The organism is Alteromonas sp. W12, from assembly GCF_001924945.1.
Classification (GTDB): domain Bacteria; phylum Pseudomonadota; class Gammaproteobacteria; order Enterobacterales; family Alteromonadaceae; genus Alteromonas; species Alteromonas macleodii.
The window spans coordinates 115,344-173,014 of sequence record NZ_LQXH01000009.1 but is presented as its reverse complement, the minus strand read 5'-3'; the positions used below and the strand labels follow the sequence as shown (position 1 = coordinate 173,014).

General features: G+C 44.3%; 51 protein-coding genes (2 of these 51 cut by a window edge). 21 read left to right on the top strand and 30 right to left on the bottom strand.

What is annotated here, in order from left to right:
• The 10 genes from AWH61_RS14355 to AWH61_RS14305 all read right to left on the bottom strand — a co-directional run.
• Positions 1–569, bottom strand: partial view of a metal-independent carbonic anhydrase family protein gene (locus AWH61_RS14355; protein WP_014949830.1) — the 5' portion only. It extends 76 nt beyond the left edge of the window; only the first 569 of its 645 coding nucleotides appear in the window; the start codon lies at positions 567–569; the stop codon falls past the left edge of the window.
• 516 nt (positions 570–1,085) lie between these two features.
• Positions 1,086–1,664, bottom strand: a complete 579-nt coding sequence (locus AWH61_RS14345) for a CC0125/CC1285 family lipoprotein (RefSeq protein ID WP_075177433.1) — start codon at positions 1,662–1,664, stop codon at positions 1,086–1,088.
• Between the two features lie 24 nt (positions 1,665–1,688).
• On the bottom strand, positions 1,689–1,946 hold the full coding sequence (locus tag AWH61_RS14340) for a hypothetical protein (RefSeq protein ID WP_014949827.1): 258 nt from the start codon (positions 1,944–1,946) through the stop codon (positions 1,689–1,691).
• A 52-nt stretch (positions 1,947–1,998) separates the two neighbouring features.
• Positions 1,999–2,538 carry a hypothetical protein gene (locus tag AWH61_RS14335; protein ID WP_075177432.1) on the bottom strand — a complete coding sequence of 180 codons (540 nt, stop codon included), beginning with the start codon at positions 2,536–2,538 and terminating at the stop codon, positions 1,999–2,001.
• A gap of 4 nt (positions 2,539–2,542) precedes the next feature.
• Positions 2,543–2,872 carry a hypothetical protein gene (locus AWH61_RS14330; protein WP_014949825.1) on the bottom strand — a complete coding sequence of 110 codons (330 nt, stop codon included), beginning with the start codon at positions 2,870–2,872 and terminating at the stop codon, positions 2,543–2,545.
• Between the two features lie 230 nt (positions 2,873–3,102).
• Entirely contained in the window at positions 3,103–5,187 is a 2,085-nt protein-coding gene (locus AWH61_RS14325) for a response regulator (protein ID WP_075177431.1), read from the bottom strand.
• 12 nt (positions 5,188–5,199) lie between these two features.
• A complete protein-coding gene (locus AWH61_RS14320; protein WP_014949823.1) occupies positions 5,200–5,652 on the bottom strand; it encodes a response regulator in 453 nt (150 codons plus the stop codon).
• Positions 5,642–7,156, bottom strand: a complete 1,515-nt coding sequence (locus AWH61_RS14315; protein WP_039225365.1) for a sensor histidine kinase — start codon at positions 7,154–7,156, stop codon at positions 5,642–5,644. The genes AWH61_RS14320 and AWH61_RS14315 overlap by 11 nt, the downstream gene beginning before the upstream one ends.
• Before the next feature lie 4 nt (positions 7,157–7,160).
• Entirely contained in the window at positions 7,161–7,385 is a 225-nt protein-coding gene (locus tag AWH61_RS14310) for a hypothetical protein (RefSeq protein WP_014949821.1), read from the bottom strand.
• Positions 7,386–7,401: 16 nt separating this feature from the next.
• Positions 7,402–8,733, bottom strand: a complete 1,332-nt coding sequence (locus AWH61_RS14305) for a sigma-54-dependent transcriptional regulator (protein WP_075177430.1) — start codon at positions 8,731–8,733, stop codon at positions 7,402–7,404.
• A gap of 546 nt (positions 8,734–9,279) precedes the next feature.
• Here AWH61_RS14305 and AWH61_RS14300 point away from each other — a divergent pair.
• Positions 9,280–9,885: an exopolysaccharide biosynthesis protein gene (locus tag AWH61_RS14300; protein ID WP_014976802.1), complete on the top strand. Its 606-nt coding sequence runs from the start codon at positions 9,280–9,282 to the stop codon at positions 9,883–9,885.
• Between the two features lie 8 nt (positions 9,886–9,893).
• Here the strand turns inward: AWH61_RS14300 and AWH61_RS14295 are convergent, their stop codons facing one another.
• Complete coding sequence (locus AWH61_RS14295; RefSeq protein ID WP_014976801.1) at positions 9,894–10,817, bottom strand: LysR family transcriptional regulator; 924 nt, start codon at positions 10,815–10,817, stop codon at positions 9,894–9,896.
• Positions 10,818–10,873: 56 nt separating this feature from the next.
• Positions 10,874–11,224 carry a rhodanese-like domain-containing protein gene (locus tag AWH61_RS14290; RefSeq protein ID WP_014949817.1) on the bottom strand — a complete coding sequence of 117 codons (351 nt, stop codon included), beginning with the start codon at positions 11,222–11,224 and terminating at the stop codon, positions 10,874–10,876.
• A 184-nt stretch (positions 11,225–11,408) separates the two neighbouring features.
• On the opposite strand from AWH61_RS14290, the gene AWH61_RS14285 reads away from it, so the two are divergent.
• Positions 11,409–11,720, top strand: coding sequence for an ArsR/SmtB family transcription factor (locus tag AWH61_RS14285; protein ID WP_014949816.1), 312 nt, complete (start codon positions 11,409–11,411; stop codon positions 11,718–11,720).
• A 96-nt stretch (positions 11,721–11,816) separates the two neighbouring features.
• On the opposite strand, the gene AWH61_RS14280 is transcribed toward AWH61_RS14285, so the two are convergent.
• On the bottom strand, positions 11,817–12,566 hold the full coding sequence (locus AWH61_RS14280) for a PRC-barrel domain-containing protein (protein WP_014949815.1): 750 nt from the start codon (positions 12,564–12,566) through the stop codon (positions 11,817–11,819).
• Between the two features lie 192 nt (positions 12,567–12,758).
• Entirely contained in the window at positions 12,759–13,115 is a 357-nt protein-coding gene (locus AWH61_RS14275; protein ID WP_075177429.1) for a MaoP family protein, read from the bottom strand.
• A gap of 399 nt (positions 13,116–13,514) precedes the next feature.
• Here AWH61_RS14275 and AWH61_RS20160 point away from each other — a divergent pair, with 399 nt between their 5' ends.
• The 8 genes from AWH61_RS20160 to AWH61_RS14240 all read left to right on the top strand — a co-directional run bounded on the left by AWH61_RS20160 (position 13,515) and on the right by AWH61_RS14240 (position 22,520).
• A complete protein-coding gene (locus AWH61_RS20160; protein WP_170870514.1) occupies positions 13,515–13,682 on the top strand; it encodes a hypothetical protein in 168 nt (55 codons plus the stop codon).
• A gap of 126 nt (positions 13,683–13,808) precedes the next feature.
• Positions 13,809–14,639: a LysR family transcriptional regulator gene (locus tag AWH61_RS14270; RefSeq protein WP_014979575.1), complete on the top strand. Its 831-nt coding sequence runs from the start codon at positions 13,809–13,811 to the stop codon at positions 14,637–14,639.
• 72 nt (positions 14,640–14,711) lie between these two features.
• Entirely contained in the window at positions 14,712–15,062 is a 351-nt protein-coding gene (locus AWH61_RS14265; RefSeq protein WP_014949811.1) for a DUF2750 domain-containing protein, read from the top strand.
• 124 nt (positions 15,063–15,186) lie between these two features.
• Positions 15,187–15,420: a DUF2789 domain-containing protein gene (locus tag AWH61_RS14260; protein ID WP_014949810.1), complete on the top strand. Its 234-nt coding sequence runs from the start codon at positions 15,187–15,189 to the stop codon at positions 15,418–15,420.
• Between the two features lie 68 nt (positions 15,421–15,488).
• Positions 15,489–16,877, top strand: a complete 1,389-nt coding sequence (locus tag AWH61_RS14255) for a ribonuclease J (protein WP_075177428.1) — start codon at positions 15,489–15,491, stop codon at positions 16,875–16,877.
• 213 nt (positions 16,878–17,090) lie between these two features.
• Positions 17,091–19,430 (top strand): ligand-binding sensor domain-containing protein, encoded by a 2,340-nt coding sequence (locus tag AWH61_RS14250; RefSeq protein WP_249922655.1) that lies wholly within the window; start codon positions 17,091–17,093, stop codon positions 19,428–19,430.
• Positions 19,336–20,619: a putative bifunctional diguanylate cyclase/phosphodiesterase gene (locus AWH61_RS20240; RefSeq protein ID WP_249922654.1), complete on the top strand. Its 1,284-nt coding sequence runs from the start codon at positions 19,336–19,338 to the stop codon at positions 20,617–20,619. Before AWH61_RS14250 ends, AWH61_RS20240 begins: the two co-directional genes overlap by 95 nt.
• 221 nt (positions 20,620–20,840) lie before the next feature.
• Positions 20,841–22,520 carry an AMP-binding protein gene (locus AWH61_RS14240; protein ID WP_075177427.1) on the top strand — a complete coding sequence of 560 codons (1,680 nt, stop codon included), beginning with the start codon at positions 20,841–20,843 and terminating at the stop codon, positions 22,518–22,520.
• A gap of 159 nt (positions 22,521–22,679) precedes the next feature.
• On the opposite strand, the gene AWH61_RS14235 is transcribed toward AWH61_RS14240, so the two are convergent.
• The gene (locus tag AWH61_RS14235; RefSeq protein ID WP_039225377.1) at positions 22,680–23,333 is read right to left on the bottom strand and encodes a dUTP diphosphatase; all 654 of its coding nucleotides are present in this window, start codon (positions 23,331–23,333) and stop codon (positions 22,680–22,682) included.
• A gap of 635 nt (positions 23,334–23,968) precedes the next feature.
• Here AWH61_RS14235 and recC point away from each other — a divergent pair.
• From recC to recD, 3 genes are read left to right on the top strand one after another with little or no spacing between them, the layout of a single operon-like run.
• A complete protein-coding gene (gene recC / locus AWH61_RS14230; RefSeq protein ID WP_075177426.1) occupies positions 23,969–27,592 on the top strand; it encodes an exodeoxyribonuclease V subunit gamma in 3,624 nt (1,207 codons plus the stop codon).
• Positions 27,589–31,554 (top strand): exodeoxyribonuclease V subunit beta, encoded by a 3,966-nt coding sequence (gene recB / locus AWH61_RS14225; protein ID WP_075177425.1) that lies wholly within the window; start codon positions 27,589–27,591, stop codon positions 31,552–31,554. The genes recC and recB overlap by 4 nt, the downstream gene beginning before the upstream one ends.
• A 33-nt stretch (positions 31,555–31,587) precedes the next feature.
• Positions 31,588–33,789 (top strand): exodeoxyribonuclease V subunit alpha, encoded by a 2,202-nt coding sequence (gene recD, locus AWH61_RS14220; RefSeq protein WP_075177424.1) that lies wholly within the window; start codon positions 31,588–31,590, stop codon positions 33,787–33,789.
• A 55-nt stretch (positions 33,790–33,844) separates the two neighbouring features.
• On the opposite strand, the gene AWH61_RS14215 is transcribed toward recD, so the two are convergent.
• Complete coding sequence (locus AWH61_RS14215) at positions 33,845–34,252, bottom strand: hypothetical protein (RefSeq protein ID WP_075177423.1); 408 nt, start codon at positions 34,250–34,252, stop codon at positions 33,845–33,847.
• Positions 34,253–34,359: 107 nt separating this feature from the next.
• On the bottom strand, positions 34,360–35,787 hold the full coding sequence (locus AWH61_RS14210; RefSeq protein ID WP_075177422.1) for an aminotransferase-like domain-containing protein: 1,428 nt from the start codon (positions 35,785–35,787) through the stop codon (positions 34,360–34,362).
• 259 nt (positions 35,788–36,046) lie between these two features.
• On the opposite strand from AWH61_RS14210, the gene AWH61_RS14205 reads away from it, so the two are divergent.
• From AWH61_RS14205 to AWH61_RS14190, 4 genes are all read left to right on the top strand, one after another.
• Positions 36,047–36,667: a LysE family translocator gene (locus AWH61_RS14205; protein ID WP_039225391.1), complete on the top strand. Its 621-nt coding sequence runs from the start codon at positions 36,047–36,049 to the stop codon at positions 36,665–36,667.
• 85 nt (positions 36,668–36,752) lie between these two features.
• The gene (locus AWH61_RS14200; protein ID WP_039225393.1) at positions 36,753–37,091 is read left to right on the top strand and encodes a nuclear transport factor 2 family protein; all 339 of its coding nucleotides are present in this window, start codon (positions 36,753–36,755) and stop codon (positions 37,089–37,091) included.
• 39 nt (positions 37,092–37,130) lie between these two features.
• Positions 37,131–37,511, top strand: a complete 381-nt coding sequence (locus AWH61_RS14195) for a VOC family protein (RefSeq protein WP_014976792.1) — start codon at positions 37,131–37,133, stop codon at positions 37,509–37,511.
• 37 nt (positions 37,512–37,548) lie between these two features.
• On the top strand, positions 37,549–37,884 hold the full coding sequence (locus AWH61_RS14190) for a hypothetical protein (RefSeq protein WP_014979563.1): 336 nt from the start codon (positions 37,549–37,551) through the stop codon (positions 37,882–37,884).
• 16 nt (positions 37,885–37,900) lie between these two features.
• On the opposite strand, the gene AWH61_RS14185 is transcribed toward AWH61_RS14190, so the two are convergent.
• From AWH61_RS14185 to AWH61_RS14165, 5 genes are all read right to left on the bottom strand, one after another.
• Positions 37,901–38,527, bottom strand: a complete 627-nt coding sequence (locus AWH61_RS14185; protein WP_249922653.1) for a DNA-3-methyladenine glycosylase — start codon at positions 38,525–38,527, stop codon at positions 37,901–37,903.
• Position 38,528: 1 nt separating this feature from the next.
• Positions 38,529–38,747 (bottom strand): hypervirulence associated TUDOR domain-containing protein, encoded by a 219-nt coding sequence (locus tag AWH61_RS14180; RefSeq protein ID WP_014949794.1) that lies wholly within the window; start codon positions 38,745–38,747, stop codon positions 38,529–38,531.
• 384 nt (positions 38,748–39,131) lie between these two features.
• Positions 39,132–40,016 (bottom strand): EamA family transporter, encoded by an 885-nt coding sequence (locus tag AWH61_RS14175; protein WP_014949793.1) that lies wholly within the window; start codon positions 40,014–40,016, stop codon positions 39,132–39,134.
• A 196-nt stretch (positions 40,017–40,212) separates the two neighbouring features.
• Positions 40,213–41,562, bottom strand: coding sequence for an MBL fold metallo-hydrolase (locus AWH61_RS14170; RefSeq protein ID WP_075177421.1), 1,350 nt, complete (start codon positions 41,560–41,562; stop codon positions 40,213–40,215).
• An 8-nt stretch (positions 41,563–41,570) separates the two neighbouring features.
• Positions 41,571–42,467, bottom strand: a complete 897-nt coding sequence (locus tag AWH61_RS14165) for a class I SAM-dependent methyltransferase (protein WP_075177420.1) — start codon at positions 42,465–42,467, stop codon at positions 41,571–41,573.
• A gap of 185 nt (positions 42,468–42,652) precedes the next feature.
• Here AWH61_RS14165 and AWH61_RS14160 point away from each other — a divergent pair, with 185 nt between their 5' ends.
• Positions 42,653–43,102, top strand: a complete 450-nt coding sequence (locus AWH61_RS14160; RefSeq protein WP_075177419.1) for a GyrI-like domain-containing protein — start codon at positions 42,653–42,655, stop codon at positions 43,100–43,102.
• 73 nt (positions 43,103–43,175) lie between these two features.
• Here the strand turns inward: AWH61_RS14160 and AWH61_RS14155 are convergent, their stop codons facing one another.
• From AWH61_RS14155 to AWH61_RS14145, 3 genes are all read right to left on the bottom strand, one after another.
• A complete protein-coding gene (locus tag AWH61_RS14155) occupies positions 43,176–46,016 on the bottom strand; it encodes a TonB-dependent receptor domain-containing protein (protein ID WP_075177418.1) in 2,841 nt (946 codons plus the stop codon).
• Between the two features lie 701 nt (positions 46,017–46,717).
• Positions 46,718–47,758: a methionine synthase gene (locus AWH61_RS14150; RefSeq protein WP_075177417.1), complete on the bottom strand. Its 1,041-nt coding sequence runs from the start codon at positions 47,756–47,758 to the stop codon at positions 46,718–46,720.
• 124 nt (positions 47,759–47,882) lie between these two features.
• Positions 47,883–48,857 carry a DUF1852 domain-containing protein gene (locus AWH61_RS14145; RefSeq protein WP_075177555.1) on the bottom strand — a complete coding sequence of 325 codons (975 nt, stop codon included), beginning with the start codon at positions 48,855–48,857 and terminating at the stop codon, positions 47,883–47,885.
• A gap of 411 nt (positions 48,858–49,268) precedes the next feature.
• On the opposite strand from AWH61_RS14145, the gene AWH61_RS14140 reads away from it, so the two are divergent.
• A complete protein-coding gene (locus AWH61_RS14140) occupies positions 49,269–49,811 on the top strand; it encodes a hypothetical protein (RefSeq protein ID WP_075177416.1) in 543 nt (180 codons plus the stop codon).
• Positions 49,812–49,902: 91 nt separating this feature from the next.
• On the opposite strand, the gene AWH61_RS14135 is transcribed toward AWH61_RS14140, so the two are convergent.
• Positions 49,903–50,166, bottom strand: a complete 264-nt coding sequence (locus tag AWH61_RS14135; RefSeq protein ID WP_075177415.1) for a DUF7218 family protein — start codon at positions 50,164–50,166, stop codon at positions 49,903–49,905.
• A gap of 370 nt (positions 50,167–50,536) precedes the next feature.
• Here AWH61_RS14135 and AWH61_RS14130 point away from each other — a divergent pair, with 370 nt between their 5' ends.
• Positions 50,537–51,718: a pyridoxal phosphate-dependent aminotransferase gene (locus AWH61_RS14130; RefSeq protein WP_075177414.1), complete on the top strand. Its 1,182-nt coding sequence runs from the start codon at positions 50,537–50,539 to the stop codon at positions 51,716–51,718.
• A gap of 74 nt (positions 51,719–51,792) precedes the next feature.
• Here the strand turns inward: AWH61_RS14130 and AWH61_RS14125 are convergent, their stop codons facing one another.
• The 4 genes from AWH61_RS14125 to trhP form a co-directional block, all read right to left on the bottom strand.
• Entirely contained in the window at positions 51,793–52,968 is a 1,176-nt protein-coding gene (locus tag AWH61_RS14125) for a saccharopine dehydrogenase family protein (protein WP_075177413.1), read from the bottom strand.
• 138 nt (positions 52,969–53,106) lie between these two features.
• Positions 53,107–54,336, bottom strand: coding sequence for an aminotransferase class I/II-fold pyridoxal phosphate-dependent enzyme (locus AWH61_RS14120; RefSeq protein WP_075177554.1), 1,230 nt, complete (start codon positions 54,334–54,336; stop codon positions 53,107–53,109).
• Between the two features lie 118 nt (positions 54,337–54,454).
• Positions 54,455–54,700 (bottom strand): YfhL family 4Fe-4S dicluster ferredoxin, encoded by a 246-nt coding sequence (locus AWH61_RS14115; RefSeq protein WP_014949784.1) that lies wholly within the window; start codon positions 54,698–54,700, stop codon positions 54,455–54,457.
• A gap of 3 nt (positions 54,701–54,703) precedes the next feature.
• A complete protein-coding gene (gene trhP / locus AWH61_RS14110; RefSeq protein ID WP_075177412.1) occupies positions 54,704–56,200 on the bottom strand; it encodes a prephenate-dependent tRNA uridine(34) hydroxylase TrhP in 1,497 nt (498 codons plus the stop codon).
• A 333-nt stretch (positions 56,201–56,533) separates the two neighbouring features.
• Between trhP and AWH61_RS14105 the strand changes: the two genes are divergently transcribed.
• Positions 56,534–57,671: the beginning of a zinc-dependent metalloprotease gene (locus AWH61_RS14105; RefSeq protein ID WP_075177411.1), read on the top strand. 1,310 nt of this gene lie beyond the right edge of the window; the window shows 1,138 of its 2,448 coding nt (coding positions 1–1,138); the start codon lies at positions 56,534–56,536; the stop codon falls past the right edge of the window.

The following is a 57,671-nucleotide window of genomic DNA, read 5'->3' as shown; positions in this document are numbered from 1 at the left end:
TAGGCAAACGTGTATTCCACCTTCGTTTCGCCACCTTTTGTATCGGTAAAGAAGTAGTTGCCCATCGCCACGGCCATGCGACAGCTGTTGTTGATAATACCCACATTATCGAATTTCACATTTGTGTATGGCTTTATAGCAAAGCCTTTGTCCTCTTCGTAAGCGTCATTACCGCCAACAAAGTATGAAAGCGCAGCATCGAAGCTTGAACGGAACTGGTCGTTAGCTGCAAGCGTTGGTTTAAACAGTACGCTGCTTAAATCGTAACCATACATAGCTTGGATGAAATCTGCGGCTTCGCCAGAGTAATCACCATCATTGCTAAATACTGCACCAATTCGCACTATGCCGTCGCCCCACATCTTTTGTGCCGTTACCACTTCTCGCTCAGTAATACATTCGTCGGAATAAAGTAATGCGTTGTCGAGTGCTTTAGCTTTTAACGCCGGAACATTCGAACTAGCTGAATGCTCCATCTGCGGTTTTGCCACTGCACTGCAACCAGTCACCAACATTACTGTAGCTGCTACAAGAGTAGTTTTTGTCATTAACGTGCTTAGCTTTCTCATCGCCTGACTCCTTAGTCATTTGCAAAATAAATATGTGCTATTACCTGATTCAATTGCTTAGAGCAGTACCGCTACAACGTTGTTGCTAGAGGTTTATAAATCTGCTCTACAGTTCATGGGTTTAATGATAGCTAGCTATGATGACGGAGACTTTTGTACAACATTAATAGAAGATTAACGGGCCATTAAAAATCCAGGAAGCACTTCAGGAGAATGGATAACAGCTATAAATTAGAGAAAAGGGCTGTGATAGCAGCAGTGTCATCGACTTTTTCAAGAAGAAACGAATATGACACTGGTCAAGTTTGTAGAAAAGTGAAGAATGCAGTTAGCCAGTGGTCTGTTAGCCACAACAGAAAAGTAATAAAGACTAGTGCACAGGTTGTTGGCTTTAAAACACATTACGGTTTTGCTTATGTGTTTGAGCGATGCTTTTCAGTAACTGCAACTAGGGCCTGAAAAGCATTTCTATTAAAACTGATGTTTCAGAGCATTAGTGAGCGGCAAAACGCTCAGCTAGTTGCCATTTTTTGGCTCCAGAGGCTCTGATAGTACCTCTAAGACAGTAAAAGCATTTTTACCTAGACGCGTTTTATCATTCGCCATCATTACATCAATAGTAAAGTAGATGTCGTTAATTTGAGTTTTCACAATGTCGCTTGAGCTTGGGACGGCCATAGGCTGTGCCACTTCATCGCAGCCTGACATAGTGCACTGCCTGTCTGTTTGAAATGCCACGGGCTCTTCCTTGTTCGCCATAACTTCTCGCGCAACAACTGGCTTTTTATCCACGTTGGTTTTAACAATAGCTAAATAGGTAAAGCCTTGCTTTTGAGCAATTTCCGCTGCTCTGTAAAGGGCATATTGCTGTACTTTATCAGCAGGAGTTTTGTCTGTTGCCTTAAAAAGAACCTTGTATTCGTTCTCAGAAATTTTTTCGCTCGAATAGCCATAGGCAGCTTTGGAACTCGCTGACTTATAAGGGGTAGGGGCTGCTACAGGGGTCGATGAACAACCTACTATTGCAAGGCTAAACGCCACACCAACACAGGCAAGCGTCAAACGACTTTTCTTCATATTTTTTTTGTTGTTCATCTCACATATTCCTTAATACTGTGATCATTGAAATAACGACAATAGCGCAGTTCTACTTATTGCCATTAGGGCTTGATTGCGTTTTGCTTTGGGTTTTGCATCTACCGCACCCTTGTATGCGCCAAGGGTTGCGATGCCAAGCAACGTTTCAGGCTTTCCCATCATCAGTTTACATTGCCTCTTTGCTTGTGTAAGTGCAACATCTGCATGATGTTTTTGCGAAAAATAAGCATGCTCTTTCTGTGCTATATCTTTCATATTCGATTTTAAAAAAATGTTCATCGCTTTTCCTCACTATTGGCGGTGGCTTTTTACGCAATGGTAAGCATTTTCACTATCCGAAAACCCGTCGCCACGTTTGTATGAGTCTGCTAAAGCTCAGGTAATTGAATGCATTTTGTGCAAGCTTAAATAAACAAAAGGCCGCAACGCTGTTGAGCACCAATAACAGGAGTGGAACTACCACATAACTAACGCCCACACTATGAAGTATAGTGCCAATGGCGATGTTTAAAATGAGCCAACATACTGTGCCCACTGCAAATGCCGCTAGACATGCAAAGACGGTAACAAAGAAACTCTTTTTAATGAGCATCAATTCACTGTTAGTGAGCTCTAAAAACGCCAAACCCTGCGCTTTTCGCTGGGTCAATGCTTCTGAGAAAGCCGAGAAGATATCCGAAAACGATGGGTCAGGGTAATTCTGTTTTGTTGACTTGTATTGTGCAGAGTGTTCAGAGGTTGCTGATGCAGCGTTAGCATTGTCACCGTTGCTCGTAACATTAGGATTCGCCTGCGCCGCGGGCGGCGTCAGGCGAAAAGGATTTTCTGTGCACAAATTGAAATTTGCTCTTCGAAAATCTGGTACAGTCATCGTATTACTTCTTACGTAAAAGTGACGTCACTAACATTCCTGCTGCGAAAGCGATACCCGCTGTCGCTACTGGGTTCTCAATGGCATATCTACGTACTTTCGACGCCTGCCATTTTTGCTGTGCCAGACGCTTTCTCGCTGACATGTTCTCTGCAGACGATGTCGCAGTGCGACGAATGTTTTCCTCTGCAATCCCTGCACTGTCTGCTAACTTGTCTACTGACGCATGAAGAGAATCTTTCAGTTGATCCGTTACTGGGTGACTCGGCTCAGCCACGCCGTTTGTACCGTTACGTTTAACTGTTTGCGATTTAGCTGAAGCTTGTGTAGCCATAATACTCTCCTTAATATTTTGGGTTCACATAGATAGCTGCAACTGGTATACCAAACTATTATCTTACTGTTTTATATGGCTTATTTTTATTTTTCTATTGTTGCGTGAGGTGCTTATGTGCAAGTCTCACACACTGTTGTGTCTTACGTCTGTAATATTTTCTTGGTCTTGATGATGCGCTGCTCAACCTCCGACATTCGGTACAGGTTGGCAGCGATAAAATTAACTTTTCAGCCCACTACCGAGGCTAAATCGTCTTTGGTGACAGGTTTGAGCAATGCACTGTTGATCCCTATGGTTGTCATCGCTTCGGAGTCCGCTTCGTGACCGCTTACAATAGTAAGGATGGCATCTGGTAGCTTTTGCTTGAGCTCACTCGCTAAGTCGTAACCGTTATAATCGGGAAGGGTGAGGTCCATAAGAATGTGATCGAAACTTTGATTTTCTGCAGCCTGTAATGCTTCAGCACCGCTGTACTGAGTAGTGACCGTATGACCTAAGTGGGAAAGAAACAATTGCAGTAACTCCGCCGCATCCTCATCGTCTTCAATCACAAGTATGTGCTTATTGGCAGGCTGATCTGAATTACCATTTGAATCAGTAGACTGGATTTTCTGCTCTGCTTGCCCAGGGTTTGCAAGCCCTCGATAAGCGGTCTCGTCCTCTGGAGCATACGGCTTGTTCATTGGCATGTCTGCAACTTGGGCTTCCACGTTGGTAAATGTTACGTGATTACCTGGCGGAAGGTATTGCGAAAGCAAGTTAGCCAGTGCAAACCGGTCAATGGGCTTTCCAATTACGTCGTTAAACCCTTCGCGAATCAATGATTCTCTTAAGCCTTTGCGGCTTGCTGCTGTCACAGCAATCACTGGGATATCCTGCCCATGTCGTCTAATCGCATGCAGGGCTTCTATGCCATTCATCACTGGCATATGAATATCCATTAAAACGAGGTCGAAGGGCTGGTTGTGTTCATCCGCCTGCAACACGGCTTCCAGTGCTTTTACGCCATTTTCAGCGTAGCTAATATCAGCTTGAGATTGACTCACAAGGTGACCAGTTAGCCGTCGAATTTCTCGCAAGTCATCAACAATTAATACGCGTCCAGTCACGTTTAAATTGATGCTACTAGACTCGACAGGTTGAATTTGGCCTAATTCAAGATCTACACGAGGCTGTTCAGAAACATCGCCAGGGTTTATATCAAATGTAAATGTGCTGCCTTCTCCTAGACGAGATTTAACATCAATGTCGCCGCCCAGTTTAGTGACAAGCTCTTTGCAAATGGCAAGTCCAAGTCCTGCTCCGCCATGATTGGCGCGCATTACATCTTCTATTTGTTCGAAAGGCTGAAAAATATTGATGAGCTTATCAGGCGGCATGCCGATACCTGTATCATCTACAGAAAACCGCAGCAGTGTTTGACTCGAATCGTTTTCAGATGGCTCGTCGAGAGAGATGGTAAGCGTGATACTGCCCTTATCAGTAAATTTCACGGCATTCGAAATAAGGTTCAACAATACCTGACGCAGGCGGGTAGGATCTGTGTGTATAAACTCTGGTATTTTTGTTTTTGAAACAACGTTAAGGCTTAGTCCTTTGTCTTTGGCATTCAAACGCATTAATGAGTGAATGTCTGTCAAAAACGCGCTTAAGTTCACTTCCTTAATGTTGAGTTCAAGTTTCTCTGCCATTATCCGCGACATGTCTAGCAAATCATTGAGTAGGCTTAACAGGTGCTTGCCATTAGAGTGGATAATAGATAACTCTTGTTGAAAAGGGCTGTTTCTCGCATCGTCTATAAGCAGTTCGGTGTAGCCAAGAATAGAGGTGAGGGGGGTGCGCAGCTCATGCCCTAAATGCGCAAGGAACTTATCTTTGGCCTTGTTCTTTTGCTCTACTTTGTTCCGCTCAATTCGCTCGTTCTCGATGTCACGGCGAACCATGGCGTATCTAATCGTGCGCATAAACCGCGGTGATTCAATTTCCGATTTTTGCAAATAGTCTGCGGCACCTGCTCGCATCACCATTTCATCGACGGTAGCATCCGACTGTCCGGTAAGTATTACCACGGGTAGATTGAACTGGTTAGATTTTAAAACACCCAGTACATCAATCGCGTTCTCAGCACCCAGTAAGTAATCTAACAAACACAGGTCGAAACTTTGTGTCTTTAATGCCTCTACTGCGTCTAAACTATTCGTCACCCACGTCAACTCAAACGTAGGTGACTCGCACTGCGCTAGATAATCAGAGGTTAAGAAGTAATCATCTTCATCATCCTCTACCAACAGAATTTTTATTACCTCTGTCATCTAGTACCTCTTTTACTCGTGTGGTAATTCTACGAACTCTATCCAGTAACGTCCGAGCGCGCGCATTAGTTCAACCAATCCTTCAAAGTTCACTGGTTTTGTAATGTAAGATGCGCAACCTAGATCATAACCGCGAAGCATATCTTCCTCTTCTTTAGAGGTAGTGAGAATTACCACCGGGATACTGCGAAGCTTGGGGTCATTTTTCAGTTCTTGCAGCGCCTCTCTACCGTCTTTTCTTGGCATATTTAGATCAAGCAAAATAAGACTAGGTCGCGGTGCCGATGCAGGATCTGTATATTTACCTTCATGTCGAAGAAACTCTAATAATTCAACGCCATCTTCAACACAAAACAGATTGTTTAGAACGCGGCTCTCTTTGAGCGCGTCAACCGTAAGTAAGCGGTCGTCTTCGTCATCGTCCGCCATAAGTATATTGATAGGCTGAGTTTGTTTACGCGTCATTGTGTGTTTCTCCATTATTGTTGTTAGAACCAAACGGTTCACTATTTTTGGGTATTATTATCGAGAACGTTGCCCCTTTTCCGGGAGAACTAACTGCGGTTATTTGACCGTTGTGCCGTTCTACAATACGACGACAAACGGCAAGCCCAATACCCGTACCTTTGTATTCACTTCTACCGTGAAGGCGTTGGAAAGGGGCAAATATTTTTTCAGCAAACGATTGCTCGAACCCTATACCGTTGTCTGATACGGTTATTTTTGTCCAGTCGTATTCTTCAGCAAGCAGAATGTCTTTCGTTTCTTCTTCCGTCGCGTCCCTTGCAGATATCGTTACTTCTGGTCTCACGCCCTCGCTCTGAAATTTCAGTGCGTTAGACACTAAGTTTAAAAACAGCTGCTCTAATTGCGATTTGTCACCTCGAATAGTCGGCATATCGCTAACATTTATTTGCGCAGACTTTTCATCGATAGCGATTTCCAAATCGCCCATGATGCTATCCACTACGGTGCCTAGATTAACGTCGTCAAACTCTTTACCTCGTGTGGAAACGCGAGAAAAGGCGAGAAGGTCTGAAATAAGCATGGACATCCGCTCTGCTGCATTGAGCATGCGCGCAAGGTAATCTTTGCCTCGTTCGTCTATCACGTCGTTGTAGCCCGATTCTAAGCGGTTACCAAATGCCCGAATTTTTCTTAATGGTTCTTGAAGATCGTGTGACGCCACAAAGGCAAAATCTTCCAACTCTCTATTACTTCGTGCTAATTCGTCGGAATAAACACTTAACTCTTGCGTTCTATCTGCTATCCGAGATTCTAGATCTTCGTTAACAGACTCTAGGTCAGCTTGGTATTTCTCATGCTCACGGGAATTTATTTTGAGCAGTAAAAATACCGTAATAATCAGTAGTAGAGTCGTTGCAGAGGAAATGATCAGCGTATTAACAGAGTCCCTTCTAAGGCTCATTAAGTTGGCTAAATGCGTGCCTTGCATATCTCGTTCTGAACCGTCGATTTCTCTAAATAAGGTTTCAAACTGTTTGTAGAGTTTTATACCCTTATCGCTATTCACTAAAATGACAGCTTGTTGCTCTTTGCCTTCTTTATACAGCTCAACTACTTCAATGACTTCATTGATTTTTGCTTTGGTTAACGACAAAAGTTCTTCGATGCGGATGGACTGGTCGTTAATATCTGAAGAGAAGGAGCTTACTTCTACCTCATCCATTAATTCGCCGATTACGCTTAACGTTTCGGTGTAGTCGGTAAGATATTCTTCATCGCCAGTTAGCATATAGCCGCGCTGACCAGACTCCACGCGAAGTACAGCAACGTGAAGGCGGTTAACTGCATTGATAACACGGTTCGTAGTGAACAGCCGCGCTTCCAGAGCAGAAAGGTCATTCAATGTACTAACTACGTAAAATGAATTAGCAGTTATTACAATAATGACCAGAACAACTAAAATTATCCAACTGTATAGTGAAGACAATACTTTAGTAATCATTTACTTAATCCGAAACATTGCCACTTAACTCTGATGTCATTTCAGCAAGAGTATGGCTGCAGTCTTTAGCACTGCTTATTATTTTATCCAACGCCACCAATGCCTTTTCAGGTGGAACGTCACCGTTTAATGCCATTTTTACTAGCTCAGCTTGCATTGATATTCTGTTTAATGGTTTGCGTGCATCATGCACATAAACACTTAGTCGAGAAAATTCTTCGCTAGTCATGCCGAATACCTCTTACTTAGTCGTCTTTACTTAAGTCACCATATGCATGAAGATGGTTGTAAAGCGTTTTTGTGCTAATTCCCAGCATTTCTGCTGCGGTGGTCTTATTGCCATTCACTTTTTCCAACGTGGCATAAATTAGCTCTTTTTCCACGTCTTCAATGGTTCTACCGGCTTGGAGTGCCGGTGTCGTGCTCTGTTTTTGAGCGAAAGGCGACTCAATGGTTTTTGGTAATTCAATCTCACTCTTTTCAGGGGCGCTCATAATGGCAGCGCGATGCACAAAGTGTCTTAGTTCACGCACGTTACCGGGCCAGTCGTAGGCTTGTAACGTATCGAGTTGACTATCTTCCCACTTAAATTGCGAGCCATTATCTTTATTGAATTCAGCAATAAAGGTTTTTGCTAGTAATGGAATATCTTCCTTTCTTTCACGTAGCGGAGGAATGGTGATTGGGAACACTGCAAGTCTGAAGTAGATGTCCTCGCGCAGTACTTTGCTTTGCGCAATCTCTTCCATTGTTCGGTTCGTGGCAGATACAACGCGGCAGCTCACCGGGATGGTCTTCGTTCCGCCCACACGAATAACAACCTTGTTTTCTAAAACGCGGAGTAAGTTGGGCTGCATATCAATGGGCATTTCTGTGATTTCGTCCAAAAAGAGCGTGCCGCCCTCAGCTTGTTCGAAAACACCTTCCTTACGTCCTACAGCGCCGGTAAATGCTCCTTTTTCGTGACCGAAAAGTTCGCTACCTATTAGTTCTTTTGAGAATGCACCACAGTTGGTTGCAATATAGGGACCTTCACTTTCTGAAGCACGATGAATTGCGGCAGCCACCACTTCTTTACCTACACCGCTTTCACCAAGCAGCATTACGTTTGCGCTGGTTTTACTCACTCTAGAAATCAGCTTGTAGAGCTCTTTCATAATTGGCGATTCACCAATCAGTAGGTCAAAATGTTTCTCTATTTTTTCTTGCGCAGGTGCTTTTTCTTTTGGCTTTTGACTTAATACAGCCTCTATTTCCTCCCGTTGAATTGGCTTAACGAGATAGTCGACAGTGGGGCCACACAGACCCTTTATCACGCTTTTCACAGAAGGGTGACCCGTTATCAAAGTAACGCGAGGGCGCTTAGGAAGTGCATCTAACTCATTGAACAAGTGCGCGCCGCTTCCATCGGGTAGCATGAAATCAAGCAGTACATGGTCAAAGGTTTCTTTCTCTAACCAATCGCGGGCTTCTTTGAGTGTGGCAGCGGTAAGTACTTCGTGGCCAAGAAATTCGATGATAGTACAAGCTACTTCTGTGAACTCGGCGTCGTCATCAACTAAAAGTACGGTAAGCACGTGGATGTCCCTCTCTTCTTTCGTTTCCTATTCAGAAAAAATATGGAATAGAATCAATGTTATAGTTTTATCATACGCTATTAACAACTGAATGCTAAAGCGCATATTTAAAGTTTATTTATACGCTGGTTTTAATCGATAAAGCGTAAGCGCATCGAAAAATATCTAAGCGCTTCAAGCAACCCGGAAATCTTGAACACTTGCCTTGATGCCGGAGATAGTCGGTTGCGCTACCTTCTTCTAATTTATCAACTCTTTGCGACCAGCGGTGCAGATCGCACTAAAGTACAGAATGTCTATATCTGTCTTTGTTTTATTAGGTGGTTTTACTTTACTTATCAGGGGCATTTGCAAAAAGTATTCCTGTCTTCAACACACCGTCACATGCAATCGATGGCATATTTTTCGCACGATTTGCCTGTCTAAGGTTACTTGCAATCTCACTATGGTAAATCGAGTAGGTGCAAGAAATGTATATTAATTAGGCGAGGAGCCCGTCTGATTAGCGCGACGTTCGCTGGTAATGTGATATCAAAGGAATTGAAGATGTGGGGAAAAACAGCTGTAAGATCAATGACCTTGTACGAGTTGTTGGGGAAAATGCAGCCGCGAGCAAGACAAGATACGTTCGAGTTTGCTGAATTTTGGGATGTGATGGAGAAAAGAGGCTTTGGACCAATGTTGGCGCTGCCATCTTTTATCGCTTGCACACCGATTGGGGCCATCCCTGGGATCCCATCTTTAGCGGGTGGGACAATTTTACTCATCGCGTTGCAAATTTTACTCGGTCGTAGGCATCCTTGGTTACCGCAAAAAGTGATGCAACTAAACTGTGACGCCGATCAGCTTCGCTACATTGTCGAAAAGGTTAAACCGTATGCAGTACGCGTAGACCGCTTTTTAGTTCCTCGGTGTTTTTTCATGCGCCAGCCTGTGTTCAGATCACTCATCGCATTATGTTGTGCAGGTTGCGGACTTGTAATGATTCCTCTGGAGCTTATTCCCTTTATGGGCCTTATTCCCGCTTTTGCTGTTTTTATTATGGCAATAGGCATGGCCACAGACGATGGTGCTGTGGCGTTAGTTGGTGTTTCATTGTCGCTATTTGGCTTTATACTTGGATTTGAACGCCTTGCAGTCGCTCTAAGCTGATGGTCAAACTACTCAGTACACGAATCGAGCATAAAATCTGACGATGGAAGGTTCATTGTTTGATATCGTAGCTCGCCAATAAAAGCACGGGCAGCTGGCCCCAACGTATCGCCGTCTTCAAAAGACAGATAAAGGAGCGCCTTACGCAATGCTGCATTATTATCCAGGGGAAGGGGAACGAGTGTACCGTCTTCAAGCTCATCTTTAATTATTGCTATAGGCAGCCACGCAAAACCCAACCCCTGAGCAATAATATCTAATGACGTTCTAACGTGGCTTACGGTCCAGCGTTGCTCTGCACCTAACCAGCCCACATCAGCTTTACGCTCCGCAGATGAATCCCTTACCACAATTTGACGATGCGCTTTTAAGTCTTCCAGTGTGAGCGTTCTATCTAATTGGTGTAGTGGATGGTCGGCGTGAGCGACAGCTGCAAACTCAATTTCGCACAAGTCTTCGCTAAAGCCATTTGGAAATACGAAAGGAGAGATGCCTAAATCAACTTTACCATTGCTCAAAAGTGAATTTGCGCCACTGAGCACAGTTTCTTCTATCTCGATACGAAGCAGCGGGAACTCAGCAGAAACTTTCGCTAGCACGTTATAAAGCAATTCAGACGGAAAAATAATATCCACCGCTATGCGTAAAGTTGTTTCTGTGCCAGATTGAAGGCTATTGGCAACGGCCTCGAGCTTGTGCGCTTCGCTCAGCAAAAAAGAGGCACGGCGATACATAAGTTCGCCTTGCGGAGAAAGCTGGACTTTACGTCCAATATTCTCAAACAACGACACACCAATAGCGTTTTCAAGCTTTTGAACCGCGTGGTGAACGCTCGATTGACTTTTGTGAACTTCAGCAGCAGCTTGATTAAAGCCGCCTGCATCGACGACGGCTTTGAACATTCGCCATTGTTCTAACGTAGATTTCAGCATACAGCGCCTTAAAACTCTTAATTAACGATACTTATAGCATACACGTGGTTAAGAAGTCATTTTCGGTTTGCTTGGTTTATCGTGGGTACAGGGCATGTCACCACCGAAACGTTCTCATAGCCCATTTTTATAAGTTGCTCTGCTGCTAGTTTTGCTCGAATGCCCGATGCACAGTGAATATAAAGTGGCGCTGAAGCATCTTTAAACTGTTCCAGTGCCTTCATTTCGAGCACGCCGCGTGGTATGTGAAGCGCAGAAGGTACGGGCTGATTGGCGACTTCGGCACTCTCCCGTACATCAATCAGTATACCGCTATTGTTTCGGCACTCACTGGCCGCTTGCTCCGCAGATACAGTGCGTAAGTTATCGTCTATGTTTTCTATCCGAGTCTTCATGTCTATAAGCATACTTTTCCTTTTTGCCTAAACTTGGTTAAAATAAGTAAAATCTAATATATTGATGTCAGCGTAATAAAACAATGTAAAATACAGGGATTCGTCGCATAAATTGGCAGGTCGGCAAAATGTCTTATACTTTAGTATAGTAAATGGCTAAATTGGTGCCGAAATACTTTACAGATAGAGAGTGCTTATGTCCGAGGATATGGTAATAGGTTCAGATGATATAATGGAACACGCTGCGGAAGCCGAGATCTTCCTAAAGCAATTCGCGAATAAAACACGCCTTATGGTGCTTTGTTCGTTGCTGAAAGAGGAAAAATCGGTAACCGAACTTCTCGAAGTTGTTAGCGTCTCGCAGCCAGTGATTTCTCAGCATCTTGCTTTATTGCGAGAATCAAAGATGGTGGCCACAAGAAGGGAAGGTCAAACTATTTACTACCGCTTAGCAGACGAGCGCGTCAAGCGTTTGATTGCTTTGATGTACGAATTTTTTTGCGAGTAATCTTCTTTTTGTATCCTAAGCTACAATGTCCGCCTTCAACAACGGACATTGTAAAGTTCCTAACTAAAAATCGCCAACAGTGACATTCTTCGGTTATTAATTTCCGTTTTTATTCAATTGCTCGCAAAGCATAGGCACATAGCCTTCTTCAGATATTTTTTCACTTTCCACTTCAGGTCTATCAACCAATTCGTCGTGACTTAAATTGACTACTACGCTGTGCGCCGCCCAGTCGATACTTTCAATATCGCTAGGTAGAAGTGCGAGATGTTTGCCACCCGGAAGCCAGTTGTTGGTATCTACCACTAGCATGATTATCTTCCAGCTCTCGGTGTCAATGACGAAGTTACTGATGTGGCCAACGTTATCAGTGGTTGTAGCAACTTCATATCCACCAACTTCGCCCACTGCTCTTAGGTGGTTGGTGCTCTTTTTCGGGTTTTCAGTTTCAGACTCTTCAGCGCGCTGTAATTCGACCAGTTCATTTGGATGTGCGAACTCCCCCCAAGCTCCTGGTCCAATCCAATAGTATCCGTAACCAAAATATTTGAAGAGATTTTCTTCGTATTCACGTGACACAGGCTTATGTTCGTCAATAGAGGGGCTGTTTTTTAATGTATCAACTGTCATATTGATATGAACAGACTCACTATCTTCATCTAACTGTTTGACAGATATAGGTGATATCACCACTTTACGGCTAAGCGGTAGCCAAGTATTGGTATCTGCGACCAAGTAGCGAACAGTGAAGGTTTCGTCATCGAAAAGGATATCGCGGATGCCGCCCACTTTGTCATCAAGGGCATGTATAGAAAAGTGAGTAAGCTGTTTTGAACTAATGATCATCGTTGCGCCTCCTTTGCATGGGCTCGTTTTTCAGAATGAAATGCACAATTCACTGCACATCACTCTGTATTACTACTAAGTGTAGACAGTCCTTAATGTTTCTTCATTTTGTTCTTGTCTGAAGTTGATTGAGATCATTTGTTCAATAACAAAAAAGCTCGCCGGAGCGAGCTTTTTAGTAATGCTGTAGCATTATGCTACATCGAATTCTTCATCAGAGTAGTCTTCATCATAGTCTGATTGGTTACTCGCACTGCTGTGAAGGGTGTAGAAGTGCTTTTTGCCCCTTGCTAATCTGACGTATTTCGCCCAGGCTTTTTCTAGGTTATTGATAGCTTCAACTTTACCCGTAACGAATTCGACGAAGTGTCTCTCATCATCACTTTCAGGCGACAATTCGCCACTTTCAAGTCCTAGCAGTGTTTTGCCGTAGTGGGTTAGAAGATCGGCTTCAGTAATACTGAAGTCACCTGATTTACGAAAACCGTATGGAAACTTCTGACGGTCAATATAAGGTTTTGCAGATTGTCGAATAGCTAAACTTTTCATGTTGTACCCAACGTAATGTTTTGTTCAGCGCACTTTTAAGATAATTAAAAACGAAGATAAAACAAAAGATTTTTCTCTTATCAATAAAAAATTTTTAACGGTATAAAATCTAACACTAAATTTTAGATTACGTTTGAAAAGTATACAGAAAGTGCGAGGGAATAACCTCAAGCGTGATATGTCTAAGTTTTTGAAATTAAAGTGAAATGTAAGTTTTTATTTATTGGCCCTGCAATGGGCGTCGCTATTAGACGAGCGTAAATGAGTTGGAGGTTAAAAGTCTATGAAAATCACTGATGGGAATAATCAAAAATTCTTGTCGCTACGATGATTAAAATTCGTTTTCTATTTTGTCGCTTAAGATAATAATTGAGGTGTGTTAACAACCCAGAGAAGTCAATGAGTAAAGACTATCGTTACCAGCGTGATGAATGGGACTCGGTAGAAGAGGAAGATTTTCACGCTAAAAAGCCAAATCCCAAACGTCAAAGTACTGTAAAGGAAAAGCAGAAGCGTGACCTGCAACGCCGTGACAAACAGCGTCGCCTGCACCAAGAAGAGTATTAATTCAGCGAGTTGGTGAAATTTTAATAAAGCGTACCGTTTATAGCGGTGCGCTTCTGTGCTTTTGTGTTTACTTGCCGTATTATCTGTGTCAATTTAGACCCACTTTGATTCGGTTGTACAATAAGCATGGATATACGCTTTCTCACCACCTTTATAGAGGTGGCAAAAACTCGTCACTTTGGTAAAGCGGCTGAAAACCTTTACCTTACTCAATCTGCAGTCAGTGCGCGCATAAAGCTACTTGAAGAGTATTTTCATACCACGCTTTTTATTAGGCAACGCAACAGTATACAGCTCACTCAATCTGGTGAGAAACTTCTGCCTTACGCTAGGCAATTATGCGCAACGCTGAACGAAGCAAAACAAGAGCTCCAAATTCAATCCTCTGAATATGTTGTTTGCGGCGCAACACAGCTGGCGAGCGAGCTGTTATTGCCTCAGATGCTCAGCCACCTACACAACTCGTTTCCCGATTGGTCAGTAAAGGCTGAAGTTCTTACGTTAGATACCCTCTCGCGACAATTGCACGAAAGGGTGACAGACTTATCATTCTCCACTGAACCGTTGAAATCTGAAGAAGTAAACAGTGATGTATTGCTAGAGCAGGATTTGGCGCTATATAGAATTGGACAAGCGTCTGAGACTATTGATGCAGCAGATTTTGTGGCTATTGATTGGGGAACTAAGGCAAGAGACTGGTTGCTTACTGCTTACCCTCAACTTCGCGATGCAAAGTTAAGAACCAATTCGTTGAATCTTGCGCTCAACAATTTACAGAGCGAAGGTGGTATTGCCGTATTACCGACCAACGTTGAGAGTCAGTTACCCGGTAGTGTGAAAGTGACCAGAATTGAAACGTTAGAAAACGTATCGTTTAAGGTGTATGTGCACAGCATGAAGCAAGTCAGACGAGTGGGTCTAGCAGAGATAATAGAAAGCGTGTCTAAAGCGTGTTAACCGCTGCCAATAAATTTACTCACGGTGCCTAATTTAAAGGCATGTGAATCGCAGAATTAAAGAGAGAAACTTATGTCACAATTACATCCTTTATTGGAAAAAAACGCATTTCAACGACTAGAAGCAAGCCTTGCAACAATTAAAGCGGAAGAGAAACTCTTCATTCTTAAAGATGAGCACGGCTGCGTAATGCTAACTACTGATGAAGAAGATGGTGTTCCGGTTTGGCCTGATGCTGAGTTAGCACTGTTGTGGGCAACCGAAGACTGGGCACACTGTGAAGCGATGGAATTAAGCACCGAAGAGTTTTTGACTAAGTGGGTGCCGGGCATGACGCAAGATGAATTAATGGTCATTGTATGTCCTGTACCTGCTGAAGAAGGAGAGGTGATTACGCCAGAAGAGTTCGCTGACTACCTTTAAGATGTGATCTCAAGGGGAAGACAAAAGGTAACTATCCAGTAAGCAAATGGGGCATAAAAAAGTTAGTTGGGTACAACGTATCTGGCGTTTATTGTGCCCTTAATTGATAACCCAAGGAGGCGTTATGTTTACTGAGCAACCCACAATGAATAGTCTATTCAGCCAACTAGGTTTAGGAAGTTCAGACGAAGAAATTGCTGAATTTTTTGAAACACATCGAGGGCTGAATAAGAGCCAACATCTTCATGAAGCGCCTTATTGGAATGAAAGTCAGTCTGCATTTTTGAAAGATGCCATTGTTGAAGACGCTGCGTGGGCCGAAGTGATAGACCAACTTAATGCTGAATTGCACGAATGATGGCTCTGCGCTCATAGATTTAAACGTCAAACTAATATTCAATGCTCTGAGAGAAGGTAATAGCCGTTTTGTTGCACCCATCTGCTGATGATTTGTGGTTTCTTCCGTTAGGCGGAACGGGCGAAATTGGGATGAACCTCAATTTGTATGGTCACGATGGTCAATGGTTAATGGTTGACTGTGGGGTTTCTTTTGATGAGCCTCTCGTACCTGCCTACAAAGGCGTCAGCCAAGCGTCTAACCAGAATACGTTCAAAGCCACTACGCATCGCGTTGTGGCTCCGGACCCTTCATTTATTGCTAAACAAAAAGAAGCACTGGCTGGCATTGTCATTACCCACGCCCATGAAGATCATGTAGGCGCAATTCCTTACCTTTGGGAACGTTTCCAAAAGCCAATTTATACTACGTCTTTTACCGCCGAAGTGTTAAGGCGAAAGCTTGCAAGGAGCAAATTGGCTAACCGTATTGCCATTATTGAAGTCGATGCAGGCGATACCAAGCAAATCGGGCCTTTTAGCGTTGACTGGCTAGCCATTACTCATTCGCTTCCAGAACCCTTCGCACTAAAAATCAATACACCAGTAGGCACAGTATTGCATACAGCAGACTGGAAAATTGATGCCAACCCCATAACAGGTTTACCTTTTGACGTTAGCCTTTACAAGCGACTAGGCAGTGAGAATATTCTTGCCATGGTTGGCGACTCTACCAATGCAACAAAACCGGGCTTTTCAATTTCAGAGAGAAATTGTTACGACGGCCTATTAAGCACTATCGCGCCGTTAAAGGGGAGAGCGGTGGTAGGATGCTTTGGTAGCAATATAGCACGGCTAATTTCGCTGGCTAAAGTCGCGAAGAAAACTAAACGCTACATGGCGCTGTACGGTCGTTCGTTAATGAACATGTACGGCATTGCCAAGCAACAGGGCATTTGGCCAGACGATTTACCTGTTACCGATCCCCAACATTTAGGTTATCTTCCCCCCCATGAAGTTTTAGCTGTAGCGACAGGCAGCCAGGGCGAGAAAAATACCGCGCTGGCGCGTTTTGCAAAAGACACTCACCCTCACCTTAGTTTAGACAAAGGGGATACTGTGCTATTTTCTTCGATAGTTATTCCTGGAAATGAAGAAAGTGTAGGCCGACTAAGTAAAGCGCTGCAGGCAAAGGGAGTAACGGTTATTCACAGTGAAGATAGCACGCTGCCAATTCATGCCAGCGGTCACCCCTGTGAAGAAGAATTAAAGCTCATGTATCATTGGGTAAAACCTACCATTGCTATTCCGGTTCACGGCGAGCATCAACACCTTCAAGCACATGCAAATATTGCTAAAGCGTGCGGTATTAAAAAGACCTATGTAGGGCAGAACGGTGATTTGTACAGGCTAGCGCCACAGCCAAGCATTCGCAGGCAGGTTGTTCCAGTTGGTCGCATTCCTGTACAGCAAGAGTAAAATAAAAATATCGAAATAGCCCTAAGTGTATTTAGTCGGACGCGCCTTTTGCTTTTGTTCATATTGTACGCTTTAGAAAAATTAATATTTATTTATCAATGCGATAGATGTTTCCTTCACGTTTATAAAAACCTCATTTTAGAAGCTGCCCAAGTTTAAAACATTCTGTTACACTTGGGTTTATAATAAAAATTTAAAACGTGCGACCCATTTTTGATGAGATATTTCAACTATCTTTTACTGCTGGTTTTAGTTGTAAGCCTACAAGCGGTGGCCTCACCGCGACTGTCTAATCCCGTCTTTCAGTCTTTATCGACCAAAAATGGCCTTCCGCAAGATATCGTCAACGACATTGTTATAAACGAAGATGGCTTTGTGTGGATAGCCACAGAAGGTGGTTTGGTTCGTTGGGATGGAGTAAGAACTAAACGAGTAGCAGGTCCAGACAATTCTCTTATAGACTCATCCATTTATCGACTTGCCCTGCAAGGTACTGAAGCGTTGTGGTTTAGCGTGTACGGCAGAGGAGTTTATTATCTCGATTTAGCCACTCAGGATGTGGTGCAATTAGAGCCAACGTACTACCACGACTTTGAAGGTTTTGTGCAACATGCGGAAACCTTTCATTGGCAAGATGACACGCACCTTATCATTGCACTGACAGAAGAAGTGCATAAATTTAACACGCAAACTAAAACCCTTGAGCGAATAGCAAAGCTCCCTGAGCCGCTGTTGGGTAACAGCCAAAGCATCCGGGCGGCAATCACCGTTGAAGACACCTTACTGGTAGCCACTACATCGGGGGTGTACGTCAAAAATATCAACAATTTTGAACAGCCTTTACGTAGACTTGATTACCTGGGTGATATTCCCGAAAACCTCGATAACGCCAATGCAAAGTTTTTACTTTTAGACGATAAGGACAGGGTGTGGATCTCGACGGTTTTGGGCGTATTTGTTGCTCAGAAACAAGACTTTCTCAAGCAGGTACAGGGTGAAAAAGAACATGTCTTTACACAGGTCGTATCCGACAGAAACGTGTGGACGTTGGTTCAGTACAAAGACAACGCTTTTTGGATGGGCACTAATAAAGGGCTATATCAGCTGAGCAAAAAAGCAGGTGGTTGGGAATACGAACACATCTTAGAGCCGCATAACGGTTTCACCGAAATTTCAAACAAAAAAATTATCGCCATTGCCAAAGATGAATCTGACAACCTCTGGTTAAGTTCAGTCTATGCTGGCGCGCTGTATTTCGGTGTGAAAAGTGCGGATATTTTTGCCATCCAGAATGAACGAGCAGGTGAGGCTAGCGTTTTGACTAGCCATGTGGTGTGGTCGTTTGCCGAGACTGAGCCTAATAAAATTTGGATAGGTACAGAAAATGGGCTTAATCACTATGATTTCACGACCAAAAAGTCTGAGAAGTATCTGTATTCAAAAAGCCAAAGAGCGATTATCGGCGAAGGAGCCGTAGACAAAATTGTTCCAACGCAAAGTGGCGAATTGTTTCTCAATACGTACAACGGAATACGGTTGTTTGATATGGAAACAGGGAAGGCTAACCGGCCAGAGGTATTAAAAGGTGGCGATGACACCATATTTGATGCGTATGGCACCGGAATGATGCTTTCAGATAAAGGGGATTTGTACTTTATTGGCAACGAAGGTTTTGTAAAGTATGACGTGGACGAAAAAGAAATTTCCTCTTTAGAGCTGGACCCTCGTGTTTTTGACATAAATTTTTCATTGGGTTTTTTAGGGCAGTCTCATTACCACAATGATCGATTATTTTTTGCTACCGAAGGTGGTTTGTGGTTAATCGACCCAGAGACGTTTCAGCATGAATTGGTCTATCGATTCTCAGAGCTACAGCGTGGCCGAGATCGCTCTATATCGTCGTGGGTTATCGACGATATGGGTGTGCTGTGGCTTGCATACAGTGGCGTAGGGTTGGTTGGTATAGACGCAGACACGTTTGAGCCGTTGTACAACCTTAATGAATCGAATATTTTATTATCAAACATTGTTTACGGACTGCAAAAAGACGAAGCAGGCAATATCTGGTTTAGTTCGCACAAAGGGTTACACAATTACGATCCGTCTACCGGCCAAATTAAGAACTTTATCTACGGACGAGAGCTAAGTGTTTCTGAGTTTAACCAGGGGGCTTCGCTTAAGCTTAAGGACGGTCGACTGGCTTACGGTTCGACGAGCGGCGCTGTGGTTTTCTCTGCATCGCAATTGGAAAGCTTGGAAGTTGGAAGAAGTTTGCTCAGTAAGCAAACTGCTATAACGGAAGTTGCCGTAGACAATAGGGTGCTTAATCAGCCGCTTAAAAACCTAAGTGGACATCATTTCGATCTCGATTACGAAGATTATGGGTTAACAATCCATTTTTCGTCATTAGCGATGTCAGGCATAGGAAAAGTAAAGTACTACTACAAGCTGTTGAACGGTGATCGCGACCTACGACGGCTTAACAGGCTTGGTCAACAGAACATTGCTGCTAGACAGACTGGAGCATGCTATTGGGCTTGCCCGTCATCATGAGCATCGTGTGGCGGTGATGTTTGTTGACTTGGATAGATTTAAAGGTATTAACGACTCACTTGGGCATGACTACGGTGACAAACTGCTGCGCATTGTAGCCAACCGAATGCGAAACCTTGTGGCTGAGTCGGGCACCGTTGCGCGATTAGGTGGCGATGAATTCGTTATTGTTATTGAGGAAGTTAATGCCAATGACGACTTGAGCTCATTCGTGGCCCAAATCATTGAGTCAGTAGAAACGCCTATATCGTTAGCAGAGGAAGTGCTTCGTGTTTCTTGCAGTATTGGCGTGGCGTTTTATCCAGAAGACGCCTCTGAGCCTGCTGAGCTTATCAAGCAGGCTGATGTGGCCATGTATACGGCGAAGAAGGACGCATTAAGCGGCTTTACCTACTTTACGACAGACATGAGTGAACGTGCCAAAACGCGTTTACAGCTTGAAAATAAAGTAAAACGTGCCTATTCAGATGACTGCTTCTTCAATCACTACCAGCCAATTATAGATGCCAGAACTAATACCACTATTGGGGTTGAGTTACTGCTGCGAGGAAAACTGGATAACGAGCCTCTTTTCCCCGATCAGTTCATTCCGGTACTTGAAGAATTGAAGTACATAATAGAAGTTACACGACAGGCAATGCGAAGAGCGGCAGAGGACTTGTCGTCCTGGTACAGCCAAGGCTTCACGGGGTTTGTCTCTATTAATCTATCTGCACTTCACTTCAAAACCGAATTCGACTTAACCGGTGTGCTAACCCTGCTTGATGAGTTCAATCTACCCAAAGAAGCGTTTCGATTCGAGATTACCGAAGGCGTATTGATGGATGACAGTGACAATGCGTTAAGACAGATTAATCGGTTTGTGAAAGAAGGTTTTGTATTAGCCCTTGACGATTTTGGTACAGGTTACTCGTCTTTAAGCTATTTAAAGCGTTATCCGTTGTCGGTATTAAAAATCGACAAGAGCTTCGTTAACGAAATGGCGCCGGGTAATGCAAACGAAGCGCTGGTAACAACAACCATTACGTTAGCGAATAACTTGAATATGAGTTGTGTTGCGGAAGGCGTTGAAACAAAAGCGCAAGCGGAAGAATTGATTGGAAAAGCGTGTTATTTCCATCAAGGCTATTTCTACGCCAAGCCTTGTACCGCCGAGGAAGTTGCACCGCTGTTATTTAAAGCGTGGTAAAACGTCGATATTTACCGCGTTTTTCTAACAGATAAGACCATAAAGATTCAAAAGCCAAATCTATAAGAAAACTAAATTTAGCCTCTAAAGCCTTGTTATTCGTCGCATAGAATGTAAACGCTTGTTTAAAAAGCTTGTTTTTCAATAAAAAATAGGGCTTATTAGAAGTCTGTGAAATCATTGTAAAAATGAGCTACATTATAACAACATATGAGTGACTTATGCCGCTAGACATGACAGCAAACGCAAATACCACGGAAGTAATAACATCGCCATTAAGTATGTTGTACCACTGGGAACAGAGCCGTGGGAACGACGTATTTCTTACGCAGCCTATTAACGGTGAATACCACGACTACACATGGAAGCAAGTCGCCGAACAAGCCAGAAAAGTGGCAGCACGTTTACGTGAATTCGATTTCCCGCAAGGCAGCCGTATAGGTATCTTTTCAAAAAACTGTGCTGAGTGGTTTATCGCTGATCTGGGCATTATGATGGCAGGTCACGTGTCGGTACCTATTTTCTCAACAGCCGGTCCAGACACAGTCCAGTATGTATTGAAACATGCTGACGTACAGCTATTGTTCGTTGGAAAACTAGATAATACTGCGGAACAAGTTGCCTCTATTCCTTCAGAATATTTAACGGTTGCCTTTCCTTATCCAAACATTGCTACTAAGCAGCAATGGAAAGCGTTTATGGATATCGCGCCCATAACAGACTCGCCTGTACCTAATATGGATGATTTGATGACAATCATTTATACGTCTGGCAGTACTGGTCAGCCTAAAGGGGTGGTGCACAGTTACAATACGGCTTGTTGGGCAGCGCGTCGCTCGCTAGATCAATTGGGTATTAACCAAAACGATCGCACAATGAGCTACTTACCACTTGCGCATATTACAGAGCGTGTACTGGTCGAGCTTTCAAGCTACTACAGTGGTGGCAAAATTCACTTTGTAGAAGATTTAACTACCTTCCAACGGGATGTAGGTCACTGTCAGCCAACGCTATTTATTTCGGTACCGCGTTTATGGACAAAGTTTCAGATGGGCGTGTTAGCGAAAATGCCGCAGAAGAAACTGGATACGCTGCTTAAAATTCCAATTTTGAACAAAATTGTTGCGAAGAAAATTCGCGATGGCTTGGGCATTAATAACGCACGTTTGTGGGCAAGCGGTTCGGCGCCACTTGCACCAGCAGTCATTGAATGGTTCGCGAAAATTGGTATCTACATTTCTGAGGGATGGGGAATGACCGAGAACAGTGCTTATGGCACTGGCAGTGTACCTTTCCGTCATGATAAAATCGGCTGTATCGGCAAGCCATACGACGGCGTAGACATTCGCACGTCAGAAGAAGGTGAGATTCAAGTTAAGTCGCCGTGCAATATGCTGGAATACTACTTGGAACCACAAAAAACGGCTGAAGTCTTTACTGAGGATGGTTATCTGCGCACTGGCGATAAAGGGGTCATTGATGCTGATGGCTACGTTAAAATTACTGGTCGTTTAAAAGACATCTTTAAAACCGCGAAGGGTAAGTATGTTACGCCAGCGCCGATTGAAGCAAAATTCATGGAAAACCCTATTGTTGAGCAAGTGTGTGTAACGGGGACTAATTTGCCTCAACCTGTGGCTTTGCTAGTGCTTAGTGAAGAAGCGCAGAAAAAAGACAAAGCAGGCATTGAAGCAAGCCTTAAGAAAACATTCGAAGCTATCAACGCAAAACTGGAAAGCCATCAAGTTATGGATCGCGTCGTCATTATGAAAAACGAATGGAGCATCGAAAACGACTTGCTGACTCCGACGCTCAAAGTAAAACGTCATGTTTTAGAAGACCGCTTTGTTGATATTATCCAAGGTAGCTATAGCGACAAATTAGTTTGGGTTGACGCGTAAAATCGTCGTTGAGTCTTTTGCTTTGGTAATTTTTGAAAAAGCTCTGTCCATGACAGAGCTTTTTGTTATCAGAAGGAGACGCAATAAGCGTTGAAACTGTGTTGGGCTATAAGCACTACAGCGACGCTACATCGCGATAAACGAAACGCATTGGTCGCTTTAAGAAGGGTAGCGAGAGCGTAACCCTTCATACACTAAGTCGCTAAACTCTGGCTTCGTTAAATCTAGGGCATCCATTACTTCTACCAGGTGCTCGTTGTCTTCACGACCTTCCCACACTTTTACGTAAGTGCCTTCTTTATAGCCGTTATCTTGGCGGAAAAAATTGAGTACATTTTTACCTACATACTGACGATACAGTTCGTCAGCTGACATTTCACACTGGCTTACGATGAACATGAATAGTGGCACGCTAAAGCGTTTGGCGGCGCAAAGGCCCGTCATGAGCTCTAAATTATCAAGAAGCGACAAATTTGACGCGTCGTAGTCCTTTCCATCGAAGCTTACTAGCGTTTTGCCACTTGCTAATTCAGAAGCAATACTTTTTGCAGATTCAGCGATATCGCCTTTATATTCAATAATGCAGGCACTTAGTGCAAAGTGCCAGATATCCACCAATTCCATCTGAAGCTGTGGCAAGTCTTTTTGCTGTGCTTTCCACCATTTCCAGCCGTGATGCTCAATTGCTTCAACTGACTCTACCATTGCTGCACGTAAGTATCCGTAACCAGCATTTAGCCAGTCTGGGTTTACTTTGGCGTTCATTTTATCCTGAAGAGAAAGCATAGTGGCGAGTTGTTGCGCGGTTAACATTGTTGCTCCTGACCGTGAAATTGTGTTGCGTTTCGTAAAGGCGAAATTGTACTTGAATGACGCTTCGGGAGAAACTGCTAAATTTAGGACGGCGAGAGTAAAGCGCTTTCTCTAATGTCTGCTTGCTTGTGGTGCACTTGCACCACGGTAAAACTATGACTTATTGGTCATGTTTTCTATTTTTGTTTAAGTTGTTGATATTTCAGGTTTAAAAAGTTGGCATTCAACCTGCAAAACATAAAGCGTTAACAGTGCTGCTCAGTAGCGCTAACGTGAATGAGTGCCAGGCAACGCTTATTCACGTTGTTACTGAGTAGACCGTAAACCTTACCCATACAGATTTTTCGTGTCCTGAGGTCTGTGTGGGTTTTTTTTGTCTGAAAATCGCCTACACACGCTTCTTTGCACTCATTTACTGCGCCAGAACTCGCTATCACTTTGCTAAGAACCCTCCGGATATTGTTTTCGCCATGCCCCCGGTATTTGTTTTATTATCATAAGACATTTGCTTATCTAAATTTTGGAGAAATAACTTAACTACTGAGCACAATGCGATACACTAAATTATAAGGTCGACGATACCTGTTCAGTCTTTGCACAGTATCTAAAAGCACGTTCTACAAAGGATTTTTCGATTGCTTGCGCTATACCCCTCTAATAAATTAGAACACTTAAGTTTTCTTCTCACCACGCTTTTACGTCAGCAGCCTATGGGTGTGTTTACACCAGAAACCATCTTGGTTGAAAGCCCGGGTATGCAGCACTGGGTCAGTATGCAGCTTGCCACTGAACACGGCGTGGCAATGAATATTGATTACCCTTTACCAGTGCGCTTTATGTGGAATACAGCACGTACAGTACTTGGACAGGACAAAGTACCCAAGCAATCTCCCTATCGTCGTGAAGTACTGACATGGCGAATCGACAATATTCTCCAAGATGGCTCGCTGATGAGCGCAGAAGCCTTCGAGCAAGTTAACCGGTATTGGCAAAATGCAGGAAGTGAACAAGAGCAGGGGTTACAGCGCCTTCAGCTAGCTACCGCTCTGGCCGATGTGTACGAGCAATACTTGTTGTACCGCCCGGACTGGTTGTTTAAATGGGAAGCTAACGAACGCGCTGTACTTGATGACATGGAGATATGGCAAAGTGAAATTTGGCGCATATTGGTCAAAGAGCAACCGCTGCATCCTGCGCGTTTGCATCAAATGACGCTCGATGCGTTGGAAGCTGGCCATTTACCAAGCGAGCCAACGAACAAGTTGCCTGATCGTGTGATAGTGTTTGCTATTAATACTATGGCCCCACAGCTTATCGCATTTTTTGACGCCCTCGCGCAGCACATTGATATTCATATATTTCATTTAAATCCTAGCGTTAATTATTGGGGTGAAGCGAAAAGCAGTAGCGAACAGGCGAAGCTATTGCGCTTAGAAGGCCTTAAGAAATGGATGGAAGAAGATCAGTCAAACCCGCTGCTTGGCAACTTAGGTAAGCAGGGCAGAGAGCTATTCAACTTACTCACTGAACTGGATACCTTTGAGATTAGTGCGTTTGATTCACCGGATTTTGAAGAGACAAACGATAATGCTGACAGCGACAATGCTCGTGGTCTACTCGAGTATATTCATAACGATATCTTGCAAGCCGCTCAACCGAAGCCACTTACTCATGATTTAAGAGAAAAAGACGATAGCGTTACTATCATGTGTACCCATTCCGCACTTCGCGAAGTGCAGGTATTACACGACCACTTGTTACACTGGTTATCTCAAGATAAAACGCGCACCCCATCTGATATTCTGGTGATGTGCCCGGCCATCGAAAACTACGCGCCATTTGTTGATGCTGTATTTCACAGAATAGGCACAAAGGCTTTGGCTGGCAGGGGGCAGGTTAGGCTTCCGTGTACCATTGCAGATAGAAGCCCAATGGATGCAGAGCCGTTGATTGCGGCATTTATGGCGCTGCTACAACTGCCCGATAGCCGTTTTGGTGTGTCGGACATTATGGATTATTTGCAGTTAGATTCAGTGCAAAAGCGTTTCTCAGTGTCACAAGATGATATTGAGCAAATGGTGGTTTGGCTAAAACAAGCTCATATTCATTGGGGTCTTAATAGCGCCCACAAAACTGCCGTTTCAGAAGGTGTTGATCTAGACGATACCTATAGCTGGTGGTGGGGAATACGCCGATTACTTATGGGCATGCTTGCACCAGATAGTGAAGTCATTGTTAGTGACCTACTTACTATTCCCGACGTTGAAGGACAAAGTGCGCTTACGCTAGGCAAGCTTATTGACGTTGTGGCGCTGTTGGGTGAGTTTGCCCAAGTATTAACAGCCCCAAGGACGGCCGCGCAGTGGTCTAAAGCCTTAATATCGCTTCGAGATGCGTGTTTTATGCCGATAAAAGACCAGCAGCAAAGTTGGGATCTTATTGCCAAAGTTGCTGCCGATCTTGCTGCACGATGTGAAGAGGCAGGTTATGAACACGAGCTCACCCTTCGTCAGGTTCGCGACCTGCTGCTCAATCGATTCTCGTCGCCAGATGCCGGTAACCACTTTATGACCGGTCAGGTTACGGTGTGTTCAATGCTGCCCATGCGAAGCATTCCGTTTAAAAAAGTGTGCATTTTGGGGCTGAACGACAGTGAATTCCCCAGAAAATCAAGCCCGCTGGGTCTCGATTTAATGGCAGGTGCTGGCCGCCAAATAGGTGACCGCTCACGACGTTTGGAAGACAGGTATTTATTCCTAGAAGCCATTATTTCCACCAGAGACAGCTTATATTTAAGTTACCAAGGGAACGACGTTACCAATAACAGTGAGCGGCAACCCAGTCTAGTATTGGCTGAGTTTATGGATATGTTAGCAAACAGCTATGCACTGGATTTATCAAAGTACAGCGTTAATGCGCCGCTTCACCCGTTCAGTGAAGAAGGCTTTACGGGAACCTTGCCGAGCTACGAAACAGGGTGGTTACGGTTAGCTGACGCGTTACAGAAAACGAAATTAAATACCGATGAAGCAGATAATGAATCTGCCAATGATGCGGATACGGCAACGTTAGCACCATCACCTGATGCACTATCAACGCAATCGCTTCGTTTATCAGGTATTCAAATTGCGAGAGCTTTCAAAGATCCGCTGGAGTATTTCTCTGTCCAACGGCTGGGCGTAAATCTGTCTCAATCGTTTACGCTACTTGAAAATAGCGAGCCGTTTGAAACCAATGCGCTGCTACGTTACCAGGTGCTCGACGCTATCTTTTCGTCTGCAGAGCGCGTTGCGCCAGAGAAAGATGATGTCACCTCTCTTTCCTATAGCGAAAAAGTGATCACTTTTGCGTCGCTTAGAGGGGATATTCCCAATAACCCCGTTGCCAGAGATGAAGTTGACATGTGGAAAGAAGGGGCATTGGCATTAAGTCAGGCGATGGGCCCTCACGACGCGGAGCCTAAGAAAGCGCACTTTCAAGGCAAATACATCACCTTTACTTCATCGGCTTTATTAGGCAGTGACGCGCTAGTCGAGCTTTGTGCAGGCAAGATTGACGCACATCGCGCTTTGGGTTTCTTCATTTCACAATTAGTTTTTTCAAGTAGCGATGAAGAAACCAGCTACAGCAACTATCCGCTGGATATCTATTCGTGTGCCTGGGAAAAGGGCGAAACCATTTTGAAAAAGCAGCGCTTCCCCGCTTACGACCGGGAAACTGCTGTGCGTTTACTTTTGTTTATTGAACAGCTTTATATGGCAGTTTACACGGCGCCGACACCTATTCATTTAAGTTTGTTCGGTACTTTTATGCCCGGAACCAGAAATTCAGACACTAAGCCTGTAGTGGAAAGCATAAAGCCTGAGATGATTACCGACATTCTGCATGCGTTACTAGAGAGTGCGGACGGGACTAGTGAAACCGACAAAGCGATACTTAGCCAAGTACAACATGCAATTGACGAGATGTGCCCGTTCACTGATAAAGACAACGCTGTAGCTAGTGAAGCGACAAATGAAAAACATGAAAAAGCGAAACAGGCGGTGGAGCAAGCCGCTGCACTTTTTAACACGATAGAGTTACAGCGAGCATTAACAGACTGGCAGCAAAGTAGCGGGCAATTCAGCGCCGATATGGCAAGCAACCCTTACTTAAATTGGTTGTTTCCGCAGGGCGTGAGTTGGAATGATATACCGCATTTAAGTGCTTTTGTGCTGCTCGCCATGGTCAACAATGCGTCTCAGGAGGAGAAGCTATGAGTTACAACCCTACATCCTCTGATAACCCTATAGACGAACAATCTCAGCCGCAAACCGACGACCACAGCGGCACTGAAGCGCAATTACTCGATGTAGTCGCTATGCCGTTAAAAGGGCGCCACCTTATTGAGGCCAGCGCTGGTACAGGTAAAACCTTTAATATTACGCGCTTGTATTTGCGTCTATTGCTTGAAAAAAAGCTTACCGTCAAAGAAATATTGGTGATGACTTTCACCAAAGCCGCAACCGAAGAAATAAAGGGGCGTATTGCGGCAACACTAAGAGAAGCCCTCCTTATTTGGCAGCAAGCCAAAGATAACGGCAATGAAATAGACAGTGGCTGTGACCCGGTTTATCAGTATTTATTTAATAGCTGTGATATTGACGAGAGTTTGGCACTTTTAAAAGCGGCGCAGCTGGAGCTTGATGAAGCCTCGGTGTTTACTATTCACGGCTTTTGTCAGCATGTTATTACCCAATTAGCATTTAACAGCGGCTTTGCCATGTCGCTTAATTTGGGCAATGACACCAGCGACTTATACCTTGAAGCTGCCGAAGACTTCATTCGAAAAATTAGCAAAAGTGAGGACGAGTTTAGGCTACTGGCAGAGTCTGGCTGGCATACACCTGAAAAACTGCTGCGAGAGTTTAACGCCAGCATTAAAAGTACTCTGACCCCAATATTGCTTAGTGAAGAGGATATTGAGGCGGCGTGTAAAAAGCAGCTAGATGAAGCGCCGCACACGTCTTTAGCCTACGTGAAGTCTCTACTTCAAAGCGTAGAGGATAATGAAGGGCTATTGGTAGAACAGCTCATCAAAACACCGGCCCATAAAAAAGAGCGGCCTCAGGAATTGGCTGCACTTAAAGCTTGGTTGCGTTCTTGCGTGGATGAACAAAGTTATTATCTTCCGCCGCCCGAAGCGGAAGCCTTTGTTAAAGGTAACCGATATGCGCGAAATTCATCTGGCGTAAAAGAGATCTTAACGCCTATAAAAGATTTTGCAGGGGCGCTAAAAAAAGCATTTGGTGAAAAAGACAAAGCGCTTGGCAAAGTGCCTGTATTCAAGCTGGTGGTTGAAGCCATTGCGTTCATCAAATCCCGCGTTGAAAAGCAGAAAAAACAGCTGGGCGTTATCGACTTCGACGATCTTATTCGTATGCTCGCCGACGAAGTGGTGAAGCCAAACAATACTCTTGTGCCTGAACTTCGCAAAAAATTTCCCGTTGCGCTTATCGACGAATTTCAAGATACCGATGCAAAGCAGTACGCGATTTTAGACGCAGTTTATCCTAATCTTGAGAATGCTAACGAAAGTGCGTTATTAATGATAGGTGACCCCAAGCAGGCGATTTATCGCTTTCGCGGTGGCGATATTTTTACCTATTTAAAGGCGGGTAGGCAGGCAGATTACCGCTGGGTGATGAATACCAACTGGCGCTCGGTTGAGGGAATGGTTAAATCCTACAATCGGTTATTTTATGGCGCGCCTGTGGCATCAAATAGACCTGCCGATGTGTTTGGTTTTGATATCAAATACAACCCAGTCGAATTTACGCCTAAAGCGGCCGCGGCAAAAACGCCACTTATCGACCCTGCCGAACAAGACAATGTAATGAAAAGTGCTGTAATGAAGAGCGGTGTAATGAAAAGTGCTGTAACGAAACGCAGCGCAATGAACTACGTTAGCATGTGTTTGGACGACAAAGAAAACGCCCACATTATGCGTCGCAAAATGGCTCAGTGGATTGCGCAAGAGATTTACCGCTTATTGAACGAAGCGCACTTTCAAACCGCCAATGGTGGCACCGCGCCGGTGAGGCCTCAGGATATCGCTATCTTGGTGAAAGACAGGACCGAAGCTGGCGCTATCAAAAGTGTACTGCAGCAAAAAGGCTTGGCGTGCGTTTATTTAAGCGATCGCAGTAACTTATTTGCCAGTGCCGAAGCCAAAGATGTACTGCGGTTACTCAACGGTATTTGGCATGCTAACGACACCAGTAAAGTGGCGTCGAGCTTGGCGTCACCGCTTTGGGGTTATAGTGCCCAAACACTTATTGAACTGTTGTACCATGAAGATGACGCGCAGTGGGATGCGGCTATCGACAAGGTATTGTCGCTGCGGGATATGTGGCTGCAAAAAGGGTGCATGAGTGTGCTGCTGTATTTAATGCAAGATAGCTATCAACCTCATGCTGACAGCGTGGAACGCGCCCTTACTAACTATCAACATTTGGCCGAAGTGCTGGAAAAAGCTAGCACTACTCACCAGCGCCCAGAGCAGCTACTCGACTGGTTGAATAAGCAAATTCATAAGCCTGAAAGCGATGAAGAGCTTACTTTGCGCCTTGAAAGTGACAGCCAACTTATTCGACTTATTACTCAGCACGGCTCGAAAGGGCTAGAGTACCCCATCGTGTTTGTTCCTTTTGCCACCGGCTACAGAGACGCCGCTAAAAACGGCAACACTACGTCGCAAATATTTACTTATTACGACGAAGAAAAACAAGATTTGCAAATGCAGCTTGGGCAGACGCCACAGGCGATAGCTCGCGTTCAAAGCGAGAGCGAAGCGGAAGACATGCGACTGGCCTATGTGGCGGTAACACGAGCTGCTCATCGCTGTTACATGGGCGTTGTACCGCTAACTAACAATGAAAGAAGTGCATTAGCACGAGCACTTGGTGTAGGCGGCGATGGCAGCAACAACGATTGGTCGAGTGTGTTAAACCGCGTTGCTGATGAAGATGCGTCCCATGCCAGCCATATCGACGGTGATGAGTTTGAGGAAGTGTATAATGGCTTTGAACAAGAAGATGAGTTACCTCAGCTAACCGCGTTGCAATTTACCGGCACGGCAAGCGAAGAATGGCGACTGTATTCATTCTCAGCAATGAGCCGTTTAACCACGGTTGGTGCTAACCAAAGCGTTGAAACAGGCACAGCAGCAGAGTCCGGCGCAATAACAGAGCCCTTGAGTCAAACCCTTCCTAGTGTGCCCGTACTTCAAACCATTCGAGATGAAGAAGTGTATGCAAGCGACCCCCTTATGGGTGAGATGGGCTCAATTGATGCAGACATCAATTCCTCGGCAGGTATTGAAAGTACGGTAAGTAAAAGTGATCTGCGTTTTACCCTAGAGAAAGGTGCGAGCGCAGGTAATTTACTTCACGATATTCTAGAGCACAGTGACTTTAGTGCGCCCGATTGGGAAGAAACGGGTAAGGAACTGGTTAACCGCTTCGGGTTAGATGAAAAGCGAACGCCGCTACTTTATGAATGGTTAGAAGAAGCGCTACAGACGCCTCTGTATCCCAATATGCAGCTAAGTATGAGTGATTTGCCCTTAGCGCAAACCCTGCGCGAAGCCGAATTCTATTTTCCAATGAACGACACGCAATGGACTCAGCTTCGTGAAGTACTCGCTACCCATAGGCAAAACGTAGCTGACGTTATTGGTGGCGAGATGGAAACAGCGCCTCAATTAATCACAGCTAAATTACAGGGAATGATGCACGGGTTTATTGATTTGATTTTTGAACATGACGGTCAGTTTTATGTGGCAGACTACAAATCAACCTGGCTTGGCGATACCCTTGATAGCTACACGCCAACAGCGCTGTTTCACAATAACCAGCATCACCTTTACGACCTTCAGTACTTAATTTACTGCTTGGCGCTACATCGCTATTTAAAGAATACGCTGCCTAACTACGACCCAGATATGCATTTTGGTGGAGTGTATTACTTGTATCTACGCGGTATGCACCCAGAAAACGAGCGCGGGGAAGGGGTATTTTATACTGATGTTCCATCTTCTGTACTCAATCGATTAGACGGGATATTTGCGAGCAAAGGCGATGCCCAGCAAGGCAATAGTTCTTCGAATGCAGGCAGCTCTCACCAGCCTTTGGAACAAACGTCTTCGGGTCAGCAGCAGTTTAGTTTCGATGACAAGTAGTCAACATCATAGAGGCTAAAGCAAAGGAAAATAATGAAAAGCAATCAACACTCTGTACCGTCATTTTTTGATAACTTGTTTGGCATCGAGGCGATCGACAAATTTGTCGCAAAAGAATTTGGCTTTATTGATGAACTGGAGCAAGAAGAACAGTTTATTTGGGCTGGGATCTTAGCATACTTGTCTTATATGCAGCGCAATGGCCACAGCTGTATCTATCTAAAAGACATAGCGGGTACGACGCTTTTTAAAGAGGTAGTCGCAGAACAAGAGGCAGCCTTGGCGGTTGAAACGAATGAGCATAGCAGTAATGGGGCGGCGGCTGCTTCACTGACGCTGGTTGAACAAACCGAGCAGGAAAAAGCGCCCAAAGCAGGTGTTGACGTGCCACAACTAACACCGTTACTTAGAATTTTAAAAAGCGCACTGGTTAACGAGCAGGTGGCTCAACTATTTGTCTATAGCAACGGCAAGCTGTACAGCCGTCGCTACTATGAATTTGAACAAGAAGTAGCGCGCAATGTTGTAAAACGAGCTGCGCTTACGCCGTTAAGTGATGAGGCAAGCGAAAAAGTAAAGCAACTTTGGCCAGCAATCTTTCCTACCGAAACAACCGATCGGCAAGATTGGCAGCAAATAGCGGTGGCGAAAAGCCTAATGCAGCGCTTTTGCGTTATAAACGGTGGGCCAGGAACAGGTAAAACCTATACTGTATTGCGCTTATTACTGGCGCTACAGGCTTGCGATGAAAACTTAAAAATTGTGCTGGCAGCGCCTACAGGTAAAGCGCAACAGCGTATGACGGAGTCTATCATGAACAGCATAGACGGACTTCGCGGCAAGTTGGACGACGCAGTGCTTAACAACGTGCCTACCGATGCTGTGACGCTACATAGATTACTAGGATTGCGCGAGCACGGTGTATCGACCAAGTTCAATCAGCACAATCAATTGGCAGCAGATGTACTTATTGTCGATGAAGCAAGTATGGTCGACTTAGCGCTAATGACACGTATAGTACGAGCATTGCCAGACCATGCACGGCTCTATTTTATCGGTGATGCAGATCAGCTTCCTGCGGTTGAGCTTGGCAACGTGTTAGAGCAGCTAGTTAGTACCGGGCCAGCAAGTTTTGACGAAAACGCGAATGTGTCAAATGGCACAAACAGCACACATAGCTCACTTAGTTTTAACAGTCATGACGACGCGCTTTCTTTAGGTGGCGTGCCATCGTTGATGAGACAGCACATTGCTACGCTATGCCCGCATCTGCCCTTGTTACCGGTTGATGAGCAGGCAAAAAGCTATGTAGCAACTCTGCAAGCACCGCAGCGCTTCAAGGGGCAGGTGGCAAAAGTTGCAACGGCCATACAGCGAGGTGATGCAAGCGGCGCACTTACCGCGATTAGCGATAAGGCTGGCGACAATAACGAAAGTGCGGGTATTGGTTCAAATACGGCATCGCGACTACAATCCGGCGTTCACCTATGGCCAGAACTCCAGGTTAGCGGCCGTGATTTACAACAGTTGGCCAAAGAAAGCTTCTTGCCTATTTTTGACGCTGGCAGTGCCGAAGAAGCGCTTAATCGCCTGAATGTGGTTAGGTGGCTAACCCCAGTCCGCAAAGGCGGAATGGGCGTAGAAGGCCTGAATATTTTGGTGTTCGATGCTATCAAGCACAAAATCAGAAAGCGGGAAGGTCATTTCTATCAAGGTCAGCCCATTATGATTGTCAAGAATCATCATCCTCAGCGACTATCAAACGGTGAGGTTGGTGTAATCTGGCCTGACAGCAAAGGAAAGCTATATGCGTGGTTTTACCAGGATAGCCAAGCTTCAGGTCAAAACGGTTCAAGTCAGAAAGCTTTGGCAAATGCAGGAGACAGTGCTGACAATACGCTAGAGCAAAAACAAGCGTTGCGCAGCATATCGCTATCAAGAGTACCGCAGTTTGAAACTGTGTATGCCATGACCATACATAAATCTCAGGGCTCTGAATTTAATCATGTTGTGCTTATTTTACCTAAGCCTGATAGCGAAAAAGCCGCCAATTTATTTCATCGAGGCCTAGTATACACAGGGTTAACCCGTGCTAAAGACGGCTGCTTAATCATCTCTGACACCGCTACATTTAGCCACATGGTTCAGCGGGTGGATAAGCGTTATTCCGGGCTGTCTGAAGCGATTAGCCTGCACCTAGAGAGCACATCAAACGCCACCCCAGAGATTGAATAGAAATAAATGTACTCTGACCCCAAAAATTTTGGGGTCAGAGTACATTTCTGTGTGGTTATTTTACTGGCGTAAAAAGGCACAGGCCGCGTTTGTTAATATCAATAGGGGTTTTGCTGATTAGATAAATGCGGGTGGGGACAGTTACACGCAAAATTCCGCCTTCGGCATTTAAAAACTGTGAAGGCAAAAGTACAGACGTGTCTTCACTTTCTGAATTGTCGGTCTCGGCTTTCACTGCAAAGTGTGACAAACCGCAGTGATCCAGCCAACCTAATATATTATCTGGCGTTGCCACAAAATTATCGTGCTTTAATACGCTGCTATGTAGCGTAATATTCGCACCGAAGACGGGCTTATTCTCTATCGCCATTTGTGTGTTAGGCTTTAAATGCAGACGGTATAGTCCGTGTGCTTCAGGCACAATGTCATCATTCGCATCTGTATTATTCACTAACGTAAGCATACAAAGTTTCACAGGTTAGTTTGGATGGTCTTATTTTGGTGGACTTACGGCTAGCCTGCGTTGATGTGGATCAACTGCCCTTGGGTTTACGCACTTTGTATAAAAAATTAGGCTTCTTGTGCAACAAGCATCTCACCAAGACGCTGAATAGCTTCGGTGCGCGCAGCCTGCGTGCTATCAATGAAATTAAAACGCAGGCAATGTCGATACTTACCTGTTGCCGAAAATAGCTGCCCTGGCGCGACATAAATTCCTTTTTGCTTGGCTTCGTCAGCCAGCTTCACGGAGTCATAACGGCTGTTTAGCTCTACCCAAAGCACATAGCCCCCTTGAGGGTAGCTAATACAGGTGTCGGCGGGAAAGTAACGCTTAATGTCTGAACGTAGTGCGTCTCGTGCACTTAGGTAATGGTGACGCATAGCCCGAATATGTTTGTCATAACCGCCTTGCTCAATGAAACTGGCTATAGCTAATTGGGGTAGAGTAGGACACATAGAGCTACTGACATATTTAACGTGGAGCACTTTATTTCTATAGCTTCCCGGCGCTATCCAACCCACGCGAAAACCAGGCGCTAGCGTTTTTGAAAACGAGGAGCACAGTAAAACACGCCCATCTTTATCGAAAGATTTAATGGTTTTTGGACGAGGGTAAGCGTAGGCAATATCGCCGTAAATATCATCTTCAATAATGGCTACATCGTACTCTCTGGCCAATTCATATAACGCTTTCTTTTTCGCCTCAGGCATAACGAATCCTTGAGGGTTATTTACCGTTGGGGCGACTAAAATGGCCTTGATCGGCCATTGATCAAGCGCTAGCTTTAATGCCTCTAAACTCAGTCCTGTTGCAGAGTCGGTGGGGATCTCTAATGCTTTTAATTCGGCGCCTTTTATAGCTTGCATAGCACCGTAGAATCCGGGGGATTCTACCGCTATCACATCGCCGGCGCTCGCCACTGCGCGAAGGCAAACAGATAAGGCTTCCTGGCAGCCAGAAGTCACAATGAATTCGTCGCTTTGCAACACACAGCCAGATGCTGCGGCCAATCGGCTTAGCTGTTTTCGCAGAGTTTCATCACCTTTTACGTCACCGTATATCATGCCGTCCAAGGCTCGATGTTTGGTGAGTTCATGCAGGCGTTTTATAAGCGGTTTAAGGGTTTTGGCAGTCATGTTGGGCATGGCATGCTGAAACTGGCACAGGGTTTTAGCGTCATGATCTTTATTGAAGGTATTCAGCAAAGTGTCTAGTACATCTTCCCATTGAGACACATCCATAGGACGTTGCGGAGGCTTCGTCATGCTAGGGGTGTTATCTATTAATATACTACGGGCGACAAAATAACCTGATTTAGGTTTTGCCTCTACCAGTTGCTGCGCTTCTAACACTCGATATGCTTCCTGCACGGTAGCTATACTTACTTTATGCTCCGTTGACAGCTGCCTAACCGAAGGTAACTTGTTCCCCACCTCAAAAACACCACGCTCGATTTGGGCTTTAAGTTCATTGGCTAATGTTTCGTAAAGCGTCATCGCAATATTTATTCTTATGAAGTTATCTGCATACAGATAACTATATCTTAATTGACAGGAGCTTTTAACCATACAGATTGGTGAAATAACTACCATACAGACGTTACCATGACTAAACTGTATGGCTGTTTTTAAGCGTATTTGGGTATGATGCATACAAAAATATGATTGTATTGTGTTGGTGAAAAACAAGCGTTTGGTTAACCGACCCCTTTCTTTTAAAGAAACGCATTGCTCACCTCAACACATAAGGACTGTCATGGAAACATCTTTACTCATCGCGCTTGCGACATTCGCGTTCATCAGTACGGTAACGCCTGGCCCGAATAATATGATGCTATTGGCTTCTGGGGCACAATACGGTTATAAACGTTCGCTGCCGCACATGCTGGGTATTGTAATTGGTGTTGCAGGTCTAATGATAAGCACACTGCTAGGCATTGGTGCGCTGTTCAACATATTTCCCGTACTGTACAGCGTGCTAAAAGTACTTGGCGTGGCATACCTGTTATGGTTAGCATTTAAAATTGCCACTGGCCCCGTAGATGAGCCAGTAGGCCTAGTAGAAAACAAAATTAAGTCGACCAAACGCCAAGGGCCGCTCAAGTGGTGGGAAGGGGCATTATTTCAGTTAATTAACCCTAAAGCATGGATGATGGCGTTAGCCAGCGTAGGCACGTTTTCACTGCCTGGCGAGCACTACACCCAATCTGGTATTGCGATTGTTACCGCTTTTGCCGTGATTGGTTTTCCAAGCATCTCGCTTTGGGCAGCGGTAGGCGCAAAAATACGCGTGTGGTTGAGTTCGCCAACTCGAAGACGGCAGTTTAACCTTACAATGGGCGCGGCCACAGCAGCCACGTTATTTTTGATAGTGTAACGGTTATATTAACTGGACGCTGGCCTTTTGGGTGTAAACCGATTGGCTGGTGTCTTTTAAAAAACTGATAAAGGGAACACGTAAAATGGAGTGGGTCGAAGTCTTTATTCAATACTTAAGAGCCTATGAACAAAAGGACCTAGACAGTGTTTCCGATATGTTTGCGGATGACATTGCATTAAGGGACTGGAAAATTTCTGTAAAAGGTAAACGGTTAGCCGTTGATGAAACACGTAAGAACTTTGAGAATGCTGACTCGATAGAAATAGATGTGCTGTCTACTATGGTAAATGAGAAGATGGTGTCTGGTGAGCTCAAAATTGTGGTGGATAAGTCTGAAACACTGTTCGTTGTTGATGTCTTGAAATTTAATGAAAACGGTAAAATCATAGCTATTCACGCTTATCTAGGACGCGACGATTAAATCTAGCGCAAACAATACAAATACAAGGAGCAGGTCTTCATGGAATTGAACCAAGTTACGTTACCCGTTACCAATATGGTCGAAGCGGTGGAGTTTTACCTTACACTTGGGTTCACTCAAATTGTAGATACACCGCATTATGCCAGATTCACGTGTCCTGAAGGCTCGTCCACATTTTCGCTCTCTTTAGAAAGCGAAAGTGCTCAAAATCACAGTGTGATCTATTTTGAGCACGAGGCGCTAGAAGAGTTGTATACCTCTCTTGTGGAAAAAGGTATTCGTTTTGAGCAGCCGCCAACGCAGCAGCGCTACCTTTGGAAAGAGGCCATTTTAAGAGATCCATCTGGCAACAAAATAAAGCTGTACTGGGCAGGAGAGAATAGAGTGAACCCGCCTTGGAAAGTTGAAATAAAGCAGTAGCCATTTAGATAAACTTCAAGAAAAACCGAGATAACTAGTGACAGACTCCCAAACTAGCGTGCACTTTCGCTTAACAAAATTAGATGCCATGCAGGCGTATACGCTAAAACGAGAAATTGAAGGCGCTTACTTTAGTAAGCGTGAAGAATTCGTAGATGAAAAAGGCTCAGGTGCGTTCATTGGCATGGTGCCTTTAAAAGAAAGCCTGTTTGACGAACTCAACGATTACGTTATTCGCCAGCAAATTCAATATGATGACTGCGATATTTATGTTGAATCAAAAATTGCTAACGGTGATATTGCCGTGCCAAGGGTGGTAAACAAATTGCTCAAATACATCGACTGCAAGCTGACTTTCGCTTTTGCGAAGTAGTTTCAATTGAGGTGCGCTACTTAAGCGTGAACCGCCAAGGCAAGGTTGTGTCATCCCGTGCACCTAGCTTACCGGTTTGATCGTCTTTTGCGTAGTCTATGCCGATGCGAGGCGAACTAGTGATATGTTTACTAGCAATAGCATGGTTACTTTCCTCAATCCAAATCAAAGTGTTATTCACTACAGGCTCACCATTAAGCGCAGGAGTTATTGCAAGAGCTTGTGTCAGCTTAGCTGGACCGTCACATAGATTACGCAATGATGTGTTCACGCCGCGACGTTCACGCATTTTGTCTACACCTTCTGTAGGCTTAATTTTTCGGATCAGAACTGAATCAGTGTGGTCAGCGTCATTGGTAACAATATTTAACATACTGTGAGAACCATAAATGGTGTAGATGTAAGCAACGCCGCCTTGCTTTTTAAGTGTTGATATCGAAGAAGGGCGCCGCAACAGGTGTTTTTCCATGGCAAGATCCTGATGACCACGGTAGGCTTCCGTTTCTGTTATCGTTCCCCCGGTTAGTACGCCGTCGACATTACTAAACAGGACGTTACCAATGAGCGTCTTTGCTATATTGACGACATCGCTATCAGTGAAAAAAGAACGCTGTATTTTTCGTTTAGGTTTATTAATCAACAAATTAAGACGACTTCGTAATTTCGCTGTGAGATTTTAGCACTTTGCTACCGTCGTCCTGTTCAATGAGATATGCTGGGTCGCTGTCGCTAGCCTCTCGTTTTACCGACGAACCCTTAATCGTGCGCTCTACATCATTGGTAAATTTTTCTCTGATATTTCCCGTTGCACTACCGTTTCCCCATTCCCATTCTACTTCTGTATTTACCGCATAATGTTTCATAATTTTTCCCTAAGCCACTAAATCAACTATTAACTTAGTTGTTTAACGAAAAGAATAAGACCTGAGTTCAAAAAGGGGAAAAATAAGGATGGTAAAAAAGTAAAGAAAGTTTGAAACCCTAGGGCCTGTTGACCTTTGTTGTACATTTTTGCAGCGGTCTGTGTGCCATCTAGACAAGGCGGATGTTTGACGGTTTAGTGGTTCTAAATCGAAAACATTCAACGCAGTATAGATGGCACAAAGGCGCTGCCCGAAGGGGTCGTTATGGAAGCCTTTTACTCTTTGTCACAGTCCTTTAACTTAGCTCGCTAGGCTTGCAGGACTGTTTCGCGATTAAAAGGCTTCCATTTAGACCAAAATTCGTACACCAAAGGTCAACAGGCCCTAGGAAAGGGTTTCAATTTGTTTTTGTTTGGGTAATTGTTTTTGTGTGGCTGAACTCCCAGCGGTAGCAATAACGACTAAAGCCACTGCAAACCATTGTGAAAGCGTGAGGGTTTCATCAATAATGATGAACGCCGCTATGGCTGCAACGGCGGGCTCAACACTCATCATAATGCTGAAGGTTTGCTTAGGCATATTGCGCATTGCACTCATTTCTAACGTATACGGGATAGCCGACGAGAATACGCCTACAGCGAACCCGATGAAAATAGCCTGTGGCGAGAGTAAGGCGATACCTTGACTTGCAACGCCAATAGGCACTACACAGATAGCGGCCACTAGCATGCCTAATGTTACCGTAACACCGCCAGAACCTTCGTTGCCTGTTTTGTTTCCAAATACGATGTAACCGGCCCAAAACGCTCCGGCTGTAAGGGCAAGAATAACGCCGACGGGATCTAAGCTCTCGGCCGACGCGCCGCCAATATCGGGAAGCAGCAAACAAACGCCTGCAACGGCTAAAATAGCCCAAGCAAAGTCTCTCTTTTTTCTGGCACTAAAAAATGCCACAGCCAATGGTCCGGTGAACTCAAGTGCAACACCTATGCCAAGGGGAATACGCTCAATCGCAAGATAGAAGATGATATTCATTGCGCCTAAGCAAGCGCCGTAGAAAATAACGTTACGCCATCCTTTTGCGCTTAAGCGCGCTCTCCAAGGTCTAAAAATTACTGTTAACACCAACGCGGCGAAAAACGCACGAAGAGCACTGGTGCCTTCAGGGCCAACTATAGGAAAGAGTTGTTTCGCAAACGATGCACCAGACTGTATGGTTACCATCGCCAAAAGCACTGCGACTATGGCAAGTAAAAAACGTTGATTCACAATATATTGCAACCTGGATGAGACAAAACCGGATTATATTTGTTCTAAAACTGAAATGCTCGTTGATAAGGGAAAGTATTGAAAATTAAAGTCTAATAACCAAAACGCTATGGCAGCGGTCGCGAACACCGTCTATGCTACCCGCTGCAAACGCGTGCGATTTATGATGGCCAAATGAGCAAAATGACTCAGCGCACTACAGTTTAAAATACGACATCAAGCTTCGTAGAGTAGGATCGAATTGATCAGGAACGCGTTCAATTGTCATGTGGTACTCAGCTACGTTCCAAAATGTACCGCCTAGAAGAAGCGCTATAAGCACCTGGGTAGTCATTGTAAACTTGATATAAGGTTTATCTTCAGTAGGCTCAAACAATGTATTTATTTGAACGCGTTCATTTTTCATGTCTATCTTGGCGTAGATTGGGCATTGCAAGCCAGCTTGCAGTTGCCCTACCGGCTTAATGTGTAAAACCACATCAGTATTTGGGAATGTAGATAACCTTTCTTGCGCGCTCCATACGTTTGCTCTGGCCTTAAAAATTAAGCTATTGATTGGCATCATAAGCCCGTCAGGCCAAGTTATTTTGTGAAGCTCGCAAGGAAAATCAGCGAGAGACTCAGCGTAGTTTATTCTGTCTTGCTGAGTAAAATTCCTATCTAGCGCGAGAGGCGAGTGCTCTGTCGAACGGGAAGCTAAGTCCAGAGCGTCACCGGTCGATAACATGACCAGCTTATTCTCGTTAAGATTGTGATTACGCCAGGCCGATTCTATTTCCTCAGGGCATGCTTGATGTTGATACTGCGCGTATTGATAACCTGTTCCTGCTATCACAAAAGATCCAGCTGCTGGAATATTGAAATCTGCATCAATAATTTCCGCAAGTTGGCAAAACTTCTGTAATCGAGAGGCTTTTAACTGTGCTACGCGAGTGTGTTTCTCATCATCGCTATAATGAGAAAAAACAAAGGGGTAAATACTTGCGCCACTGTAAGCAAGAATTGCAGCATCAAGCTTACCGAAGGTCGCCTTAATTTGCTCTGCGTGCCTAATTTGCATCGGGTTGTCTACAGCAAAAAATACCTTGTACCCGTTTCCATCTTCAAGATATATCGACGAATCAACAGGTATGTTTGTTTCATTCACGATATCGTCAGAAGACCCTGAAAACTCTTTTATAATGGTTATACTGTGCTCGCCAAGTTCCCAAGGTTTGTCAAAGGTACATTCCGTAATATTCGTAAACCCTAATTGCTGTAAAGCTAAGCGAAGGGCAGGGGTCGGAAACTTACCGATCAATATTGGGATGTCTTTATCAAAATGAGATAGCGTAAAAGGATTAAAGTGGTCACCGTGAATGTGACTAATATATAAATAGTCGGGCTTTAAATTTAGATAGCGTGTGCGCTGCTTTTCATGCATAGGAGGGTAATTGAAAAGAAGGCCATGGTAAATGCCGTCTTCATACCAAGGATCGGTTAAAACCGTTGTTCCGTCACTGAAAGTAAACAAAAAACTCGCATTCGTTATATATTCAATTTTCATTAACAATCCTAAGGCTTTTGCGCGATAACAATGGCTTCTCTTCCTAAGTTTAGGTTAGAAAAAGCGCGATAAATATCTTGTCGTAAGTGGCTTAACCCCGCATTTTCCATGAACCATTCAAAGTTGACACGTTTCAGGTGACATTCTCGGCCCACGCTTGGCGTTTCAATGTAGTTGTCGCCCATCGCTAGAAACAGGTCTAGCGGGAAGCTGGAAAAACGGCTTAAAGGATTAAATCCACATTTTGAAACGAGTGCTTCTAGCGAGTCAAAATCAAAGTAATTAAGGTGGTGTGGGACAGCAACCCACCAAGGTTTGTAGTCTTGTGTTTTTCTTAAGCCTTCTTGCAGAGGGTTGAAGTCATTAGGGACACCCACAACTAAAACACCACCACTGGCAAGTTTGTCGAAAGCCACATTGATAAGAGAGAATGGGTCGGGAACATGTTCTAGAATATTGCGCATGTGAACCACTTTGATGTTTTCTGGAAGGCTGGTTAGGTCAGCATCGAAGCTGCTATTAATGATATCTAAGCCTTTATCACGGCAATGGTTTGCCGCTATTGTACTTATTTCGACACCAACTGTATTCCACCCTTCCTCTTTGGCTGCTTCCAAAAAAAGGCCTGCACCGCAGCCAATATCAACCAGAGTATTATCATCATTAGGCGAGATAAATTGAGCTATTTCGTTAAGCACGTCGCGATAGCTCATGAGCCACCAATCGCGGTCTCGCTCATAGTAGTTTAGCCTATCTCGTTCGCCGTCATTATAATGGCTGTCACGATAAAGAGTCTCATTTTCGAGCTTGTCTGGAAGTGGCGTAACATGTTTGAATCCGCACGTTTCGCAGTCAATAACATCGTAACCATCACCTGAAATAACGACGTTTCCTGAATGTGCCATGGTGTGTCCTAATTTTGTTTTTTATTTTGAGAGGCGTTTATCATTTTATCAAAAACTGAATCAAGAAACGTACCATTAAGAGTGAAACTTAAGGTAAGGTGTTAAAGTCATTCTGCTGGAACATGGTTTGTCTGAATCCGTTTGCTTAGACTAACTTTCTGTATGCTTAACAATTAGGACGTTGTATGAACGTAAGGAACCTCTCTTCACCGATAGATATTAAAGGCTTTTCGGTGATTACCAATAATCACACTGAATTCTCACCACTGGGAAAGATACCCACACTTTGGCAAAGGTTTGATAATTCGATAGCTGTTGACTATAAAGGCGGCGAGCGAGTGTATGGCGTGTATTTCAACTACGAATCCGATCATTCCGGTGACTTTTCCGTGTTGGCTGGGTTTGACGGTGACTCAGTGCCCGAACATTTAAAGGTTGAGCACATCACTATTCCCGCAGGAAAGTATCTCGTTTTTTCGCGACAAGGTGAAATGCCGCAAATTGCCATTGATGCATGGAGCGATATTTGGCGCTATTTCACAGAAGGAGGTGCCGAGTATGAAAGGACGTTTTCAATAGACTTCGAGCACTATGTGAGTGGCAACCATATAGACGTTTATATAGCAATAAAATGACGTCATGTTAACTTTATAATAAAAAAACGGCGCTAATAAGCGCCGTTTTTATCATTGCTCAATATTACGTAAATTACATTTTGTACGCTACGGTAACGTAACCGAAGCGGCCAATGTTGTCGTACGCGCCGTCTATTGAACCCGTGCCTGTCGTGCCTGTCGGTAGCGCACGGTTAAACAGGTTATCAATACCCACGGTTAGGCTAACACCGTTAGCAAAGTTGTAACCCGCGGTCACGTCAGTCACAGCGTATGAAGGCAGTTCCATACGGTTGCTCGGATTTGGGTTACGCGCTAACTCTTGGTTGTCGTAAAGGCTTGAACGTTCTAGGTAGCGAGTTTTCCAGCTTGCTTCCCAATCACCACGGCTATAGTTGATGGTTAATACACCCTGCCAATCAGATTCTCCTGCCGTACCTGCGTACTGATAGAATACTTCAGGGTTATCTTGGAATGGGAATTCTTTGCGGTCTTTAAGGTAAGTCGCAATCAAGCTAGTACGGAATGCGCCTTCTAGCGCGTCGAAATCATATCCTAGTTCGAAGTCGATACCCTTGGCTTCTTGACCCGCGATGTTCAATGCATAGCTACGAATCTGAGTGATTTCACCGGTAGTTCCATCACGGTCGATAAGGCCACAGTATACGTTGTTAATACCCGACTCAGAGTCAACACAGCGGTCCAAAATCGTTTGGCCGTCAATAGACGAAATCGCGTCTGTCAGCTCGATTTCCCAGTAGTCAACAGTAGCGGTAAAGCCTTTAAACCAGCTAGGAGTATAGACAACACCTAGTGTTTTAGATATTGAGCTCTCCGCTTGCAAGTCGATGTTTCCACCGTTTACGCCTTCTAGCGTTGCTGAGTCGTAATCAGAGTTAAAATCTGCAGGGATACCTAACGCTGCACAGTTTGCAATGCGTTGGTCGGCGTTGGCTAAGTCAGCAAGGTTGTCTGTACGACATGGATCGTCTACGCGGAAGAAGGTTTGGCTTGCTTCACCATAAAGTTCACCGATGTTCGGCGCGCGTAGTGCAGATGATTTTGTCGCACGTAGACGTAAATCTTCATACACTTTCCAATCTAGACCAAGCTTCCAGCTTTTCGCGTTGCCAATCGAAGAGTAGTTGGCAATCCGCGCCGCAGTATCAAATGTCAGCATTTCTACGCCAGGGAGATCGGCAAGTAGTGGAATAGTAACTTCAGTAAATACTTCTGATACATCGTAATCGCCTTTATCTTCACCTAGAGTGTTGAAAAAGGTACCCGCTGCATTATCAGGTTCTTCAATTTCGCTTTTTTCTTTGCGATATTCAACACCGGCTGCAAAGCCAACGTATCCTGCAGGTAATTCATAAATACCAGAGTTTGCGATGGTTGCGCCAGCGTTGTATTGTTCAATTTTGCTTGTGCCAACTGATGTAGTATTAACGTAGTCAATTGCTTCTTGTGAAGGCTGACCAAAGCCCATAATGTTCAGCGGTACACAGCCGTCATCACTACCTGACGCACAAACAATGTTTCCATCGCCGTCAGTTATTGCGTTAAGTGCATTCTCGAAGTTTTGCAAAACAAGGTTGTTGCGGTTCTCACGCTCTAATTCAGTTTTGCCGTAGTTTACAAATGCCTCGTAGCTCCACTCGTCACCAATGTAGCCTTCGATACCTAGCACGTAGCGATAAGTTTCACGCTCGTCTGCTTCGGTGCGGCGCCCTAGGTCAGTCATCATGCGGTTAAGCTGAATGCTGTCTAGTTCGTTTTCATCCATGTATGCGGCAACGCTATCATCTAGAAAGGCATTGTTACGATAAATGGTTGTCTCTGAGCCGCCATAGAAGAAAGCGGGCTGGCCCATTGTAATTGCACGAGTACGCGCGTACTTAGCCTGTGCATACACTGTGGTGTCGTCGTTTATCTCGTAGTTACCTTTTACATTTAGGTTAGTACGATCAAACTCAGGCTGAAGCTGCGTAAACTGGCGCAGGTTAAACGAATCACAGTTTGCGCAGAACGCACCGTCTACTTGGTCACCGGTGTAGATTTCGCGAATGGAACCGTCAGCGTTGAAAGTCTGAGAGTTGCCGCCAAAAACGCCAGAGTTGTTTAGTGTGTAGTAGCCCGCATTAGCAGTGTAAAAGTTGTCAGGAAATGCCGTTGAATTTAACTGGTCTTCACTGCGCTCGTATCCCATGATGCTTTCAAAGCTCATATTACGATACGACGTTGCAGTCCAAGGGTTGTCAAGGGCCTCTAAAGCTTCTTGTGAGCTGTATTCGGCTGCAAAAGCAATGTTGCCGCGATCATTGTCGAAGTTAAAGCCGTATGATGCTTGGTATTTATCGTTCTTATAACCGTTTTCCTGTGCAAAGCCTTGCGTCGCACTCACGTCGAAACCTTCAATGTTCTTTTTAAGAATGAAGTTAACAACACCAGTTACTGCATCTGCACCATAAACCGCAGAAGCACCGCCAGTAACGATTTCTACGCGCTCAATCCACGAAGTAGGGATGGTGTTGGTATCAACCGCTGCAGAACCTGCTGAAGAAGATACGTGACGTTTACCGTCTACCAATACTAATGTGCGGTCAGTACCCATACCACGTAGGTCAAGAATATTAAGACCAGCAGTTCCAATAAATTGACCTGAATTACCCAATGAGAATGTGTTTGCAAGTGAAGGAAGCTCATTAAGCACCTCACCAATGTTCATCGCACCTGAATTAAGAAGTGACTCACCAGAAATGGCTGTTACTGGTGATGGAGCGATAGCGCCCTGACGAGAGATACGAGAACCGGTGACCTGAATTTTTTCAACGTCAGCGCTTTCATTTGTTGAGTCCTGTGCAAGAACGTTGCCTGAGGTCAACGCGACACTTCCTGCTAATGCTAACTGAACTGCAGTTGCAATATTTTTCATGGATTGTTCCTAGTGAATTAGATTTACGTGCTTGTTGTTGGTTAACGCCCCGTAAATAGGCAAGGGCTAGCCAAATTGCATGCGTAGTTTTTACTTATGTTGCAATGGCGCGCATTCTAATTATCTAGTATTAAATAAATCAATTTTTTGCGGTGAATTAAATTCTAGCTATGAAAGAGTTAACTTAATTTTAAAGAATTTATAAATAGTAGGTTTAATTAATATTTTTAAGTGTTGTATTAATAATGTTCAATAATTGTTTTTATATTGACCATGTGGTCGAAAAATGTCTTTTTAGAGCGCTTATTAAGCGGTTTTAGTATTGTTTTTCATATGCTTGGTTAATTTTGAGTTAGAAGATTTCTGCTCGTATATTGCACTAACTGAGTAAATTTAAACCGTGTATATTAAAGTTTCTTTTTTTAACGTGAATAATGGTTGTTTTGTCGCTGTTTTAAATAAGGTAATTGCTAATGTTTCTTATAAGTTAAATATTCGTTACTGTTTATTGTGTTTTGTTTTTAATTATCTTTATTCTGTAAAAGCTATAAATGATGTAAGAGAGTTAACCTTAAAAGGGCCGACCGGATGAGAATAACGCTGATACTCTTTTTAACCGCTAGAAATAAAAAAAGCCCACGTTGATGTGGGCTCTAGAGCGCTTTCAAAATACTCTCTTTTAATAAAAGTTTTGGGGCGTATTAAGCACTGAGCTTCTGGGCTAATTCCTGCCTTACTATTTCGGCGCCAGCGCTGAGCGCCTCCAGCTTGCCTCGAGCAACCTGTCGAGAAAGGGGGGCCATACCACAGTTTGTACAAGGGTAGAGTTTGTCGGCATCCACGTACTTTAATGCTTCACGTAATGTAGCTGCTACTTCTTCTGGTGTCTCTATTGTGTCAGTTGCAACATCAATAGCGCCCACCATCACTTTTTTGCCTTTAAGAAGCGAGATCAGTTCAATGGGTACATGAGAGTTATGGCACTCCAGAGAAACCATATCAATATTAGATTTTGCTAGCTTAGGAAAGCTCTCCTCATATTGTCGCCACTCAGAGCCCAATGTCTTCTTCCAGTCGGTATTAGCTTTGATGCCATATCCGTAGCAAATGTGCACTGCAGTTTCGCATTTAAGCCCTTCAATGGCTCTTTCTAATGCGGCAATACCCCATTCATTGACCTCATCGAAAAATACGTTAAACGAAGGTTCATCAAACTGGATAATGTCAACACCAGCAGCCTCAAGCTCCTTTGCCTCTTGGTTTAGTATTTTGGCAAACTCCCACGCAAGCTTTTCGCGACTTTTATAATGGTCGTCGTACAGCGTATCAACCATCGTCATAGGGCCAGGTAACGCCCATTTTATGGGCTGATCGGTTTGGCTCCTTAAGAACTTTGCGTCTTCAACGAACACTGATTTTGGCCGTGTAACAGCTTGGGTAACGACAGGTACGCTAGCGTCGTAGCGATTGCGAATACGTACGGTTTTACGGTTTTCAAAATCAACACCGTCTAGGTGCTCAATAAAAGTAGTTACAAAATGCTGACGGGTTTGCTCACCGTCACACACAATATCTATGCCTGATAGGGCTTGTTCCTGAAGCGTAACGCGAAGCGCGTCTTTTTTGCCTTCCTCTAATGCTTCACCTTCTAGCTTCCACGGCGACCACAGGGTTTCAGGCTGTGCAAGCCACGATGGTTTTGGAAGACTGCCTGCAATAGAAGTGGGGAGTAGTTTTTTCATGTAATTCGCTTTCTTCTAATCAATAATTTGTATGGATGCGCGAAGGGCATAACGTGCTGCCCTTATCATAGTTTTGTGTCGCAACGTATGCGGTTTGAATATCGCAAGTATCTAAATCAACGGATCAGGCGTAGCTTGCTGTGAATTGCGCTAACTTGTGTTGATAAGGCTTTATAAAGTTCTCTTCTACGAACTTGCCTTGTTCAACGGCTAGATGAGTCCGCTCTTCACGGTCATAAACAATGCGAGTCACTGAGTGATCGCTATTTTTCAAGTTTGGTTTGAAGCTTAAACCTGCCTGGGCGTTAGCGTTATAAATCTCAGGGCGATAAATTTTCTGGAAGGTCTCCATCGTAGCAATTGTGCTGATAAGTTCTAAATTGGTGTAGTCGTTTAACAAATCACCAAAGAAATAAAATGCAAAAGGAGCAGCACTGTTTGGTGGCATGAAATAGCGCACGTTTAAGCCCATCTTCTTGAAATACTGTTCAGTTAATGATGATTCATTAGGCTGATATTCAACACCTAAAACGGGGTGCTGATTTTCTGTTCGACGGTAGGTTTTATTGTCGGAAACGCTTAAACAAATGACCGGCAGTTTTGAAAAATGTGCTTTATAGGCTTCTGAATTAACGAAATACTTAAACAACTTTCCGTGCAGATCACCAAAATCGGTAGGGACACTGAACGAAGACTGGCCACGATTGTGATTAGATAGACGAACGCTAAAGTCATAATCGCGAACATAAGACGAGAAGTTGTTTCCCACAATACCTTGGGTACGCTTGCCCGTTTTTTTGTCAATGATATTAGTTTGTAAGATTTCGATAGTTGGGAACGTGTTGCCGTTACCCTCAACGTCGATATCTACCGACACAATTTCAAGTTCGACAGCATAGCGATCGCCACTTTCATTATCCCAGCTAGCCAGTGCATTAAAGCGGTTGTTTATCATGCTTAGTGCATCGCGCAAATTTTCTTTGCGGCGTTGACCACGAGCTAAATTGGCGAAGTTGGTGGTGATGCGTGTGTTGTCTGAAGGGCGATAATCTTCATTAAACTGAACGCTGTTAATAGTAAAAGAGAAATCTGTGTTCACGTTGTTGTTCATGAGAATGCGCTTCTATTCCTAAAGTTAAACCGAGTAGTGAGAATGCTGTAAAAGCTATGAACACGTTATACGTTGATTTAACTATGAATAAAAATGACTTAATTTCATTTTTATATGAATTAATTTCATTTTAAGGCGGAGTACTTACTGAGAGTGAGCCATGATTCGGTTCCCGCTGTCCTTGGGGTTATCGCAGCTCTGTATCATTACCCCTCTATGGCTTTCCTACCCATCAAAGCAGTATAAGCCGCAATAGGTTCATAAAGACTTACACTTCTAAAGTTAGAGGACTTGACTTACTTAAGTCACAACTGAATACTCGAAATAGAAACTTGATACGGGAGGTTAAAACCTCCAATAACTTTATTTTTATCTAATAGGAAAGCAAGGAGGCATCCTGTGAATCTTTTAAACCGCATCAATTTCGCTTCTACCTCACGGTTTTCATTAGTTTTGGCGGCTGGTGTATTTTTTAGCGGCATGGCTAGTGCTACATCACAAACTAGCGACAAAGAAGAGTTTGTGGAACCCAAGGACGTAGAAGTCGTCGAAGTAAAAGGGAAAGTTAATAAGAGTAGTGGTTTTTTCCTACGCAAAATCCAGCGAACGGAATTGGATTTTTTTAGACGCTTTAACGATCTAGCGGACAACAAAAAATTCAAAGTAAAATGCAGAAAGGAATCATTTGTAAACAGTCGAATCAAGAAGACTGTCTGCTATCCTCAGTACGCGCTCGACCGAATGTATAAGGAAACTCAACAGGCGCTTAGACAGCAAATGCCTAAGCCAACCATGAAAGATATCGAGGACTTAACGGTTGATGAAAGAGAAGAGTCTTTTGCCTATATGGAAAAGGTCATTAAAAAAGACCCTGAACTGACCAAGTTAATGATAAAAATGCGTAAAGCGCAGCTTGAATATGAACAGTGGAAGGCGCAGTAGTCGGACATTGATAATACGTAAGCGCTCAAACTTAATGTTGGCCGTGTGTGTATACCTCAACCGGTGCGTCGTAACGGCCAAAGCGATATTTCTAGTGATTACGAAGAGCATCAATTAATTCGTCTTTGCTCATTTTAGAGCGACCTTCAATACCCACTTCCTTGGCCTTTTGATACAGTTCATCTTTAGTGCGATCCTCGCACTTTTTGCCTTTACCACCATCTTTAGAAGGCGTTTGTTCGCTATTGGCTTGCGCATTGGCAATGCGTGCCGACTTCTCTTTACTGTAGCCTTCATCGCGAAGGGCTTCGTAAGTGTCGTCGTTTTTAATTTGGTTGCCGTGGTCCTTAGCCATGTTTAACTCCTGTTTTGCATACTGAGTAATCGATTAATGTTTCGCCGTAATTCTTACTTTGTATTTATATAGATGGATTACACAGTCGTTTAAAAGGCAGGGTTCAAGTGCGAAGAACCAATAGCGAGAGAGTGCTGCGCCTTTAACATCAGAAAAAATGTCATTCATCGCAAACGCCAAAAACGACAAAATAACGCTGCACCGTAATGTAACGACTTAACGCGTTAAAACTTCTTATGTTGTCAATTTTAGTGCGCCACATGCACGTAAAAAGTGCATTTATGTCAATGGTTTAGGTTTTTCATGCTATTGCGCGTTCAAAATTAAGCCTTTAGTCTAAAGTGAATATAGACGGAAGGCAGAGCGAAATATGAATAAAAATGAACAACAGAGCACCGTGAATTCTTCACGCCGTAATTGGTTAAAGTCTGTGGGATTAGGTGCAGGAGCAGTAGCGCTAACGACCAGCGTTGACAGTATTATGGGCGACCTTCGTGCCGCAGGTATGCAAACTGAACACTTCCCGTCTGCTACCCCCAATGTAAACGATGGTCTTATTCGCTTATCGTCAAATGAAAACGCCTTTGGGCCGTCAAAAAAAGCCGCAAAGGCAATGCAAAGCGAGCTTTTAAACCTAGCGCGTTATACCGACGCTACGGTTGAAGTGTTAGCGCAAAAAATTGCTGAGCAAGAAGGCGTATCTGCTGAGCAAATCGTAATTACGAATGGATCTTCACCTATTCTTTTTGGCTATGCGGACTGGATCACCAAAAACGGCAATAAGCTGGTAACGTCTATGGCAACCTACGAAGGCGTACCACGGGGCGCTGAGTTTATGGGGGCAGACGTGATCTACGTGCCGTTAGCCAATGATATGACTTTTGACCTAGATGCAATTGAAGCTGCAGTAACCGAAGATACGACTGCTGTGTACGTATGTAATCCAAATAATCCGACAGGGAGCATGGTAGATGCGGCGAAGCTTACCGCTTTTGCAAAACGCGTATCGAAGAAAGCACAGGTTTTCATCGATGAAGCCTACATTGAAATGTCTGATGCTTACCCCGCTAATGTGCAATCGAAGCTAGTAGCTGAGGGGGACAACGTGGTGATTTGCCGCACCTTCTCTAAAATTCACGCCATGGCGGGACAGCGTCTCGGTTACGCCATCATGCCTGCTGAGCAAGCTAAAACAATGGGCGGTATGCTGCGCATGGGTGGTGTGAATTACTTGGCATTAGTAGCGGGTATGGCAAGTATGGATGATCATGAGAACTTAAACACAATGCGCTCACGCATTAAAACTGAGCGTGAAAAGTTAGTAAAAGTAGCTAAAGAGTTAAAGCAGCCGTTTGCGCCAAATCCACAAGGGAATTTTATTTACATGGATACGGGCATGCCGCACGATAAATTTGCAGAAAAGATGAAAGCTCAAGGTATAAAGGTTGTAGGGCGCACGTGGCCTGGGTACGACTCATGGTCACGTATTAGCGTAGGGACACCTGAAGAAACTGACGCGTGCGTTAAAGCATTAAAAGCGGTACTCGCTTAAAAAACAACAATAACACCTAGCGCAGAGAGAAAAGGCTGAACGCAATTTGTGTTCAGCCTTCGTTTTTTGAATCGCTATTTCTCGATAGCAAACGTTAAGCCTGCTTTTTCTTCTAAACGGCGGATAAGCTTGTTACCAAGTGCTGCCGCAGGTGTGAAGAAACCACCAGATAAACTAACGTCTTTGCACAAGCAAAGGGCAGATTCTGAAATCATTTTACTGGTAGAGCCGTAACCTGGATCCTTGTCGCCTTTTACCGATACGGCTAGCATATCACCATTGGTAGCGGTACCCACAAACATGACATCGTAAAAGCCATTTTCGCGCTCTTCTTTGCTCGGGCCTTCACCTGGCTTAGGGCCATCATCACTTGCAAGCGACTTATCTTTGGCAACGTGATTCGCCATGGCTTCACCTTTCTCACCTGGACCAGTCATCATCATTTCATCATATTGAAAGTTCTTGCCGTAGCTATATCCGCCCAGGTAGTTCGTGCGATGAACGTTTTTAGTATTGATGGCCGCCATAATAAATGGTGCAACCCATGTGCCTAACTGCTCATCGAAGTAAGGTTTATTGCCATCGGGCTGTGGCTGATTTGACGCGCCATCGGTTAATGAGTGCGGGTTAATAAGTGCCGCCATGACAGACTTATCTTTGTGCGCAGCCGCCATGGTCGCTTTTAAACTTGCAGCCGTACCGCCAGAGAACGTGCCCTGCATTTTACGAACGCGACCTTTTACATATTCAATGACATCGCCAGTTTGCTTTTTTGCATGTTCTTGAAGGTAGTACACACCAAGGTCAAAAGGCACAGAGTCAAAGCCACACGAGAACACAATGTTTGCGCCGGTTTCTTTAGCTTTCGCTTCGTATTTATTGATCATTTGGTGCATCCAGGCTGGCTCACCGCAAAGATCTGTATAGCCGGTGCCGTTATCGACACATGCAGAAAGTAACTTTTCACCGTAAATTTGATACGGACCAACAGTGGTAAGTACAACGGCTGTGCGCTTCGTCAACGCATTTAGCGCGTCATCATCATCACCATCGGCTACAATGCTAGCAACGCTTTCACTAATGCCTAGCTCCTTTTTTACGCCGTTGAGTTTAGCTTCGTTTCGGCCTGCGACCGCCCACTTAACGCTGCTGTCGCTGCCATACTGAGCCTGAAAATATTCAGCTACTAACTTACCCGTAAAACCTGTAGCACCGAAAATAACTACATCAAATTCCCGTTCGTTACTCATTGTTTTGTCCTGTTTTATTTCGTTTCGACACGTGTCATCAATATGCGTTACTCAATATACGCACAAGCACCCATATCTATCATTTTTTTCGGTAATATTTGTCTATTCACGAAATTAAATGGTGAGCATAAAAAAGCGTTAGCTTAATGATTCTACAAACTCAGCAAGCCGTGAAAGCCCTTCCTCCAAGCGTTCAATGCTAGTGGCGAAAGACAGTCTTACGTAATGGTTGGCATTGTGCTCACCAAAATCATTACCCGGCGTAAGCGCTACATGATGTTGTGAAAGTAGGGCATCACAAAATTCAATTGCACTTAGCCCTGTGTGCTTAATATTGATGTAGGCGTAAAACGCACCGTCAGGCTTTGCATCTAAACCAAGCCCCATATTTTCAAGTGCACTAAAAACAAGGGAAGCACGCTTTTCCAGCGTATGGCGGTTTTGCTCGCATTGCGCCAATGCTTTTGGTGTAAAGCACGCAAGAGCGGCCTTTTGCGATAGGGTAGAGGGGCAAATAAACAAATTCTGCGCGAGTTTTTCAACGATGGGCGTCATCGCTTCAGGTACCACACACCAGCCAAGACGCCAGCCGGTCATGCCAAAATATTTGGAAAAACTGTTTATTACGACCATTGTTTCTTCAAGCTGTGCATTGGCAAGTACGGTTTGAAGTTTGGTATCAGTGCCCAAGGTCGATTGGGAAGCGAATGTATCATTGCGTACATCAAGATCAGCCGAAAGCGATAGATCCAAGTAAATTTCGTCAACAATTAAAAAGCCACCTTTGGATTTGCAGTACTCGCCAATTTTAGTCAACTCTTCTGCATCTATAACCGTACCAGTAGGATTGGCAGGTGTGGCAATAAGTACACCTTTCGTGTTGTGCTTCCAATTATCTGCAACACTTGCAGCGGTTAGCTGAAAGTTATCCTCACTGCGTGTTGGTACCAGCGTTACCTCTGCGCCAAATGCGTTTAAAAATCGTCGGTTACAGGGGTAAGACGGGTCTCCCAATATCACGTTGTCGCCTGGTTCAACCAAGGCAGCACTTGCCAAAAGTAAAGCGCCAGAAGCCCCAGCGGTCACTACCACTCTAGAAGGGCTTACCGCTACGCCATGTTTAACTTTATAAAAGCGTGCAATGGCTTCACGTAGTTCAGGCATGCCCAGCGCCGAGGTATAGGGAAAATCTGGGGCACTCAAGCTTTCTTTCATTGCCGCGAGTACTGCCGCGGGTGCGCCGAAATCAGGCTCGCCTAAATTAAGTCTTATAACATCTTTACCTTGCTGTTCTAGTGTCGTGGCTTTTTCGCCATAGGCCATAGCAAGAAACGGAGAGATCGCCGTAGCGCGAGAGGCAAACTTCAAATTAAAACCCTTATTAGTAAGTGCCAATTCAAACTGTACCGCAATTAGTGATCACTCTTGGTCATGATTCAAGGGAATTCTTCGAGAAGTACAATTAACTCGCTGACTTACTTCATAGCTAACTATTTAAACGAACAAACTTTTCGGCCAGCTCGTCTAGTGACTCTTTATTGTGCGGGTCGGGCTTAACCACATCGATAGGGCATACCGCTGCGCAAGTAGGCGCATCGTAATGCCCCACGCATTCTGTACAGCGCAAAGGGTCTATTTCATACACTTTATTACCCATGCTTATAGCGGCATTAGGGCATTCGGGCTCGCACATATCGCAGTTAATGCAGCTATCAAGAATAAGCAGTGCCATACATTATGTCTCGCTTGCGTTTTCGGGTGTTACTGCACTAGGTGCTTTTCGAAACGGATTGCGGGTATCAACGCCTTCATCTAGATTTCGCAGTAGTAGGGCAAAATTTAAAGACACATCGCTAGGTATCGGTATTCTTACTAGGTGCCCTGAACCTCTAGCATCCGTAATAGAATGGTTTTTCTTATCCAGCATTTCACTCAAAATAAAGGTGATGTTGCCGCTTGGCGTCATCAACTCGAGCGAGTCACCTACACAGAATTTGTTTTTAACGTTTATAATTGCATAGCCAGACTCTTCACAACGATCAATCACTTCACCAACAAATTGTTGTTTATCGCTGACTGAGTGGCCATACTCATAGTTCTGATACGCGTGGTGTGCATGGCGACGCAAGAAACCTTCGGTATAACCTCGATGAGCTAAAGTTTCCAAGCTTCCCATTAATGTACTATCAAATGGCTTTCCTGCTACCGCGTCGTCAATTGCTTTTCTATAGACTTGAGCGGTTCGGGCACAGTAGTAATGTGATTTAGTGCGGCCTTCTATTTTTAAACTATGCACGCCCATTTGGGTTAACCTGCCAACATGTTGCACGGCACGCAAATCTTTAGAATTCATGAAATAGGTGCCATGTTCGTCTTCAAAAGCTGGCATCAGTTCGCCAGGCTTTTCCTTTTCTTCTAACATAAACACTTGGGAGCTTGGCGTGCCTTCACCAAGGGTAGGAATTACCACTTGAGGTGCTGTAACTGCCTTATTAATCTCACTGGTTAGAACGATGTCGCCAGTTTCGTTTTCCTCGCCTGCCTTAACATCGTAAGACCATCTACAAGCATTGGTGCAAGTACCCTGGTTTGGGTCGCGTTTATTCATATATCCAGACAATAAGCAGCGGCCCGAATACGCCATACAAAGCGCGCCATGCACAAATACTTCTAACTCCATGTCTGGAACATGTTCGCGAATAGTTTCAATTTCTTCCAAAGAGAGCTCTCGAGACAAAATAACGCGCTCAATACCTTGTTTCTGCCAAAACTTCACCGTGGCGTAGTTCACCGCATTGGCCTGTACACTCAAGTGAATAGGTATTTCAGGGAAGGCGTCGCGCACCATCATAATAAGCCCTGGGTCTGACATAATTAACGCATCGGGCTTCATAGCAATTACTGGTGAAATATCTTTAAGGTAGGTACCTAGCTTACTGTTGTGCGGAGCAATGTTGCTTACTACATAGAACTTTTTACCTAAAGCATGTGCTTCTTCTATGCCTATCGCTAAGTTCTCAAGGCTGAATTCGTTGTTTCTTACGCGAAGCGAGTAGCGTGGCTGCCCAGCATAAACAGCATCAGCGCCATAGGCGAAAGCGTAGCGCATGTTGCGTAAGCTACCCGCAGGTGCAAGCAACTCTGGCGCGATTAAGGTTTGGTTTGGCAATGTTGAAACTGAGTCTTCACGTAGGTTAGAAGAGCTGCGATTAGGTGATAATTTTGAAGTCATAGATAAAAACCGCTACTAGACGCTTTAAACAAGGCGGCGGATTTTATAAGCCGTAAAATACCTCTACAACCCAAACAAAGCTTGGTGTTGACCAAGATCAAATAATTTGGCGTCGCTCATGTTTTTGAATGTTTAAACGGCAATTGAGCAGAGTCAATGCCAGCTGTTTTATTCTATATAGTTGCGTTTTTAGTGCATTACCTTCGGTAGTAAAAACCAAGCCCGTTCACACCTAAATAATAAGCAAAAAGAGCGCATTAAACGATGAACTACCATGGGCAAAACCCACCACATAGGGTAGGCTAGAAATTCACAATAATAAGGACTAACTGCATGCTGCAATTGAACATTTTTCATAAAGCGGCACGACAAGTAAAAGCATCGGGCAAATCGGCCATTGCGATTACGGTATTATTTGTCGTGTCTACGTCTTCCGCATTGGCAGCGCTGCCAAGCATTGGTGAATTCACCAGCAATATGACCAAAAAAGATGGTTTAATTCCTGTTTACTATGACGATGAAAGTGACAAAGTTTACTTGGCGGTGCCAACAGACCACGCCGAATACCTGTTTCAAAGCAGTTTGCCGTACGGCGTAGGGTCTAACGACATTGGCCTTGATCGCGGCCAGCTAGGCAATACGCGTTTAGTAAGCTTTGAAAAATTTGGAAACAAGGTTTTATTAAAGCAGCACAACACCAAATACCGAGCAGCCCATGGCAGCGACGCTGAGAAACAGAGCATTGATGAAGCCTTTGCTGATTCGGTTATCGCAGGTTTTACGCTGGTAGCCAAAAACGACAGCGCCAGTCTAATAGATTACACACCGTTCTTATTAAGCGATATCCATGGCATTGGCAATCGCTTAGCGGGAACTAACCAAGGCAGTTTTAGCGTAGATAACATGCGAAGCGGCGTGTATTTACCTAAAACCAAAGGCTTTGAAAAAAATACTGAATTAGAGGCTTTAGTCACCTTTGCAGGTAAGAAGCCAGGCGAATACGTGCAGCAAGTTACGCCCGACCCAGAAAGCTTGTCGGTGCACTTGCATCATTCGTTTGTGGCTCTGCCTGATGATAATTACACGCCCAGAGAGTACCACCCGTACTCGGGCTACTGGAAATTCAGTTACTTTGATTATTCAACGCCTATCAGCGAGCCTACTGAACAGCGTTTTATTACCCGCCATCGTTTAAACAAGAAAACCCCGCATGCTGCAATGAGCGAAGCAGTAGAGCCTATTGTGTATTACCTAGATCCTGGTATTCCAGAACCCGTAATGACCGCGCTTAAAGAAGGGGCGAGCTGGTGGAATCAAGCCTATGAAGCCGCAGGCTACAAAGATGCGTTTCAGGTGAAAGTATTGCCCGAAGGTGCCGACCCAATGGACGTGCGCTATAACGTAATCAACTGGGTACATCGCGCAACTCGCGGTTGGTCTTATGGTTCGTCGGTTGTCGACCCGCGCACTG

Excerpts from the sequence above, each read along its gene's own strand:
- AWH61_RS14345 (WP_075177433.1), bottom strand. The coding sequence starts at position 1,664 with ATGAACAACAAAAAAAATATGAAGAAAAGTCGTTTGACGCTTGCCTGT.
- AWH61_RS14340 (WP_014949827.1), bottom strand. The coding sequence starts at position 1,946 with ATGAACATTTTTTTAAAATCGAATATGAAAGATATAGCACAGAAAGAG.
- AWH61_RS14335 (WP_075177432.1), bottom strand. The coding sequence starts at position 2,538 with ATGACTGTACCAGATTTTCGAAGAGCAAATTTCAATTTGTGCACAGAA.
- AWH61_RS14330 (WP_014949825.1), bottom strand. The coding sequence starts at position 2,872 with ATGGCTACACAAGCTTCAGCTAAATCGCAAACAGTTAAACGTAACGGT.
- AWH61_RS14325 (WP_075177431.1), bottom strand. The coding sequence starts at position 5,187 with ATGACAGAGGTAATAAAAATTCTGTTGGTAGAGGATGATGAAGATGAT.
- AWH61_RS14320 (WP_014949823.1), bottom strand. The coding sequence starts at position 5,652 with ATGACGCGTAAACAAACTCAGCCTATCAATATACTTATGGCGGACGAT.
- AWH61_RS14315 (WP_039225365.1), bottom strand. The coding sequence starts at position 7,156 with ATGATTACTAAAGTATTGTCTTCACTATACAGTTGGATAATTTTAGTT.
- AWH61_RS14310 (WP_014949821.1), bottom strand. The coding sequence starts at position 7,385 with ATGACTAGCGAAGAATTTTCTCGACTAAGTGTTTATGTGCATGATGCA.
- AWH61_RS14300 (WP_014976802.1), top strand. The coding sequence starts at position 9,280 with ATGTGGGGAAAAACAGCTGTAAGATCAATGACCTTGTACGAGTTGTTG.
- AWH61_RS14295 (WP_014976801.1), bottom strand. The coding sequence starts at position 10,817 with ATGCTGAAATCTACGTTAGAACAATGGCGAATGTTCAAAGCCGTCGTC.
- AWH61_RS14290 (WP_014949817.1), bottom strand. The coding sequence starts at position 11,224 with ATGCTTATAGACATGAAGACTCGGATAGAAAACATAGACGATAACTTA.
- AWH61_RS14285 (WP_014949816.1), top strand. The coding sequence starts at position 11,409 with ATGTCCGAGGATATGGTAATAGGTTCAGATGATATAATGGAACACGCT.
- AWH61_RS14280 (WP_014949815.1), bottom strand. The coding sequence starts at position 12,566 with ATGATCATTAGTTCAAAACAGCTTACTCACTTTTCTATACATGCCCTT.
- AWH61_RS14275 (WP_075177429.1), bottom strand. The coding sequence starts at position 13,115 with ATGAAAAGTTTAGCTATTCGACAATCTGCAAAACCTTATATTGACCGT.
- AWH61_RS20160 (WP_170870514.1), top strand. The coding sequence starts at position 13,515 with ATGAGTAAAGACTATCGTTACCAGCGTGATGAATGGGACTCGGTAGAA.
- AWH61_RS14270 (WP_014979575.1), top strand. The coding sequence starts at position 13,809 with ATGGATATACGCTTTCTCACCACCTTTATAGAGGTGGCAAAAACTCGT.
- AWH61_RS14265 (WP_014949811.1), top strand. The coding sequence starts at position 14,712 with ATGTCACAATTACATCCTTTATTGGAAAAAAACGCATTTCAACGACTA.
- AWH61_RS14260 (WP_014949810.1), top strand. The coding sequence starts at position 15,187 with ATGTTTACTGAGCAACCCACAATGAATAGTCTATTCAGCCAACTAGGT.
- AWH61_RS14240 (WP_075177427.1), top strand. The coding sequence starts at position 20,841 with ATGCCGCTAGACATGACAGCAAACGCAAATACCACGGAAGTAATAACA.
- AWH61_RS14235 (WP_039225377.1), bottom strand. The coding sequence starts at position 23,333 with ATGTTAACCGCGCAACAACTCGCCACTATGCTTTCTCTTCAGGATAAA.
- recB (WP_075177425.1), top strand. The coding sequence starts at position 27,589 with ATGAGTTACAACCCTACATCCTCTGATAACCCTATAGACGAACAATCT.
- recD (WP_075177424.1), top strand. The coding sequence starts at position 31,588 with ATGAAAAGCAATCAACACTCTGTACCGTCATTTTTTGATAACTTGTTT.
- AWH61_RS14215 (WP_075177423.1), bottom strand. The coding sequence starts at position 34,252 with ATGCTTACGTTAGTGAATAATACAGATGCGAATGATGACATTGTGCCT.
- AWH61_RS14210 (WP_075177422.1), bottom strand. The coding sequence starts at position 35,787 with ATGACGCTTTACGAAACATTAGCCAATGAACTTAAAGCCCAAATCGAG.
- AWH61_RS14205 (WP_039225391.1), top strand. The coding sequence starts at position 36,047 with ATGGAAACATCTTTACTCATCGCGCTTGCGACATTCGCGTTCATCAGT.
- AWH61_RS14200 (WP_039225393.1), top strand. The coding sequence starts at position 36,753 with ATGGAGTGGGTCGAAGTCTTTATTCAATACTTAAGAGCCTATGAACAA.
- AWH61_RS14195 (WP_014976792.1), top strand. The coding sequence starts at position 37,131 with ATGGAATTGAACCAAGTTACGTTACCCGTTACCAATATGGTCGAAGCG.
- AWH61_RS14180 (WP_014949794.1), bottom strand. The coding sequence starts at position 38,747 with ATGAAACATTATGCGGTAAATACAGAAGTAGAATGGGAATGGGGAAAC.
- AWH61_RS14170 (WP_075177421.1), bottom strand. The coding sequence starts at position 41,562 with ATGAAAATTGAATATATAACGAATGCGAGTTTTTTGTTTACTTTCAGT.
- AWH61_RS14165 (WP_075177420.1), bottom strand. The coding sequence starts at position 42,467 with ATGGCACATTCAGGAAACGTCGTTATTTCAGGTGATGGTTACGATGTT.
- AWH61_RS14160 (WP_075177419.1), top strand. The coding sequence starts at position 42,653 with ATGAACGTAAGGAACCTCTCTTCACCGATAGATATTAAAGGCTTTTCG.
- AWH61_RS14155 (WP_075177418.1), bottom strand. The coding sequence starts at position 46,016 with ATGAAAAATATTGCAACTGCAGTTCAGTTAGCATTAGCAGGAAGTGTC.
- AWH61_RS14150 (WP_075177417.1), bottom strand. The coding sequence starts at position 47,758 with ATGAAAAAACTACTCCCCACTTCTATTGCAGGCAGTCTTCCAAAACCA.
- AWH61_RS14135 (WP_075177415.1), bottom strand. The coding sequence starts at position 50,166 with ATGGCTAAGGACCACGGCAACCAAATTAAAAACGACGACACTTACGAA.
- AWH61_RS14130 (WP_075177414.1), top strand. The coding sequence starts at position 50,537 with ATGAATAAAAATGAACAACAGAGCACCGTGAATTCTTCACGCCGTAAT.
- AWH61_RS14125 (WP_075177413.1), bottom strand. The coding sequence starts at position 52,968 with ATGAGTAACGAACGGGAATTTGATGTAGTTATTTTCGGTGCTACAGGT.
- AWH61_RS14115 (WP_014949784.1), bottom strand. The coding sequence starts at position 54,700 with ATGGCACTGCTTATTCTTGATAGCTGCATTAACTGCGATATGTGCGAG.
- trhP (WP_075177412.1), bottom strand. The coding sequence starts at position 56,200 with ATGACTTCAAAATTATCACCTAATCGCAGCTCTTCTAACCTACGTGAA.